Below are 53,891 nucleotides of genomic sequence, written 5' to 3' on the forward strand. Positions count from 1 at the left end.
CCCATCGCGAGCGCCGGGAGTGACCCGTCAGTTCTCGGCGAACGCCTCGCGGCGGAACCACCGGAGGAACGTGGGGTCGTCGACCGTGGTGATGTCCCGCTCCGCCACGGCGGCGTCGACGGCCTCGGGATCGAGCACGTCGGCGCCGATGACGCCGAGCCGTTCGTGGCGCAGGGGAAACGAGCGCGGCTGCCGGGTGATCGCGGCGACGAGGTGTCCGGCGGCGAGCGCCTGGCCGGTGAGGAGCCGGCCGGTGGGGCCGTTGGCACCGAAGACTGCGATACGCATGACCAGGGTCCTTCCGTACGTGAAGTCGTGGTGCCCGCCCACAGCCGGAGGCGTGTGCCTCCCAGGGGTGAGCACCTCTCCTTCAGGACGAGATGGCCGGGTCGCCTGTGACAGCCGGCTGCCGCGTCACACCACGGGCGGACCGTCCGCCACCGCGGCGGAGTAGTCGAAGAGCAGGTCGTCCGGCACGTCCATCGCGGTGCTGATCCCTTGCAGATGAGTGGTACGCAGCATCGGCAGGCTGGCCTCGCCGCCGGGACCGCCGGTGCGCCCGGTGCCGCCGTCGACGGGCAGCAGCGGGACGGGGCCGAGGTGGCTGTCGTTGACCTTCAAGGTGCCCCCGTTGCGCACCTCCATCGCGAAGGCGGCGATGACGGCGGGATCGGCGGCCCACAGGGAGTTGCGCAGCCCGTAGCGGTTGGCGTTGAGGAAGGCGATCACGTCGGCGATATGGGAGGGTCGGCGATCACCGCGGTCAGCAAGGGGCAGAAGGTCTCCTCGCGTGCCGCGCGCAGCGTTCGTGCCTGCTCCAGTCCGTCCACCTTCAGCAGGGCGGGCCGGATGAACGGCCCTCGCGCGCGCGGCACTCCGTGGACGTCGACGAACTCCCCGCCGGTCACCAGCGTCGCGCCCGCACCGACCGCCTCCGCGACGACCTCGGTGAACTCCGCGCGCCGGACCACCGGGCCGAGGATGACGTCAGGACGCTCCGGGCGTCCCACGGGCAGCCGTTCGATCTCCCTCTGCAGTCCTTTGAGCGCCTCGTCGGCGATCTCGGGGTGCAGCACGGCGCGGTTGGGGGTCAGGCAGATCTGCCCGGAGGCGTAGAAGGCCTCCAGCATGGCCGTGATCGCCAGGTCCACGCGAGCGTCCCGCCACACCACCACGGTGTCGTTCGCCGACAGTTCCAGAACCGGCTTCTTACCGTGCCGCAAGCACTCCGCGGCCAGCTCCAGCCCCCGATCGGACGGGCCGAAGTAGTAGATGTCGTCGAGGTCCGGGCTGGCCAGCCACTCCGGCACCACCTCCCGCACGGGAGCGCACAACGCGCTGAACACCCGGTCATGGCCGGCCAGCAAGGGCGCGATCAGCTCATGGCAGACGAACGCCGCGCTGAGCGGCGCGCTGGGCGGCAGATCGACCACGACCGCGTTGCCCGCCGCCAAGGTCATCACCGCGGAGAACACCAGGGTCGCGGCGGCGGCGTTGCGGGCCGGGATCAGGCCGACCACGCCGTCCGGCTTGCGTACCAGCTCGACCCTGCGCCCGTTGACCCGGTGGTCGCAGCTCATCAACCCGGCCGCGACGGTGACCGTTGCGGGGTGCACCGCCGCCAGCATGGTGGCGATCTCCATCCGCGCGACGCGTACCGGATGGCCCTCCGCGACCAGAAGGTCCAGCAGCTCATCCTGCCGGGCGCGCAGCACCTGGTGAAAGGCGGTCACGAGGCCCACGCGCCCGGCCGGCGGGAGCCTGCCCCAGGCCGGCTGATGCGCGCGGGCGGCAGCCAGAGCCTGCCGCCGCTGGCCGGGGCCGCTCAAGGCGACCCTGCCGACCAGGGACGGGTGGGTGAGCGCGTCGGGGCCGGCCTCGCCGGTGTCCAGCGTCGCTTTCAGCGCCGCCATGTCGTACGGCGCCTCGAGCATGTCGCCGACCCGTACCCAATGCACCCATCCGACGCCGTCCGCCGGGCGGCCCCCGACCAGCGACCGGTAGCTGCGCAGCACGCCCTAAACCCTCCCGAACAGCCAGTGGCCGAGCGCGTCGGCGCTCTCGTCGGGGTTGCTGTAGTAGTCGCGCATGGCGGCCAGCAGTTCGGTCACGCTCAGGGAGCCGCCGCAGTCGGTGTCCAGCTTGCTGAAGGCCAGGTCGGCGTTCTCCACGGAGGTGCGCATGACCTGGTGAAACGCGGCGAACTCCGGACGGCTCACCGTGCCGTCTCCATCGGTGTCCAGGAGCCCGCACAACGCCTCGGCCATGGGCAGGAACGCCCGGTCGAAGCCGGTGGGATCCTCGACGAACGCTCGCGTCATGCCCGTCCGGTACTCCTGAGGAGTGAGCCGTCCGTCTCCGTCGACATCGGCGGCCGAGCACAGCGCCTCCCAGAACCGGACCATCCCGGCGGCCATGGCGGTCGCCTTCGGCGAGGTCGGCGACTCGCCGAACTGGGCGACCAGGCGCGAGCCGAGTCCGAGCAGGTCGTCCCGGTCGACCGTGCCGTTGCCGTCGACGTCGAGATGCCCGAAACAGGTGTCGATCTTACGGGTCATCAGCTCCAGGGTCTGCATGTCCTGCCTTCCGTCGGCGATGCTCACGCCGGTTACCTGAGGACAACCAGCCGTACACTCTCAGTATTCTTATCGTCACTGAGAGTGGAACCCATGGTGACGCTGGTGTCTCCGCCCAGTCAGGAGCCCCTTGAGTGATCAGAAAACCTTGGCGATGTCTCTGGCTCGCGCATCGGCGGCGCAGCGCGCGTCGTCCCAGTCGCCGGTGAGGGTGGGGTGGAACCGTACCTCCTGGATGTCGGTCAGGCCGGTCCAGCGCAGCCAGTCGCCGAAGAACGTCGACTGATGGTCGGCGCCGAACTCCGGGCCGAGCCGCGGCCCCCAGACCGCGCTCGTGTAGATCACGGCGACCCTCTTGCCGCGTCCCGCGAGCTGATGGCCGTAGCCGGTCACGGGGTCGATCGTGAAGATCCAGCCCGGCTGGCTGACCACGTCGATGAACTGCTTGAGCACGTACGGCACCGACGCGTTCCACATCGGCACGCTGAACAGCAGCCGGTCCGCGGAGTCGAACCTTTCGAACGCCTGCCGCGCCCTCGCCCAGGCTTCGGCTTCGGCGCCCCGCGGCTCGTTGCCGCCGAACACCGTCATCTTCGCCCTGGCGCCGACGGCGAAGTCCGGCAGCGAGCCGTCCCACAGATCCCAGCGCTCGACCTCATCGCCGGCGTGGGAGTCCTGGTACGCCTCCGTGAACACCCGTGCGATCCGCAGCGACTCCGACGCCTCGCCACGCGGCGAGGCGGAGATGTGCAGCAGCTTGCTCATGGGATTACCTCCAGAAGTGAATACGGACTGCAGTCCGCTTGTTGGCCGAGAATATACGGACTGGAGTCCGCTTACGTCAACCACCGGGCTCTGAACTGGACTACAGTCGGACCCATGAACGACGCCGTCGCATCGCATCGGAGGGATCTGCCCCTGTTGTCCGGCGGGGTGCCGCAGGAGCGGGCGGACGCGGCTCGCAACCGGATGAAGGTGCTCGCCGCAGCGGAGCGGCTGTTCGACACCCTTGGGGTGGCCGCCGTGAGCATGGACGACGTCGCCGCGGCCGCCGGTGTCGGCAAGGGCACGCTCTACCGGCGCTTCGGCGACAAGTCCGGCCTCGCGGCGGCGCTCCTCGACGAACGCGAGTCCGAACTGCAGACCGCGATGCTGAGCGGGCCGCCCCCGCTGGGCCCGGGTGCGCCACCCGCCGACCGGCTCGCCGCCTTCGCCGCCGCCTACCTCGCCTACGTCGACGCCCACCTCGACCTCGTGACGCTGTCCCAGACCGCGAGCGCCGGGGCGCGGCTCCGTACGGGCTCGCACCGGTTGTGGCAGCAGCACTGTGCGATCCTGCTCACCGCCGCCGGCGTCCCGGATCCTCAGATCCGTGCCGACACGCTGCTCGCGGCCCTGACCGCCGAGCAGGTCCGCCACTGGCGCCGGGACGAGAACCGGTCCCTGCCCGATCTCACCGCCGCGGTCGTAGCGATCAGCCGCCGCCTCGCGACGACCTGACGTCCGCCACCTTCCGTCACTGGCCGCAGGCCGTGGGGCAGAGCTTGGCCTCGGGGTCGCGGGGTTCGTCCAGGAGAGGCTGGGACTGGGACTTCAGGTGCTGGTCCAGGAAGGCCGCCACGTACGTGCGGGTCAGCTCGGCGGCACGGGCCCCGGGCAGCGCGCCGTACGCCGGCTTGAGGCCGAGGGCGCTCGCCAGCAGCGGGGAGTCGGTGAAGGACTGGTGGTCGGCGCCGGTCAGGACGATCCAGCGTTTCCAGCCGGTCAGCAGCTTCCAGTCGCGCTCCCACGAGGTGTCCGGGCCTCCGGGGACATGCTGGGCCGAGCCCAGGAACATGAACGGGCGGGATAGCCCGCTTCGAGGGATGCGGGCGTAGGTGGTGCCGTCCATGTCGATGCCGGCCCGTACCCGGGGGTCCTCGACCATGGCCGCCAGGGCGCTCGCCCCGCCCAGCGACTGGCCCACCATGGCGATCTTGGAGCGGTCGATCTTTGCCCACTTCGCGGGCAGGTGGTCGAGGACGAAGGAGACGTCGGCCGCCCTGACGGCGACGGCACCCGTACCGAAGCCCGGGTCGTTGTCGCTGTCGCAGGCGAGGCATTCGGCGATGCGCCCGTCGGCCAGGGTCGTGGCGTGGCTCTCGTAGGGGTGGTCGATGCCGGCCACCACGTACCCCCTGCCGGCCAGGTCCTCGGCGAGGGAGGTGAGCGTGCTGACGGGGTTGGTGAAGCCGGGCGAGAGCACCACCAGCGGGAACTTGCGTCCGGTGGGTCGAGCGTCCTTGACGGCGTGCGTTCGTGTGCTGCTCAGGGTGTTGGCCGGGACGCCCGCGATCCGCTTTCCGGCCAGCAGGAGCTCCGCTTCCTTCTGCGTCATGTAAGGCGCCGGCGGGCCGCTCTTGCGCGCGGCCGGGTACCACAGCGTGACCTTGAGTTCCCTGGCGTTCGCGTCGAGATTCCAGGGGTCGGGGCGGGAGGTGTCCTTGAGGTGGAGTGCGGTGGTGCCGACCGGGTGGGGGCCCGTCGGGGCGGGCAGGGTGGCGGGGCCTGTCGGGGCGGGCGAGGGTGCGGCGGAGCGGGGCGGGGCGGGCGGGGAGCAGGCGGTGAGGACGGCCAGTCCCGCGGCGACGGCCAGGAGAGGTCTCATGGGAAGGTCCGTTCACTTGCGCAGCAGGGTCAGGGCCTTGTCGAGGGCGGGGTCCCGGCCCGCAGCGGCGTCCTGCGGGGTCAGGGGGACGTGGTGGTCGGGGGGCACGCCGATGCGGTCGATCACCTCGCGGTTCGGCCCCAGGTGGTGCCTGGTGGGGAAGCTCAGCAGGGTGTTGTTGCTCAGCAGGTACGACTGCGCGGGCCCCGAGATGACGCCGGCCGTCCTGGTGCCGATCAGCAGGCCGGCCCGCAGGTCCTTGATCGCGGAGCTGAAGTGCTCGCACGCCGAGGCGCAGGCGCGGTCGGTGAGCACGGCCAGCGGGAGGCCGACCAGCTCGACGGTGTCGTCGGTCCGGGAGGTCTCGCACCTACCGGCCACCGTGCACTGGTAGGCGGTGGCCTTGCCATGGACGAACGCACTCACCAGCCTGGTCGCCTCCAGGGGGCTGCCGCCGCCGTTGCCGCGCAGGTCCAGCACGACGCCTGACAGCGTCCGGCCTTCGCGCAGCCGGGTGATCGCCCGCAGGACCCGGTCCGCGGAGTCGGGCGCGAAGCCGCGCATCCGGACATAGGCGATGTCGTCCAGCAGCTTCGACTGCACCACCTGAAGCGTGCCCAGGTCCCGCTGGAACAGGCCGGGCTTGAGCGTCACGCTCCAGCGACGGTTCTTGCGCAGCAGCCGCAGCTGTACGGGCCGTGCCTCCGGATACCGCGGATACAGCTCCTCGATCGCCGGACTGGCCTTTCCGCCGACGAAGGGCGCGGAGCTGTTGATCTCCTCGATGACGTCGCCGGGCCGGAGCCCGGCGGCCCGCGCCGCGCCGCCCTGCACGGCGGTGACGAACAGCGGCGGAAGGGCGACGTCCGAGTTGCGGGCGTTCGCTTCGAGGCCCAGGCCGTAGCCGTCGCCGTCGTAATAGCCGGGCGGCCGTGCGTCGCCGTGCGCCCAGCGGGCGTGGTTGTCGCCGAGCGCGGCCACGACGGCCTCCAAGGTGACGATCGCCAGCTTCTCCCGCAGGTCCGGCACCTGGTCGGTGACCTTGCGGAAGGTGGTCTCGAACGCGGTCCAGTCGGTGGCGCGGTCGCCGGTCAGCGGCGGCATGACGGCTTCGGGTACGTCCTTGCCGTTGCGGTTCAGCTCCTGGGTCAGGGCGGCGAATGCGGCGGTGAGCAGCGTGCGGGCGTCCAGGGTGGGGCCGCTGTAGTAGGTGCCGAGTATGCAGAAGTAGGCCTGCTCGACGACGTCGATCGTGGTGGGGGTCTGCGCGGCGGGCGGCCCCTTCGGGGCGGAGCAGACCGCACCGGACGCCTTGCTTGCCTGGCTGCGCGGCGGCGCGGGGGCCGAGCAGCCCGCCGCCAGCAGGACGGCCACGACGGCCGTCGCCATCCTCCCGGTCATGACGCACGCCTGCGGATCCACCAGAAGGACGTCCAGGTCAGGACGAGGGTGAGCAGGGCGTAGATGCCGGTTTCCATCCACTGGAACGGCCAGAAGCGCTCCAGGGGATGGTAGGTCGCCTGCTGCCGGTAGCCGAGCCGGTTGACCTCGGCCATGCACGTGTCCAGGGCCGGTGCTCCGGAGGGCGCGCAGGGTCCGGACGTGGTCGAGACCTTGACGGCCCCCATGCCGGACTGGGCGCCGGTGATCGTATGTCCGGACGGATCGACGAGCACGCTGGACATGACCCAGGCGCCGGCATGTCCTGGCACGGCCGCGTTCAGGCTTATATCGACTTGTCCGCCTTTATCGCGATTTATCCCGACTCCGTCCACATTGGCCTGGCTGAGCTCGAACGTGCCCGTGACCGGGGGCATCAGGTGGGGCCGTACCAGCAGGGGCATGGCGAGCTGGAGCGCGGCGAAGATCGCCAGGGTGAGCGCCATGGCGGGCAGGGTGCGGCGTACCAGCATGCCCACGGTCACGCCCAGGACGAAGGCGAACGCCGCGTACCCCATCGGCGCGATCCCCCGCGCCCCGAACACCAGCGGCGCCATCAGCGCCAGCTCGTCCGTGGCCGACTTGTCCAGAGGGCCGGACCACCAGGTCACCGCGAGCCCGCACAGGCCGGCGGCGGCCATCGCCACCAGCCCCGTGAAGCCGAGCTTGACGGCCAGCCAGCGGCTGCGGGTGATGCTCTGGTTCCACACCAGCAGGTGCGTGCCGGTCTCCAGCTCGCGGCTGATCATCGGGGCGCCCCAGAACAGCCCGACGACGGCGGGCAGGAGCAGCGCGATGAGGCTGACCGCCATGAAGGGCATGTCGTAGGTGTCGAAGAAGCGGTCGTAGAAGCGGCCGCAGGTGTCGTCCTGGGTGCAGGCGGCGATGCCGGCGGCGTACTCGGAGGCCAGGCCCGGGCCGGTCACGGCCAGGGCGGCGGCGAGGACGACGAGCAGGGCGGCCATCATCGCGGCCGGGCCGCGCAACTGACGCCAGGTCAGCCAGATCATCGCTGCACCTCCAGGGCGACGTGCGGGTGCTCTGCGGTGCTTTTGTCCATGTACGCCAGGACGAGGTCTTCCATGCTGAGCCGGCTGACCGTCCATGCGGGGTCGTGGACCGGAGTGGCGGTGCGGATCACGTACGTGCTCTGCCGCTCGGTGTGGCGCGCCGAGACGACGTGCTGTCCTGCGGGTAACCGGCCGGGGTCGCGGCGCGGGCCGGTGAGCCGGTGGTGGGTGGCCAGCAGCGTGTCCACCTCCCCGGCGACCTGCACGCGCGAGTCCACCAGCACGATCAGGTAGTCGCAGGTGCGTTCCAGGTCGGAGACCAGGTGCGAGGAGAGCACGACGCTGACCTCGTGCTCGGCGACGGCCTCCATGAGGTGCTGCAGGAACTCCCGGCGGGCCAGCGGGTCGAGCGAGGCGACCGGTTCGTCCAGGATCAGCAGCTCGGGCCGCTTGGCCAGGCCCAGGGTGAGGGCGAGCTGGGCACGCTGGCCGCCCGACAGCCTGCCCGCGCGATGCGCGAGGTCGAGCCCGAGCCGCGCGATGCGCTCACGCGCCATGGCCGCGTCCCAGCGCGGATTGAGCCGCGCGCCCAGCCGCAGATGATCGGCGACGGTCAGCCCCGCGTACACGGGAGTGTCCTGAGCGACGAACCCGACCCTGGCCAGTTGCGCGGGCGTGCCCGCGGGCCGCCCGCCGAGCACCGTGATCCCGCCCGCCGTCGGCTCGAGCTGGCCACAGGCCAGCTTCAGCAGCGTGGACTTACCGGCCCCGTTGGGGCCGACCAGGCCGGCGACGTGGCCGGCGGGGATGTCGAGCGTGCACTCGCGCAACGCCCAGCGCCTGCCGTATCTCCTGCCCAGACCCTGGGCTTGCATGACGGAAGTCACGCCATGTCCTCCGATCAGCCGTCCCCGACTTTCTCCATTTATCTATGTTCCTAGTACTCTAGGCTTGTAGATGTGAGCGGAACATAAGAATCACCCGGCCCCGGCCGAACGAGCCGGCCGAGGAGGACGGCGTCAGGGGACATCCAGGTCATAGCCGAACGGCATCTTGAGCGGCGTCTCGTTCCCGTTGGGCTCGCCCCTGCCATGTCCGTACGCCGCCGGTGCTGAAAGCGTGACATAGCCGGAAACGGATGACCGTTGGGTGAGGGGTTGTCGGAGCCTCACCACGGTGGCAGGACCGGCCGCGCTGATGAGGTCCGGCTGAGATGCTCACACGTGAAGATCACGCATGGGCAGGAAGACCGTGACGGCACCACGCACAATGGGAGCGTGTCGATCATCGTCTGCGCCCAGTGCGGCCACGCCCTCACTGCTGAGCTCGAGAAGCAGAAGACTCCGCCCGCCGACCGCGACCTTCCGGGCAAACCCTACGTCGCTCTAGGCACCTATACGACGGGTCACAATCACAACTTCGTCCTGCACCCCGAGGATCTGAAGGGAGCAGAGCGGCACCCCGAATCCCGGCGGTGGGACGGATGTTGTGGCCCGTCTGGATTGGACGGCCCCAACCTCATCTGCCCGGGCTGCCAGGCCGAGATCGGCACCCAGGAGTCGGACTGCTGGAAGCACTTCGTCGCGACTCTTCCGGACGCGACCGAGATGCGCGAGCAGCCATCAACCCGTTGATCGAGCGCCGCTCACGCAAGGGTGTCATTCCCCGTCGAGCGGTGGCCGTTGACCTTCGAAGCGCTTCGGTCGGGTCCGACGGTTCTCACCAGCGCCTTTGCAGCACGACGTAATGGCTTTGCGTCGATCGCCGGTGGCGTGCGGTAATTCAGGCAGCCGATCCGAGAAAGGAAAAGGATGCTGAAACGCCTCACCATGACGATGGCCGTTGTGGTCGCCGCTGCGACCATAGCCGGAGTCTCTCCCGCGACGGCGGACAGCGAAGCCGCGGTGCTTGCGTGCTCCGGCAGTTCGTGCAATGGCAAGGATCCGAACGCGGAAGGTTGTGCGACCACCGCCACGCCACGTGAGATTTACCCAGCGGAGGGGAGATACACCCTCCAGTTGCGAGCCGGCGCCGGTTGCCGGGCTTTCTGGGGCCGTATCACGCGGGACGACTGCAGCCTCGTTCAGGGAATGGCGCATCTGCGGGTGCAGCGCCGGTTCTATGAGCTCGCCAACGGCTGGCGCGTGACGCACACGTACTACCGCATTCAGCGCTCAGTGCGGTGTGATGGGGGCGTCGGATGGACGCACATGGTGGGCGACGGGGCCAACGACAACTTCCGTGCGTGTTTCTCCAACTACATCACCACGTCACCGTCATCGATCCCTGATAACCAATGGACCTGTACCGCCTGGTGGTGACCGCGGCTGCACTTCGGCGGCCTTCGGCGAAGAATCCGTCGAGGGCCGCATCCAGGCGCCATTCTGGCCTACAACTATGTGCTCTACGTTTATAGGACCTGCATGAAGGACCACGGCTGGGGATAGGCCGTCAAGGAGACACCTCAGGAGCAGCGTTCAAGCAGGCTGGCGCCCAGTGCGGTGCGGCTGTGGACCACGGTGGGGCCGTGCCGGACGGTGGTGAGCAATCCGGCCTCGCGCAGTACGGTGGCGTGCCGGCTGGCCGAGGCGAGCGAGATGTCCAGCCGGTGGGAGAGCTGCGTGGTGGTCACTCCGGTGCCTACGGCTCGCAGGACGGCCGCGCGCGTGCCGCCGATCAACGTCTCGAGTGCCCTGCGACCGGGGTCTTCCTTGGCGTACAACTCCCAGGTCGGGTTGATCGGGTAGACGAGCACAGGTGGCAAACGGGGATCCGCCAGCGAGATCGGGACTCTTCTGCAGAAGAAGGAGGGCACCAGGAGCAGGCCCTGGCCACCCAGATGCAGGTCCTGGTCGATGTCGTAGTCGACCTCGAGGATGGGTGACCGCCAGCGCATGGTGGGCGACATGCTGGCCAGCAGCCCTTCGACGCCGTTGTCGAGGAAGCGGGCGACGTGCTTGGCGCGGTCGGCGGCGACCGCAGGCTGGATGAGGTCGTCGTGCGACGCGATGGCCGCCTGGTGGTAGGCGCGCAGGGCGTCGGTGAGCCGGGTGAGGGCCGACACCTCGCCGTCGGCCAAGGGACGTACCCAGCTGGGGAGGGAGACGTGTCGCGCCAGCCGCTGAAGCTCGCTCCGTAATCGGTGGCGGGGAGTGGAACGGATCTCCTCCAGCCCCGCCTCCAGGCTGTGGCGGGCCGCGGCGGGGGTCAGGAAGTCGGGAAAGTAGGGCCCCATGGGCGCCAGCGTGGCAAGAAGCCGGGCGCCCGCCCGCATGTTCGCCCGCTGAAGCGGTTCTTTACGCAGACGGCGCATCCACGGCTGAAAAGCCGGAGCTTTGTCCACGTCGTTCAGGCGAAACCGGCTGAGCAGTATTTCCCACGTCGGATCAGCGGTGCCGGCGACCGTGGTTCGGGCCAGATCATCCATCGTGAAGTGGACCCGCAACGTCCCCATTGACTCTCCGTAGTCAGAAGTGACCGAATCGGGCAGCTCTCCGTATGTTACTGCAGGTCGATCTTTTTTCCACGTCTTATCGGCTCCTGACCAGCGCCTTTTCACTCGCGTGCAATGTTCTTGTTCCGCCGATATGCATAGGTGAAGCTATGGCCAGCTACAGAGCGAAGCGCCAGCGAAAGGGGGAATCGCGTGTCGGTACGGCCGCGCCACAACTTCCGAGAGCTGACCTGCGTCATGGTGACCACGGCTCTGCTGGGGGCCTGTGCGCCGGCTCTGTCGGACGTGGAACGGCCTCCGGTCGCCGATACGGGCCGGCCGCTCACGGATCACGAACAAGACGTGCTGTACGAAGCGGAGCAACTGCTCACCCAGTCCTGCATGCGCGCACAGGGCTTCCGCATCTGGGTCGTGCCCCGGCGGCCGATTCCGGAGGACCGCGAATTTCCCTACGTCGTGGACGACGCGGCCTGGGCACGCGAGCACGGTTACGGGGGCGAGATGCAGCAGCGGCGCGACGAGGTGCGCGCGTCCGATCCCAACCGGCGGTACTTCGAGAGCCTGTCCCCAGCGGACCAGATGCGCGGGACGGACGCCCTGCACGGCAGACGCGAGGGACAGAAACTGCAGGTCACGCTCCCCAACGGCATGACACTCACCCGCTACACCGAGGGCTGCACGGCCCGCGCGCAGAAACAGTTGTACGGAGATCTGGAAGGCTGGTTCCGCGCCGGCACCATCACCGACGCGCTCAGCGACACAGTCCGCGGCAAGGTTCTCGCTGAGGAGGAATTCCAGGCATCGGTGAAGGACTGGGCCGCGTGCATGAGGAAGCGGGGCTTCCGGTACGCGACTCCCGGGGAAAGCCGCAGAGCATGGGGCAAGCCGTCCGGCGCCGCCACGCGGAAGAAGGAGATCCGCACCGCGGTGGCCGAGGCCGAATGCGCGAAGAGCAGCGGCCTGTCCGGCACGATCCACCGGCTGGAGAAGCGGCAGCGCGACCTTCTCGCCGCCGAGTACACGTCCGAATACAAAACCAGGCGGCGGTTGGAGCGGGCCGCTCTCCCGCGTGCCCGCTCGATCGTCGAGCGTGGCTGACCCCTCCTCGAACCTCTCCGCACCAACCACCGACAGGAGACAGCGGAAACGTGCACAGAATCAGATCCGTCATCGCGTTCCTGGGCCTGACCGCCCTGGTCCTGCTGAACGTGTCCGGCACCGCCCACGCCGAACCGGTCCCGCTCGAGGACTCCTCCGCCGCATCCGCGGCACGCGCTCCGGACGGCTATCTGTACGCGTGGAAACACATCGACCGGGGCGGCGAGTTGTGCAGCTGGACGGATGACGCTCCGGATTGGAGTTCGTGCTTCTGGGGAGAAATGCGCAACGAGGCGAGCTCCTTGGAGAACCGCGGCTGGCCCGGCCCTTATGAGGACGTCATCCTGTACTGGGATGACGGCGACGACGCCGGCGGCTGGGACGGCACCCGAGCCTGCCTGCCCAACGGCCTGTACCTCAACAACCTGACGGGCATCTATTACCCCTGGGACGGCCGAGCGGGCCAAGGGGAAACCCTGAACGACAACATCTCCGCGCACCGCTGGGGCAGCGGCTGCTGACCGGACGCACACCGGGCCGAGGACGAGCCGTCGCCCTCGGCCCGCATCCACATCTGCACCGCTGTCCTGATCCCCGCTCGGTGAAAAGAGAGGATCTCGGAGAATGTCCGTCACCATCCAGCCGCGTAGCACCTGGGCTCCATACGCGTCGGAGGAACATAGGGGCTTGGCCGCCAGGGACCCGCTCCCTTCCTCCGGCAACTGGGAGCCGTGGACGGGAGGCGTCTTCCTCCATCATCGGGGCCGGTTCACGTTCAGCCCCGACAACGAAGAGGATTGCAAGGCGGACGTCGCAGCCACTTTTGAGAGCACCTTGGAAGAGGGCTATACCGACATTTACTACAATTTCATGGTCTGCCCTCATGGCACTATCTATGAAGCCAGGGGTTACGAGCGGGGCGAAGCCAACGGCGGCACCTGGGTCGAAGTCGACGGCCGGATGCGCGGCAGCAACACGGCCTTCTACTCGATCTGCGGGCTGCTCAGGGAATGGGATCAGCCGACGGAGGACATGCTCCGGTCGATCAGGAATCTCATCGCGCACCTCCGCAACGAGGTGCCCGAGGACCGGCGGGCGGGCAGGCACATCCTGCCGCACTCCGCGGCGTACGACACCGAGTGCCCCGGCAACCTCTCCCCGTACGCGATGAACGGGTCCTCCGTCGATCCCGCCGTCCCCTGGGACGGGCCACTGGCCGTCGACCCGAACGTGCTGGCGGCGCAGAAGTGGGTGAACGCCACCTACGACGGCCGTGCCGAGGGCTACATCCGGTGCCGGGAGAGCGGTCGCACGGGTTGGGCCACCGTCCTGTCGCTCACCCAAGCGCTCCAGTACGAACTGGGCATCTCCCCCACGGTCCAGAACTTCGGGCCAGGTACGTTCGCGGCCGTGCAGCACCGCGGCCATCGCCCGGACACGGAGACGAATCTCAACATCATCTGCATCTACAACTTCGCCCTGTGGTGCAAGGGATATTGGGCGTCCGGCACCCCTTACGTGTGGAACTCCACATCCGTGGACTCCCTCCAGCAACTCATCGACGACATGGGCCTGTCCGGCGCCCGCATCAACGGGGAACTGTGGGCGCGCATCTCCAAGGCGTTGCTGACGATGGACCAGTTCCGGCTGGTGCCCGGCGGGGACTCGACCATTCAGTCCATCCAGCGGCGGTTGAACCACCGCTACGTGTACGAGCGGGCCATCCCGGCGATCAACCTCGTCCCGTGCGACGGCATCTATTCGCGCGAAGTGCAAAAGGGCCTCATGATGGCCATCCAGTACGAGCTGGGGATCGCGCCGGCGGACATCAACGGGAACTTCGGCCCGGGCACCCAGGCAGGTCTCCGATCGCGGGGCGCGGGAACCCTCACCGGCGACTTACGCTACCTCTTCCGCGCCGCCTGCTATTTCAACTCCCCCACCTACAGCGGCTCTCAGGAGATCGACTACTTACCCGGGGACATCGCCACCGACGCGCAGACCGGCACCCACACCTCCTGGTTACGCACCTTCCAGCAGTTCTCCCAGCTTCCGGTGACCGGCGCCAACGACTACGCGACATGGGCGCAGCTCCTCGTGTCGACCGGCGACTCCCAGCGGCCGGCCACGGGATGCGACTGCATCACCGAGATCACCCCGGCCCGGGCACGCGCGCTGAAGGAGAGCGGTTATCAGATCGTCGGCCGTTACCTCGACGAACACCTGCCGCCGGACGACCCGTATTACCTCGGCAAGGCGCTGAAACCCGGCGAGCTGCAGAACATCTTCGCGGCCGGCCTGCGCGTCTTCCCGATTTTCCAGTACAACGGCACGCAACTGGCGAACTTCACCTACGACAAAGGCTGGGAGCAGGGCCGAACAGCCCACGACAAGGCCACCGAATTCGGCATGGGGCACGGCACCTGCATTTACTTCGCCGTCGACTACGACGCCCTTGACGTGGAGATCGACAGCAACATCATCCCGTATTTCCGTGGCGTCCGGGACATTCTCTCCGCGCGAGGCGACAAGTACACCTTCGGGGTGTACGGCTCCCGTAACGTCGCCGCCCGGGTGTCACGCGAGGTCGGCGCCAAGTGGTCGTTCGTCTCCGGAATGTCGTGGGGGTTCTCCGGAAATCTCGGCTACCCCCTTCCGGCCAACTGGTCGCTCAACCAGATCCACGAGTTCGAGTTCCAACCGGGATGGGGCCTGGACCGCAACGTGTGGCGGCAGGGCGGAGATCCCGGCGTCTCCTCCGTCAGCGACAGCCCGGAATGAGGGGTCCCGCAGTGATCACACGACGCCGCTTCATCGCCGTCGCCGCCGGCACCGGAGCCCTCACTCTCGCCCCCGGCCTGATGCCTGCCGCCGCGGCCTCGGCCGATCCGTGGGAATGGAAGGGTGACGCATCCGCCAACGGCTGGCCCATCGACCCCGGCAAGATCTCCACTCGCGCGGTCGAGGGGTCACGCGCCACCGTCGCCCTGCGGACCGGCGACGCGGCCGTGGTGCTGCTTCACGTCGCGCGGCGCTGGCACTACGAGATCGCCGCGGTGGACACCGCCGAAGGGGGCGGTCTCACCGCCTACACCAGCGACCGCACCGTCGGCGCGGACTTCGAGTCCAACCGCCTGTCCGGGACCGCCATTGCCGTGCACCCGGCCGCATACCCGCTCAGGGGAGCCGAGTCGCTGTGGCCGTACCAGGAGCTGGTGGTACGCGACATCCTCGTCGACTGCGAGGGCACCGTCGTGTGGGGCGGCGACCTCGACCCCGTGAAGATCTCGCACTTCCACATCGCGGTGCCCCCAGGTAGTAAGGCGCTCGCACGAGTAGCCCGACGACTGCGTACCGATCACCACAGAGCGACCCATCCGCTCGCCGGCGCACCCGCCGATCCGGCCAGCCTAGAACGCCGGTCCAAGGCCCGCACACTCAAGCAGGCACAAACCAACTGAGGTGCTCGCATCTTAAGACCCCGCGCAAAGACCAGGGTTGACCGAGCGGCTCAGCTGGAAGGGATGTCAGGCCGTGTCGTGAGCAGGGCGGCTGTCCAGAGGAAGACCTTCGGGTCGCCGAGGCCGGAGTCGGTGAGCCATTGGGCGGCGCGGCGGGCGTCCTGCTCGTCCTCGATCAGGCCGTCGTGGTTCGGCCGGATGCCGGTGGCTTGGGCCACGTCTGCGACGAGGCCGCCCATGCAGGTCCAGGTGTGCCAGCCGCCGTAGTCGTAGCCGACCAGTTCGAAGCCCAGGGGCCGGTCTCCGGGGCCGGGGAACGGTTCGTGCCGGCTCAGCCGGTCCGGGACGGTGCCGCCTGATGGGCCCCAGTCGCCCTTCGCCATGTCGGCCTGTAATGCGGGGACGTCGGCAGCGGCGAAGCCGGCCCCGAGCACGTGCAAACCCGGGGTGCCGGCCTGGATCATGGCGGTCTCGGCTTCCTGCGGGCCGGCGAACCAGCTGTCCCAGCCGCTGGGGTGCACACACAGCAGGTCCACGACGCATTCGCTCATCGACCACAGATGAGGGCCGAGCAGTCCGACCTCCTGCCAGTCTCGCCGATCAGAGCGAGTGGCGACCCGGTAGCCGGCGAGGACGTAGTTCAGGCTCATGGTTTTCTTCCTGTCTCGTCAGCTCTTGGGGCCCTGGCCAGTCGATCTCCTTTCCTAGGCTCCTCGATCCTTCCGCGCAAGCGAATAACCGCTACCAGCTCGCGAGGACTTCGCGGCCCTGCGGGATCGCGAGGTCGAGGAGGCCGGGGAAGCGGGCGTCGAGGTCGTCGCGGCGGAGGCTGTTCAGGCGTCTGGTGCCCTCGTCGCGCTGGCGGATCACGCCGGACTCGCGCTCTGGGTGGACTTGCTGACCGGCAAGGCGAAGGTCCTCCCGCTCGTCCCCGCCTACGTCGCCACCCTGTCGGGCACCTACAACCTGGCCCTGAGCGGCGCGGCCGTGGCGCTGATGCAGCTGTGCTCCGCGCTCGCCCAGTTGATCGGGTACGGCGGGCCGGCCCGGCGCCTGGAGCAGGCCGGACTTCCGCTCCTGGCCGCCGGGCTCGTCCTGCTGGCACTGGCCGGCAGCGTCGCGTCCCTACCCCTCGGCCTGCCGGTGATCGGTGTCGGCCTCCCGGCCACCGCGCTCTCCGACCTCGATGGAGACGCCCCCGTGCGCCTCCATCCGGTCACCCGGGCCGGAACCCCCGTCCCCCACCAGGACCTGCCCTGGAACGACCTGGTCCGGATCCGGGTGACCGGGCACCTGCCCGGTCACGCCGCCCGGCTCAGGCGGATCAGCAGGTGATCCTCCTGCTGATGTTGGTGAAGTTGCCGGCCTTCGCCGTCTCGACGTAGACCCGCCAGTCGTGGGTGCCGCTGCCGCACTTCGCCGGAAGGCCGACCTTCTTGTCAGAATCCTTGGTCCAGGTGTCGGAGTTGATGGTGTTCCAGCCGTACCAGTCCTTGCGCTGCACCTTCAGCGTCATCCGGCCGCAGTCGCCGATCCACGTGACCACGCCTTCGACGCGAGCGCCGCTCTTGTACGGAATGCCCGGACTGACGTGACACGCCAAGGCGGTGGCGGCGTGAGCGGGCTGGACGCCCGCGAGCAGTCCTGCGGAGATGGCCAGGGCGCTGATTCCGATCGACAGCCGCATGTATTCCCTCTCGTTCCTTGACTGGATGTAAGGAACGCTACGGACCCACGGTATGTCGGAAGTATGTCGCGGAGTTCAGCGCTGCAAGCCGTCCCATGACCACCGGGGGACGCTCAAGCCGTCGGGCACGTCGTCGGGCGAGTCGGGATAGCGGTTCATCGCCGTGGTGGTGGCCCAGGTGAAGTAGTCGTGGAGCACCTGCCGCAGCCGCTCGTCCGCCCCCAGGCCGACGTCGTCGATCGCCTGGTCGAAGCAGGCGATCGCGCGGCGGTCCATCTCCTCGTGCGGGCCGTTGCCGCTGTGGATGCGCAGGGCCCGCGTCTCGCCGCCGTGGGAGGCGGAGTAGGTGGCGGGGCCGCCGAGGGCCTCGGCCCAGTAGGCGGCCAGCCGCTCGTGGTGCCGGGGGTCGACCCCGTGCTTGAAGGCGTGGGCGACGACGTCGTCGGCCATCACCCTGGCATGCCACGCCTCGGCCAGGCGGAGCACGCCTTCGTCGCCGCCCGCCGCCTCGTACACGCTCGTCATGCGCCGAGTATTGCAGCCCGCTACGACACTTCCGCGATGCCGTCGAGCAGCGCCATGTCGTCGGCGGTGAGCCGGAGGGCGCCGGCGGCGATGTTCTCCTCCAGGTGGGCGAGGTCGCCGGTGCCGGGGATGGCGAGGACGTGGTCGCCGCGGTGCAACGTCCAGGCGAGGCGGACCTGCGCGGGGGTTGCGTCGTGGGCCTGCGCGACCTTGGCGACCTCCGCCTGGCCCGCCTCGTGGTGGTCGCCGTGCGGAAGGGCGCCGGGGATGGCGGCGGCGACGGAGAAGAACGGCACGAACGCGATGCCGTGCCGTCCGCACGTCTCCAGCAGCGCGTCGTCCTCACGCTCGGTCAGGCCGTACCGGTTCTGCACGGACACCACCGGCGCGATCTTCATCGCCTCGACGAGCTGCTCCTCGGTGACGTTGGAGACGCCGAGGTCGCGGATCAGTCCGGCCTCACGCAGCGCGGCCAGGGCGCCGAAGTGCTCGGTCAGGGAGCCGGGCACGCGTTCGAGCCCGGCTCCCCACCGCAGGTTGACCAGGTCGAGGTGGTCGCGTCCGAGCTGGCGCAGGTTCTCCTCGACCTGGGCGCGCAGCTCCTCGGGCCTGGCGTACTCCTCGAAGCCGCCGTCCCGCGACCGGCCCGGCCCGGCCTTCGTGGCGATGACCAGGTCCTCGGCGTACGGCTGGAGCGCCGTGCTGATCAGCTCGTTGACCGAGCGGGTGGGCAGGAAGTAGAAGGCGGCGGTGTCGATGTGGTTCACGCCCAGCTCGACGGCGTGGCGCAGCACGGCGACGGACTCGGCCCGGTCCTTGGGTCTGGGGGCGGCCGGCGTGCCCGCCACGCGCATCGTGCCGTACCCGATCCGGTTGACGGTACGGTCGCCGAGCCGCCAGGTGCCCGCGGCGGCGGCGTCAGGGGTGCTGTTCAGGTGAGTCGTCATGGGACTCAGCGTGCAGGCCGGGCTCGCCATGAGTCGCGGTCTGGCAACAAGCTGCCGACCTGCCCGGCTCGGCAGGTCGTGCGGCAGACTCGAAGGGTGAGCAACGGACTGACCCGCGTGAGCGAAGCGGTCGCGGTCGTGTACGGCGAGGAGGAGCTGTTCCGCAGGACCGCTCACCTGTTCGCCACCGTCACCGACCTGGCCTGCGCCGCCAACGACCTCGCCACCTGGGCCTACGACCATTCGCCCGAGATGCCGCCCATGTCCGACGGCTACCCCGGCGACATCCGCGTCCGCAAGCTCTACCGGCCCGGCCTGCTGCTCGACTCGGTGTCCGCGCGCGAGCTGGCCCGGCGCCGCGACAGCCTCGGCGCGGAGATCCGCATCAGCAAAGAGGAGCTGAACGAGACGATCATCCTCGACCGCCGGGTGGTGATCCTGGCGGGCGACCTCAGGGCCGGTCGGCGCGGCTACAGCGTGATCTCGCAGCCGGAGATCGTGCAGGGCGTGATGTCGCTGTTCGAGACGGCATGGCGGTCGGCGACCGATCTCGCCGTCTACGACGCGCAGGTCGCCGAGATCCGGCAGCTCGCGCCCGCCGTGCTCGACCTGCTCGGCCAGGGGGTCAAGGACGAGGCCGCGGCCCGCAGGCTGGGTCTTGGCGTGCGGACGTACCGGCGGCGGGTGGCCGAGCTGATGGACGCGCTCGGCGCGGAGTCCCGTTTCCAGGCGGGCGTCCGGGCTCGTGAGCTGGGGCTGGTGTAGTCAGCCCGCCATCGCGTACGCGGGCACGGGCTTGACCAGCGTGGCCGTGTCGCCGTCGGACGTCTCCAGCCGGTAGCCCTGGGCCTGGTAGATGCGGAGGTTGCGGGCGCTGCGGGCGCCGGTGGACAGGACGACGCGGCGGCAGCCGGCTTCGGCGGCGGACTCGGCGTCGTGCAGGAGGCGGCGTCCCACGCCCTGGCCGCGCAGGTCGGGCACGACGGCGAGGCGGCCGATGTGCCAGTCGTCGTCCACGCGGCGGGTGCGCACCATGCCGAGCAGCCGGCCGTCCCGCCACAGGCCGGTGACGTTCCAGGTCGCCAGCCAGGCGCGCACGTCGTCCAGCGACTCCCCCAGCGCCGGGATGTCCAGGGTGTCGTTGGCCAGCGCCTCCTCCACCCAGCAGCAGCGCTGCAGCACCAGGACGTCGGGGGCGTCGTCGGGGGTCAGCGGCCTGAGGTACGCGCCCGGCAGCAGGTCCGGTCGTGCGCCGGGGCGCGTGCGCTCGCGCATCGGCCGCAGCGCGTGGGCGAGCCGGACGAGCTCGTCCAGGACGCCGGCGGCGGCCTGGTCTCGTCCGGGATCCGGGCGGAGGGTCCCGCCGGAGATGGCGTCGCCGATGCGCAGGGCGACGGTGGCGCCCAGCGGCACCAGCCGCAGCGTGGTGACGACCTGCTTGGCGTGCTGGACCGACCGGGTGCCGGCCGAGGTGTTGCCGTAGCTGACGAAGCCCATGGGCTTCCACGCCCACTCGCGGCCCAGGTAGTCGAGGGCGTTCTTGAAGGCGGCGGGCATGCCGTAGTTGTACTCGGGGGTGACCGCGATGAAGCCGTCGGCGGCGTCCACCATGGCGCTCCACCGCTTGGTGTCCTCGTTGCGGTAGCGGCCGGAGGCGGGTTCTTCCTCCTCGTCGAGGAACGGCAGGTCGAGGTCGCTCAAGGCGACGGGTACGAGCTCGGCGCCCAGCTCGGCGGCCCGCGCCGCGAGCGTGCCGGTCAGCCACCCGCTCACGACGGGGCCGAGGGCGCCGGGACGGGTGCTGCACGTGAGGACGAGGATCCGCAGGGATTTCGTTGACATGGAAATGACCGTAGCTGGTATCTTGTTTACATGTCAACGAGAACGGTGCGCTGGCTCGACGCCGACGAGGAGCGCGCCTGGCGCGCCCTGCGCCGCATGATGATCGCGATCCAGACGCGCACCGCCCACGACCTGGCCGAGATCGGCCTGTCCGAGCCCGACTACGAGGTGCTCAGCACGCTGTCGGAGCGGCCTGGCCACACCGCCACGCTGCGCGAGCAGGCCGCCAAGATGGGCTGGTCGCGCAGCCGCCTGTCCCGGCACGCCACCCGCATGGAGGAGCGCGGCCTGGTGCGGCGCGAGCCCGACCCCGATGACGGCAGGGGCTGCTTCCTCGTCCTCACCGAGCACGGCCTGGCCACGCTCGAAGAGGCCGCCCCCACCCACCTGGAGTCGGTGCGCCGCCACGTGATCGACCGCCTCTCCCCCGCGGACCTGTCCGCCCTGGAGGCCATCGCCGGCAAGCTGGAGGAGCCGCCTACCCCTTGATCGCGCCCGGCGCGGCGCCGCCCGGCTCCTGCACCTCGTGGCCGGGCTGATCAGGAGCCGGTCAGGTGTCCCGCGCCCGTCTGGCCGGCTCGCCGATCAGGTCGCTTCGTCGAGCTGCTCGGCGATCCGCTCCAGGCCGTCTTTGATGAGCCGGCCGTAGTCGTCGTCGCCGAGCACGTGGATCTCGTCCCGCGCCCGCTGCAGGTGCTCGCGGGCGCGGTCGAGCTCGCCCAGCTTGCGGTAGCACTCGCTCAGGTTGAGGTGCAGCGACGGATAAAGGCCGGCCACCGACAGCGGCACCCCCGCCTCGGCCACCCGCTCATCGGTGACGCGATCGGCCGCGGCCAGCGCCCGCAGGTCCCACATCAGCTCCTCGTGCACGTCGTCCTGCACGTCGGCCATGGAGTGAGCGAGAACGCAGACGTGCAGCGGATCACCCTGCTCGCCCCCGATGTCCTCCCAGATCCGCGCGAACAGGTCACGGGCGGCGTCGCGCTGCCCGCGCTGGTGGTGCAGTTCCACCCCCTCGCCGATGCGGGCCATGGTGGGATCGGGGTACATCGGCGGCTCCTTCGCCTCGGGGTCGAAGGAGCACTTTACTCGCGATCACACCTGGCCGACGCCTTGCTCGCGGCGTAGACCGTCGTACCGGGATCGCCCTTGTCCGCCGCGCCCGACCCGATGAGCACGACCGAGGCGCCGTCGGACAGCAGCGGCAGCAGCTTCTGCACGGTGAAGAACGTCCCGCGCACGTTCACCCCGAAGACCGCGTCGAACGACTCCTCGGTCACGTCGCCGATGGTCTCGTTCCACGTCCAGACGCCGGCGTTGGCGACGAGCACGTCCACCTTGCCCGCCTCGGCCGTCACGACCTCGGCCGGGCGGGCCACGTCGGAGACCCGGCCGACGTCGCCGAGCACCCAGGTCACGCCGTGGCCCATCGAGGCCACCGCCGCGTCGAGCCGGTCCTGGCGCCTTCCGGTGATGAACACGCGCGCGCCCTCCTCGACGAACAACCGCGCCGTCGCCAGCCCCAGCCCCGACGTCGCACCGGGGACCACCGCGACTTTCGCGTCCAGCTTCGCCGTATCGCTCCCCACACCCATCAAGCTGAGTCTGCCCTCAACTTTGTCCGCTGCTCACTGTAGCGAACTTGAGGCAACCCTCAAATTGGGCCGGCGGCCGAGGTGCTGGAGGCGTCGGATGGCATCCCGAGCCGCCGTGCCCCGCTGAGCTCAGCGCGAGCGGTACCGCTGGGACGGTGGCCGATGTGGTGGTGTGCGGCCGCATCGCCTGGCCGGCACCGTGCCGCAGGAGCTCGTACGCTACGTCGGGGCGCCGAGACCACGTTTGACCGGCACGGGGACGGCGCCGGGCAGTTCACGCGCGGCCATGTTCGTAGGCCCAGGCGGCGATGCCCACGCGGTTGCGTACCCCGAGCTTGCGCTGGACGTTGGCCACGTGGGTCTTGGCGGTGCCGGCCGAGATGAACAGCTCGGCGGCGATCTCGGGGTTGGACCGGCCGCCGGCGACGAGCTTGACGACCTCAAGCTCGCGGTCGCTCAGCGGTTGCTCGCCCGGTACGCCGGTCCGGGTGGGCGACGGGGTGAGATGGCGCAGCAGGCGTACGGTCACCGACGGGCTGATCAGCGCGTCGCCTGCGGCTGCCGCTCTGACGCCCTCCACGAGGAGGGCCGGCCCCGCGTGCTTGAGCAGGAAGCCGCAAGCTCCCGCGCGGAGCGCGGCATGCACGTACTCGTCGAGGTCGTAGCTGGTCACGACGATCACCCGCATCGGCGCCGCGGTCTCAGGGCCGGCCAGGCAGCGGGTGAGTTCGAGCCCGTCCATGCGCGGCATGCGGATGTCGGCGACGACCACGTCCGGTCGCAGTTCGCGGGCGAGGGCGAGCGCGGCCAGGCCGTCCGGCGCCTCGCCCACCACCTCCAGGTCCGGCTGGGCCGCGAGGATCGTGCGGAAGCCGCGCCGGACGGCCGGCTGATCGTCGGCGATCAGAACCCGGAGGGTCATGGGAACACCGCCTTCACCACCCAGCCGCCGCCGGCGGCGCGGCCGGAGGTGAACTCGCCGCCCAGGGCCTGCACCCGCTCGGCCAGCCCCGCCAGGCCGACGCCGGCGCGTTCGGCGGACGGCAGGCGCAACAGGGCCTGGTCGCGTGCCTGGTCGTGCGCCTTGTCCTCTGCATGGTCGGCGACGGTCAGGACGACCGCTCCCGTCTCGTCGCTCACCTGGATGGCCACGCTCGATCCGGCCGGCGCGTGCTTCCTGACGTTGGTGAGCGCTTCGACGACGATGCGGTAGATCGTGGTTCCGACCTCGCGCGGTACCGGGCCGGACGGTCCGACACGCATCTCGGTGTCGGGGAAGCCCGCGTCGGCGAAACGCCGCACCAGGTCGGGCAGGTCGTCAAGTCCCGGCAGGGGCTCGGCTGAGGCGCTGTCGCCCTCCAGCTCGCGCAACATGCGTACGGTCCGGTCCATGGAGGCGAGCGCTCGCGCGCCGTCCTCCTCGATCGCCCGCAGGGCCGCCGCGGCCTCGGCCGGATCGCGGTCGAGCAGGATCTGCGCCGCCTGTGCCTGGATGACGATGGCGCTGACGTCGTGAGCGACGAAGTCGTGCAGGTCGCGGGCCAGTTGCAGGCGCTGGGTGCGGCGGGCCTGCGTGACCGCGTCGACCCGGCGCCGGTCGAGGATGCGCAGATAGGCGCCGAGACCGACCGCGCCCGCCGTGCCGATGGACCAGAAGAGGGTGAGGGCGACCGCGTCGAGACCCGAGGGCGGCGGCTGGGTGATCTGTAACCCCAGCAGCGCTTCGGAGATCGCGGCCACTCCCACCGCCGGGGCTGCCTGCCGTACGGCGGACCAGCGCACGGTCAGCGTGATGAGGGTGAGCACGGCGATCGTGTGGACCCAGGTCGATGGGCCGCCGGGGATGCCCGGATCGGCCAGCCAGACGAGCGTGCACATCGCGCCGGCCGCACCAGTGGTCGCCGTGATCGCCGGGAGGAGGGGGCGCGCCTTCGGCCACCAGGCGAGCGGCATGGCCGCGACCGTGAGCAGCGCGGGCACGGCGACGAGCGGGCTCGGGAGCGGCCGCAGGACGAGTGTGAGCGCGAGCGCGCCGGCCACGGCCGGACCGCCGGCGAGGAATCTCATGACGGCACCTTAGGGCAGCGGTCCGCGGCGGCGAATCAGCCGATCGGCAGATGTCTTCCCCTCGCCGGACGGCACAGTCTGGGTCCCGGTCATCCACGACGCTCCTGGAGGTAGAAACGATGACTATCAACTTGCTGCACAAGGCTCCGGCCGCCGGTGACACCGAACGCCCCGTCCCGCGCTGGGCGCTGCGTGCCGCCTACGCGCTTCCCTGGCTGCTGCTCCCCTCGTGCCTGTGGAGGCTGCCGTTCGCCTTTCACTTCGAGATGGGTCAGCTCAGCGACGCGCCGGTGTCGCCGTTGTGGCTCACCATCCCGTACGTGTTCGGGCTCAGTGTGCTCACGGAACTGGCGGCACTACTCAGCATCGGTCTGGTGCGCCGGTGGGGCGAGGTGGTGCCGGGCTGGATCCCGGTCATCGGCGGTCGGCGTGTGCCGCCGATGGCGGCGGTCGTCCCCGCCGTGGCCGGTGGGCTGCTCCTGACCGCGGTCTCGGTGTGGATGGTGCTCTCCTGGGTCGGGGTCTCCGGGCGCGTGGCTTATGAGAACGGCTGGTGGCAGGCGCTGGCCATGGTGTGCATCACCCCGCTCGCGCTGTGGGGGCCGCTCGTACTCGCCCTGGCCTACGCCTACCACCGGCGCCGCCGCCAGGCCTGAAGCTCCCTGGCCAGCGTTGAACGCTTGCATGACGAACAATACATTTGTATAGACTCTTGGGCGTGCGACCAATCACTGAAGAAGATCTGACGACGCGTGCGCGCATCCGCGACGCGGCGATGGCGTTGTTCGCCGAGCAGGGGGTCAAGGCCACCACGATCCGCGGGATCGCCGAGGCCGCCAGGGTCTCGCCGGGCCTGGTGCAGCACCACTTCGGCAGCAAGGAGGCGCTCAGGCACGCGTGCGACGAGTACGTCCTCGGCTACCTGCGCGACCAGGTCACCGCGGGCGTCACCGACCGAGGTCTGGACAAGCCGGAATTCATCGAGAACGTGCACCGGACCGCGCCGCCCCTGATGAAGTACCTCGGCCGCGCCCTCGTGGACGGCTCCCCGGCAGCCGCCGCGATGTTCGACGAGCTCGTCCGTGTGACGGAGGAGCATCTCGCCGGCGACGAGCGCCCCGAGGCCGATCACCGCGCCCGCGCGACCGTGCTGACAGCGATGAAGCTGGGCATCACGGTGCTGCACGAGCACGTCTCCCGCGCGCTCGGCACGGATCTGTACGGCTCCCCGGGCGCGCTGCGCGTCGGCAAGGCCCAGCTCGACCTGATCAGACCGGAATTCCTCGGCCGCGAGCTGTTCGACCGCGCGCGGACGGGCCTGGAGAAGCTCGAGGGACAGCAATGAACGCCGCAGTGCACGCCGACGGCCTGGTCAAGACCTTCGGCCGGGCCAGGGCCCTGGACGGGCTCGATCTCACGGTCAAGACGGGTGAGGTGCACGGCTTCCTCGGCCCCAACGGCGCGGGGAAGACCACGACGATCCGTATCCTGCTGGGGCAGATGCGCGCCGACGGCGGCCGGATCGCGTTACTCGGCGGCGACCCCTGGCGCGATGCCACCGAGTTGCACCGGCGGCTCGCCTACGTGCCCGGCGACGTCACCCTGTGGCCCTCGCTCACCGGCGGGGAGGTCATCGACCTGCTGGGCAGGGTGCGCGGCGGCCTCGACCCGAAACGCCGCGCCGAGCTGCTGGAGCGCTTCGAGCTCGACCCGCGCAAGAAGTGCCGCACCTACTCCAAGGGCAACCGGCAGAAGGTGGCGCTGGTGGCCGCGTTCGCCTCTGACGCCGAACTGCTGATCCTCGACGAGCCGACATCGGGCCTGGACCCGCTCATGGAGGCGGTCTTCAACGAGTGTGTCCTGCGGGAGAAGCACGATGGCCGTACCGTGCTGTTGTCCAGCCACATCTTGTCGGAGGTGGAGACGCTGTGCGATCGCGTCAGCATCATCCGCGCCGGCCGCGCGGTCGAGTCCGGCAGCCTGGCCGACCTGCGCCACCTCACCCGGACCTCCGTCACCGCCGAGCTGATCGGGCCGGCGCCTGGCCTGGCCGCCCTGCCCGGCGTACACGGCCTCACCGTGAACGGCGCACGGCTGCGCTGCCAGGTGGACGGCGACGCGCTCACCGCGGTGCTCGCTGAGCTGGCCCGGGCGGGCGTACGCACCCTGACCACACAGCCGCCGACTCTGGAGGAACTGTTCCTGCGCCACTACGAGGGAGCCGCAAGATGACCGGCACCCTGACCGGCACCCTGACCGGCACAGGGACACTGATCCGGCTCATCCTGCGCAGGGACCGCGTGCTGCTGCCCGTGTGGATCGCGATCACCGCGCTGCTTCCCGCGAGCATCGCCTCTGCCACCGCCGAGCTGTACGCCGACCAGGCCGCCCGCGACGCTTTCGCGGCGGCCTCGGCGAGCAACCCCGCGCAGCTGGCCATGCGCGGCCCCATCTACGACGCGAGCGTCGGCGGCCTGACCGCATGGACGCTCGGCTCCTCTCTGGGACTGATCGGCGGGCTGATCAGCATCCTGCTGGTGATCCGGCACACTCGCGTCGAGGAGGAGACCGGCCGGCGCGAGCTGCTGGCCTCGGGGGTCATCGGCCGTCACGCCCCGCTGGCCGCCGCGCTCGCGGTCGTGTCGGCCGCCAATCTGCTGCACGGTCTGCTGGCGGTTCCCGCCCTGGTCGCGGGCGGGCTGCCCGCGGGTTCCTCGCTGCTGTTCGGGCTGTCAACCGCCGCGGGTGGGTGGGCGTTCGCGGCGGTGGCCGCCGTCACCGGGCAGATCACCGCGTCCTCCGGTACGGCGCGCGGCATCGCGATCGCCGTCGGCGGTCTGCTGTTCGCGCTGCGCTCGCTGGCCGACCTCGGTGGTGTGGGCTGGCTGGCGTGGCTGACGCCGTTCGGCTGGGTCCGGCTGACCAGACCCTATGCCGGGGACCAGTGGTGGGTGCTGGGATTGATCGCGGTGTTCGCCGCTGCCCTGGCGGCGGCCGCGTTCGCGCTGTCCGCGCGGCGGGACGTGGCGGGCGGCCTGATCTCCGCCCGCCCTGGACCCGCCGAGGGAACGCTGCCGGGCACGTTCGGCCTGTCCGCCCGCCTGCACCGCGGCACCCTGGCGGGCTTCGCGATCGGTTTCGGAACGCTGGGCGCCCTGCTGGGTGTGGCGGCGCGCGGGCTGAACGCCCAGCTGGACACGCCGCAGTTCCGGGAGCTGGCCGCGACCCTCGGTGGAGCCGAGGCCCGGCTCTCGGACGTGTTCTTCACCTTCGTGATGTACGTGCTCAGCCAGCTTGTCGCGGGGGCGGCCCTGGTGTCGGCGCTGCGCGCCCGTGCCGAGGAGTCGGCGGGCCGGGCCGAGCTGCTGTTGTCCACCCCCGTCGGCCGGCTGCGCTGGGCGCTGAGCCACCTGGTGTTCGCCGTCATGAGCCCGGTGCTGCTGCTGGCCGTGCTGGGCGCGGCGGCGGGGCTCACCTTCGACGGCGACGTGGCCCGCGTCACCGGGGCCACGCTGACCTACCTGCCGGCGGTCTGGATCGTGGTCGGGTTCGCGATGCTGCTGTCCGGCCTGCTGCCACGGCTGGCGGCTGCCGTGAGCTGGACCGTGCTGGGCCTCTTTCTGGTTGTGGACCTGCTGGCGGAGTTCAGGCTGGCCACCGGGATCGTCCTCGACCTTTCGCCGTTCGTGCACGTGCCGGCGATGCTTCTGGGCAGCGTCTCGTCACCGGTAGCGCCACTGCTGGGGCTGACTGTGGTGGCCATCACCCTGAACGCTGCGGGGCTGGTGTTCCTGCGCCGCCGCGACCTGATGCCCTCGGCCTGAAGATCTGATGCCCGAGCCTCGGCCTCGCCGGCATCAGGCGAGGCCGAGGCCCGGGGGCAGCAGAGCGCGGATCGTGGCCTGGACGGCCTCGAGGTCGACCGCTTCGGGCGCCACCCGCCACTGTGCGTGCACGCCGATGACGGTCCCCACGAGCAGGACCGTGAGCGCCTCCGGAGTCGTGCCCGGGGGTGCCGCCTGTGCGGGGATCCGGGCCTGTACCCCCTGCCGCAGCGCCGCGTGCAGGCGTGCGTGGTGTTCGCGGATCGGGGAGCCGGTCTCCACGGCTTCGGCGAGCAGGGTGATGAACAGGCGGGTGGCCGGTAGCCGGATGAAGTCCATGACCTGGTTCAGCGCGTCGCCCGCCACGTCGGACGGGGGGAGGCCGGTCAGGACGGCGTGGAGCTGGTCGTCGAGCACGGCTTCCAGCAGGCCCAGCTTGTTGCCGAAGTGCCAGGAGATGGAGCCGCGGCTGATGCCGGCCTGGTCGGCGATGTCGATGAAGCTCGTCCGCCGGTATCCCTTCTCGGCGAAGAGCTCGGCGGCGGCCGCCACCAGGAGGCGGCGGCTCTCCCGGGTCCTTTCGTCACGTCGCTTGGCCATGGGCTCCATATAACCAGGTATGCCGGTCAGCAGAGTATGTGTCATCCGATATAGCCTATGTTGGTCAACATAGGAATGAGGAGGTTCGCTCTTGTGCTGGGTGACCTATGCGACCAGCACCGGTGACCGCACCGGCGTGCTCGCTGAGGACCTGATTCATCCGGTCCCGCCGGGTGTCAACCTGATCGAGCTGATCAGCCGGGGTGCCGACGAACTGCGCGCGGCCGGGGAAGCCGCCTTAGCCTCAGGCGAGCGACCGGTCCCGCTGGCCGGCGCCATGCTGCGCGCGCCGATCCCGCGCCCCCCGTCCGTCCGCGACTGCCTGTGCTTCCTGGAGCACATGCGCAACTGCCAGCACGCCTCCGGCGCGCCCCGCACGCTCATGGACACCTGGTACGAGATCCCCGCCTTCTACTTCGCCTCCCCGGCGACGATCGTCGGCCCGTACGACGACGTGCCGATCTCCCCCGGCAGCGCCTGGTTCGACTTCGAGCTGGAGATCGCCGCGGTCATCGGCCCCGGGGGCCGCGACCTCACCCCCGAGCAGGCCGAGCAGCACATCATCGGCTACACCATCTACAACGACTGGTCGGCCCGCGACCTGCAACTACGCGAGTCGCCGATGGCGATCGGCCAGGCCAAGGGCAAGGACGGCGCCACCACCCTCGGGCCGTTCCTGGTCACCCCCGACGAGCTGGCGCCCTGGCGTCGCGAGGGCCGGCTCGCCCTGCGCGTCGAGGCCAAGGTCAACGGCCGCACCATCGGTTCGGGTCGTACCGACACCATGGACTGGAGCTTCGGCGAGGTCGTCTCCTACGCCTCCCGGGGCGTCGACCTGCTGCCCGGTGACGTGTTCGGCTCGGGCACCGTGCCCGGCTGCTGCCTCGTCGAGCACCTGTCGCTCACCGACCCGGCCTCCTTCCCAGGCTGGCTGCGGGACGGTGACGTCGTCGAGCTGACCGTCGAGGGGCTGGGCGCGACCCGGCAGACGGTACGCGGGTCGGCGGCGCCGTACCGGCTGGCGCCCCGGCACCACCCGGACCGGCGGCCGCCTCGCCCGCGCGTCAACCGCGCCCCGTCACCGACCGGCACCCGCTCACCCATGCCGTCATCACGCACGCCGACGGCGACCACACCCACGGCAACCAGCTACTGGCCGAGAGCGTCGAGATCATCGCCGCGGCGGCGACCTGCGACGAGATGCGGCACGGGATGCCGCCGGAGATGCTGACCGCCACTCAGGTCGTGAACCTCGGCCCGGCGACGCCCTACTTCCGCGAGCGCTTCGGCGCCTTCGACTTCAGCGGCATCCGCCTGCGGCTGCCCGACCGTTCCTACGAAGGGGAGCTGATCCTGGACGTCGGCGGCCGCGAGGTGCGCGTGCTGGACCTCGGCCCGGCCCACACCGCCGCCGACTCGGTCGTGCATGTGCCGGACGCGGACGTGCTGTTCGCAGGCGACCTGCTGTTCGTCGGCTGCACCCCGATCGTGTGGAGCGGCCCGATCAGCGGCTGGATCGCCGCCTGCGACCGTATGATCGCCACCGGCGCGGCCACGATCGTCTCCGGCCACGGCCCGGTCACCGGCCCCGACGGCGTGCGCGCGGTACGCGGCTACCTCGCCCACGTGGTCGAGCAGGCTGACGCCGCCCACGCTGAGGGCCTGTCCTTCACAGAGGCGATCGAGAAGGTCGACCTGGGCGACTACGCCACCTGGCTGGACGCCGAGCGGATCGTGGTCAACCTGCACCGCCGCTACCGCGAGCTCGACCCCGCCGCCACCCCCGACCTCGACCAGCTCACGCTGCTGGCGATGATGGCCGAAAGGCATCTGTCATGAGACTCCCCAAATCCGCGCACACGTCCCTCCCGTGGCGCATTCACGAGCTCACGCGGGACTTCTCGGTCGAGGACGTGTGGTCGTTCCGCATGCCGGGAGCCGGGCCCGGCGACTTTCCGGCGGTGCTCGCGGCCACGCAGGCGGGCGGCGGGCCCGCGGCGCTGAGTAGGCCGGCGCGGTTCCTGTTCGCCCTCCGATGGCGGCTCGGCGCGCTCTTCGGCTGGGACAGGGTGTCGTCGGGCTTCGGCAGGCGGGTCACCTCGATCCGCGACCGCCTGCCGGACGACCTCCGCGCCGCACCGCGTGGCCTGGAGAGCCCTTCCCTGCCCCTCCGGCCGGTGTACGGGCTGGAGCGGGAGTCCGCGCGCGAGCTGGCGAACGGGACCGTGCACGCCGTGATGCACCTCGGGTGGGTGCCGGGCGCGAACGGCGACCACGAGTTGCGGATGGCCGTCCTTGTCAAACCCAACGGCCGGTTCGGGCGTCTCTACATGGCCGCCATCGCTCCGTTCCGGTACCTCGTCGTCTACCCCGCCCTGACCCGGCAATGGGAGCGGGCCTGGCGCGCCCACCTGGGGAGGACGTCGTGATGAGCACCGAAAGGCGGCTGCTCCGCTGGGCGGCCGGAATCATGCTCGTGCTGGGGATCGGGCACCTGTCCCTGCTGACTCTCATCAGTCGGGAGGATGTCGCCGGCTGGGTGGACCGGGGGCTGTGGGCGGCCGTCCCGCTCCTGTCCGGCGCGGAGGGGAACCAGGACGATCAGGTCGCCTTCTGGGCCGGTCCTGGCAGTTTCGCCGTGCCGCTGATCCTCCTGGGCTGCCTGGTCTGGCAGCTCGCCGGACGGGGAGTGGCCGTGCCGGCCGGGATCGGGTGGGGGCTTGCGGTGTGGTGCCTGGTGAGCGGGGTGCTGCTCGTTCCGTCACCGTACTTCGTCGGGACCATCGCCGGGGTACTGATCATCGTGGCGGGGCGGAGGTCATCCAGGGGTCCCGCCTAGGAGCGTTCATCGGCCTGTCCCGGCGATCATCTGGCACCGAGATCAGGAGAACGGGCCGGCGCGCTTGCCACGCTGTGGCGCGAGTCCTCATCCAGGGGGCCGGCGGGCGCCCTCGTCTCGCCCCGCGCGAGCCCTTTGCGGTGCGCCGCCTTCCTCCGGAGGACCAGCTCGCGGGGGCTCACCGTCTCGGCGCGACGACCCGGCTCGTTGCGATGGACCACCGTGACGACCAGCGCCGCCGCCAGCGCGGTCAGGACGGCCGTCGCCGCGAGCGCGGTCCAGGTCGCCGCGTCGGGGTGGATCAGCGACTGACCGCGCAGCGCCTGCCAGGCCGTGATGGTGAACAGCGCGCCATAGCCCAGGATGGCGACGCCGGTGAGCTGGGCGCGTACGCGTTCGTGGCGTAGCCGATCGATCCGTGCCGCGAGGGCGGTGAGAACCAGCACCGTCAGCACGAACACCTGGATGGAGTGCAGGCCGATGAAGTGGGGGACGCGAAGGTCGCCCCCTGTGGTGCTCCAATTCGTGATCGGCATGCCGCCACCGTCCGGCACTCCGACCCCGTGTCCGCCCACCAGCGGAACCGGGCTGCCGTAGGCGTCCTGGACCGTACGGGGCCCGGCCGACGAGGTCCACCCGGTGATGAAGGACGCCAGCGCCATGCCGAGGACGGCCAGTCCGAGCCCGGCACGCAGGGCCCAGGTGAGTGCCGCGTCACCGACGCGCTGGAACAGCAGCATGACGGCGACGATCAGGCTCGCCCCGAACAGCCCGAACACACCTGTGGAGAAGATCTGCTGCCCTATCAGGTTGAACGTGTCGGTACCGGCGTTGAAGTGGCTGAAGGTCCCGCGGGCGGCCTGCACCGCGATGAAACCGACGTCGATCAGCCCGGCGACGGCGAAGACCGTTCCGACGAACCACATCGTGCGCCGTGCCCGGCGCAGTTTCGGTATCAGCCAGGCGAGCGTCGCGCCGTACATGACGAACGACGCCCCGAATTTCAGCGGCTTGGCCCAGACCGACTCCTGCAGGACCTGGCGACCGTCGGCGAAGAGACCGACGCTCGCGACGACGACTAACGCGGACATGGCCGCCACCATGATCATGAGCGGCCGGTGCCACGACCGTACTTCGGCGTACGAGAGGGACAGCCGGCGTGCCGACCGGCTTGCGTACGGCGTATCTGATGTCATGTGTACATCGTATGAGCCCACCATGTGGGGAAGGCGAAGGTAACGCTCATCAGGGCGAAGAAGTGTACTAGTATGCCGATTGGTGAACTAGTACACTTAAGGCAAGCGCGCGACAATCGTCGAAGGATCGGAAGGCACTCATGACATCGGCCACGCCACGCCCGGACCCGCCCTACCGGCGCATCTTCGAGGAGTTCCGTACCCGAATCCTGGCCGGTGACCTGCGGCCAGGCGATCGCGTGCCGTCCATCCGGCAGATCGCCCAGCGATGGGGTGTCGCAGTCGCGACCGCGACCAAGGTTGTGGCGGCCCTGCGTGACGAGGGGCTGGTCGAGCCGAAGATCGGCGCCGGTACGGTGGTCAGCGCACGCGCGAGCCGAAGAGAGCGGTCGTCCGTTCCGGCTGTGCCGTCGGCGGCGCGGCAGGCCGGCGTTCCCAAGGGCTCGCTGAACCGCAAGCACGTCCTGCGCACCGCCATCGCGATCGCCGACGCCGAAGGGCTCGGCGCGGTGTCCATGCGGCGGCTGGCGGCCGAACTCGGCGTGGGCCCGATGTCGCTGTACCGGCACGTGACGGGCAAGGACGACCTGGTGACGCAGATGGCCGACGAGGTCTTCGGCGAAGCCGAACCGCCCTTCCCGGGGCCGGAAGGGTGGCGGGCCAAGCTCGAGCTGATCGCCCGCCTGCAATGGGAGCTGTCCCGGCGACACCTATGGCTGCCCAGAGCCGTCTCGTTCACCCGCCCCTTGCTGGTGCCCAACATGATGGCCCACACCGAGTGGACCCTGCGCGCGCTCGACGAGCTCGACCTGCCCATGGAGACCCGGATCCGCGAGGCGCTCACGCTGCCCGCGCTGGTCCACACCGTGGCGCTGTCCATGGCAGAGGAGACCGAAGCCGAGCAGGAGACCGGCGTGACGCTCGACGGGTGGCGGCTGCTCCAGCGCAAGCGGGCCGAGGAACTCCTCAACACTGGACGATTCCCGCTCCTGGCCGCGCTCTCCGAGGAGACGGTGTCGGACCTGGACGGGATGTTCGACTACATCCTGGCACGACATCTCGACGGATTCGCCGTCATGCTGAGCAGGGGTGCAGCGACGTAGCGGGGCCTTGGCAGGCATCGGGCACCGCGCCTCGCACACCGACGAACAGCGGCGACATTGCGTCTAGGGTGCTCAGCGGGCGGGCTCCTCGTACGGGATGCGCGCCAGGTGCAGCACCTCGCCGAGCGTGCCCCACTGGTCGCCGCCCAGCTTGGTCAGGGGACGGAGGCGTTCGGCGTTCGGGCGGCCGTCCACGAGGTACTCCTGGTGCACGGCGGCGAGGAAGACGCGGCCGAAGACGAGGGTGGAGTTGCCCATGCGCAGTGTGGTGTGGGAGCGGCACTCCAGGACGACCGGCGAGGCGGCCACCCGGGGCGGGCGGACGAGGCGGCTGGGCTCGCGTTCGATGCCTGCCATGTCGAACTCGCCGACCGTGCGCGGGACGTCGGTAGCGGTGTCGCGGATCTGGCGCATCAGCGGCTCGGAGCTGAAGTTGACGACGAACTCCGGCGTGTCCTCGACATTGCGCAGCGAGTCCTTGCGGCCGATCGAGGTGAACTGCACGATCGGCGGGTCGGTGCTGGCGATGCTGAAGAAGGAGTGCGGGGCGAGGTTCTCGACGGCTCCATCGGGAGTGATGGTCGAGATCCAGGCGATCGGCCGTGGCACGACCACGGAGGTCAGGAACCGGTAGAAGGCGTCCCCGCCCAGCTCTTCGGGGTCGAAGTCGACGCGCATGGCGTCCAGTATTCATCGCATCCTCCCGCCCGGCGCGGTCGCCACGCGGGAGGAGCCGATGACGTCAGGCGCCGGCCGAGGTGGTGCCGCCGCTGGTCGTGTAGACCTCCAGCAGGCGTTCGACGCCGTGCAGGAACGTGTCGCTGATCAGCTCGGGGTCGAACAGGCAGCCGGCCGCCATGGCGCCGTCGCGCATCATGACGAAGTGGCGTCCTGCGGGCTCGGCGCCGTCCTCGCGGATCTGGGCCAGCAGGCCCGTGACGGTGTCGAGGAACCACTGGCGGTGGGCGATCACAGCCTTGCGCACCGGCGACTCGGGGTCGGGGTATTCGGCGGCGGCGTTGAGGAACGCGCAGCCGCGGAAGCCCTCCGACTGGATGCCCTGGGCGATGGAGCGGCTGATGGCGAGGATCGCCTCGGCGGGCGGCAGGCCGGCGGCGGCCTCTTCCGCGGGTGCCCGGATGGCGCGATCGACCCCGCCCAGGTAGGCGAGGACGAGCTCCTCCTTGCCGGGGAAGTGCCGGTAGAGAGTGGCCCTGGTGACCTGGGCCTCTCCGACGATGCGATCGATACCGACGGAGTGGATGCCCTCCGCGTAGAAGAGCCGGGTGGCCGTGTCGAGGAGCCGGGCCCGCGCTTCGGACGGCCGGCCTTCGGTTTCGGTACGCATGTGACCATCCTAGTGGGTAGACCGTTCGGTCTTGACAGCTTGCCGAACGAGGAGGAGTCTAAGCAAGACCGAACGTTCTGTTCTGGCGAAGTCGACCCCGCGTGCGCGTCCTCCTCGTCACCTTCTCGCTGTGTAAAGGACCACCATGAGCTCCATCGCCGCCTCCCCCAGCTTCTCCGGGACCGCGTCCGCACTGCGGCGGCTGTACTTCGTCCGGTTCGCCTTCGCCATCGTCTGGGCCCTCGTGATGTTCACGACGGCCGCGAACCTGGGCCCGCTCGCGGTCACCCTGCTGGTGCTCTATCCGCTCTTCGACGTCGGCGCCGCCATCGTGGACGCCCGCTCCTCGCGCGCGACCGGCTCCCCTGCCCTCCTGTACGTGAACGTCGCCGTCAGCTCGATCACCGCCATCGGCGTGGCCATCGCGTGCGCCTCCGGCATCCCCGCGGTGCTGCGCGTCTGGGGCGCCTGGGCCATCGTGGCCGGGGCGGTGCAGCTCATCGTGGCCGTGCCCCGGCGCAAGATGGGCGGCCAGTGGCCGATGATCCTCAGCGGCGGCATCTCGGTGCTCGCCGGCGCCTCGTTCATCCTCGGTGCCGCCGCCCCCAACCCGACGCTGACCAACGCCGCCGGTTACGCCATCCCGGGCGGCATCTTCTTCCTCATCTCCGCCTTCCGCCTCGGACGTACCGCCAAGCGCAGGCACTGAACGGCGGGCCCCCGCCGTCCGGCCCGGCCGCCGCGGTCATCGCAGTTCAGCGGGACGGGTTCGGGCAGGTTCGCCGGCCGGCCGGCGCCGGGCACCGGCCGCGGGTCCGCCGGGTCGCCGACGGCCACCTCGACGACCTGCGCCAGCGATTGGCCTGGAGCCGGGCCCATCGCCACCTCTTCGGATAGAGACGGCCACGACGCCGAGCACGACGTGCAGGGCGCTCGCCACCGCGGCGACCACATGGAGGCCGGTGACGAAGGCCGTCTTCGCCTCCGTGGCCAGGGCCGGCGCCAGGTCGCGCAGGTGGAGCGTCTCGTCGAGGGTGGGGGCCAGGTCCGGGCCCTGGAGGCGGAAGACCAGGGCGGCGAGCGAGCCGAGCAGGGCGATGCCGAGGGCGTTGCCCAGCTCGTTGCCGGTCTCCGCGATCGCGCCCGCCGCGCCCGCGCGTTCGGCGGGGACGGCGTCGACGGCGGTGTCGGCGACGACGCTGAAGCTGATGCCGTAGCCGACGCCGGTGACGACCGTGGCGGTCACGTACCAGCCGATGCCGCCGGTGATCGCCGTGGGGAGCAGGAACAGCAGGCCGCCCGCGATGGACAGGTGGCAGACGATCAGGGCGGTGCGCTTGCCGATGCGATCGACCACGAACGGCGTGACGACGCACGTGATGGTCAGGACGACGGCGCCGGGGATCGCGAGCAGGGCCGCGTGCAGGACGCTCAGCCCGAGGACGGACTGCAGGTAGACGCCCGCCAGGTACGCGGTCGCCGACCACGCCGCCAGCGGCAGCAGCCCGGTGACGATCGCCAGCGAGAAGAGCCGGTCGCGGAAGAGCGAGAAGTCCATCAGGGGCTGCCGGAGGCTCAGCTGCCTGCGGGCGAACCAGGCCAGGAGCGCCACCCCGCCGATGCCTGCGATCACTGTGCTGCTCGACAGGCCCTCCGTGGCGGTCGCCTTTACAACGTAGATCACGAGCAGGAGGCCGAGGGCGGAGGTCACGACGCTCAGCGCGTCGATCCTGCCTGCGCGCTTCGTCCGCACCTCGCGGAGCAGGCCGGGTGCGAGGAGCAGGAACAGTGCGACGACCGGCACGTTGACCAGGAAGACCGAGCCCCACCAGAACCGTTCCAGGACGAGGCCGCCCACCACCGGGCCGACGGCGAACCCGGCGGCGAACGCCGCGGCGAAGACGCCGATCGCCCGCGCCCGGCGTCGCGGGTCGGCGAACAGCTCGCTCAGCACCGCCAGCGCCGACGGGAGGAGGGTCGCGCCCGCCACTCCCATCAGCGCGCGGGCGGCGATGAGGAGCCCGGCGTTCGGTGCGAAGGCCGCCAGGGCGGAGCCGATGCCGAAGACGATGGCGCCGATCATGAGCAGCTTCAGCCGGCCGTACCGGTCGCCGAGGTTGCCGAACGCGATCAGCAGGGAGCCGACGGCGAAGCCGTAGATGTCGAGGATCCACAGGGCCTGGTCGGCGGTGGGCATGAGGGCCTGGCTGATCCTGGGCATCGCCAGGAAGAGGATGGATCCGTCCATGGAGACGAGCAGGACGGGTCCGAGGACCACCATGAGGCCGAGCCAGGCTCGCAGCCCCGGTGCATTGTGCTGTTGCGACATGTCGACGACTGTCGGGCTTGGGGTGGATCGTCAGCCATCCCCCTGCCATGGGTGCACCTGACAGGGGCACCCACGCGGGCGGACGGCCGCCTACGATCGGTCGCATGGAGAGTCTGGGAGCGTTCCTCAAGCGCCGGCGTGATCTGGTCACGCCGGAGATGGCCGGGCTGCGTACGTACGGGACCACGCGCCGCGTCCCCGGCCTGCGGCGAGAGGAGCTGGCCCAGCTCGCGGGGGTGAGCGTCGGCTACTACATCCGGCTGGAGCAGGGGCAGGCGGAGAGCGCCTCCGAGCAGGTGCTCGACGCCCTGGCGCGGGTGCTGCAGCTCGACCCGATCGAGGCCGTCCATCTCCACAACCTCGCCCGGCAACCCGGCAACCCGGGTCTGTCCGAGCCTCCTGCCGAGGAGCCGCATCCCCGGGTCGTCGCGCTCCTGGAGTCTCTGAGCGAGGCGATGCCGGCGATCGTGCTCGGCCGGCGGGGCGACGTGCTCGCCTGGAACCGTACCGGTCACGCGCTCATGGCCGAGCACGTCCCGTTCGCGGCGCCTCAGGACGCGGCGCGGCGTCCGTCCGTTCCGCGGATGTTCTTCCTCGACCCGTTCACCCGCGACCTGCATCGCAACTGGACCGAACTGGCCCGCGTCCACGTCGCCTACCTGCGGCTCACGGCGGGGCGGTTCCCCACCGACGCGCTGCTGGCGAAGCTGATCGGTGAGCTGACGATGCGCAGTGCCGAGTTCGCGACGCTGTGGGCCGAGGGTGAGGTGGCCGACTGCACGGTCGGCACCATGCACCTGCGGCACCCCACCGTCGGGGCGGCGAGCGTCAGCTATCAGGTGTGGCTGCAGCCCGACAGCCCCGATCACCGGCTCGAGGTCTACACGCCGAACGACCCCGGGTCCGCCGACGCCCTGCGGCTTCTCGCGCATCGGAGCGCCGCATCGGGCTCAGGCGATTTCCCGCAACGAGCGGCGGAGCACGGTTTCGCGCACTAGCGTGCACGGCATGCTGGTCATCTCACTGCAGGCCATTCTGGAGGAGGCGCTGGCGGTCGGGCGCTTCAATACGGGAAATGTCCGGCATCTGCCCGATCTGCTGCGGCCGGAGAACATGCGGCAGTTGCGGGAGCATTCGGCGGTCTTCTGTTTTCTGGCCTTTCATCCCACCGGGGACGCCGCCGTCGCCGACTACGTACGTTCCGGCACGATGGCCGATGACAGCGGGCCCAACGTGCTCGTCCTGTTCACGCTCGACCGGCCCGCGCCGATCGCGGTCCCGCTCGGGTCGGACGCGTTCGGGCAGTGGGCGGAGCTGGACAGAGGGGCCAATCCGGCGAATCACATGATTCGCACACTTTTCGCCGGTTCTCGGGTGCCGCCGCTGCCCGGTCTCGCCGTCTTCCTCGATCTGTCCGAGGACACCGAAGGGTTCTATCTGCCGCTGGGGCATCTGGCGTCGGAGCATGAGGTACGCACGTTCCTGCGCGAGGCGTTCGCCGACATCGACCACCTCGCCACCACCGGCAAGCCCGGCAAACTCCTCGACGACCTCGGCGTGGTGTGGACGCGGCGCGGGCTGGCGTACGAGCGGACCGGCCGCAGACCCGTACGCGAATGGCTGATCGAGGGCTTTCGCACGGCGAGGGAGCACTACGGCGACATCGTCAGCACGGTCGGGCTGATGGGATGATCGACCTCCGCTGGCAGGCCCGGGAGACGTCGCCCGGCGCCGAGACGCTCATGGGCGTCCTCGGCGAGCTGATGCAGGAGGCGTTGTTCGCCGGCACCTGCGATGCCGTGCTCGGCCTGTCGCGCTTCTCGGGCGGCGACCTCCAGGGCCGCGTCTCCCGGCACATCGTGACCGTCCGGCTGGCCGAGGCGCTGGAGCGGGCGATCGGGCTGGAGTTCGCCCCGTCCATGCGCATCCCGTTCCTGTGGCTGGCGCGGCGGGGCGGTGGAGAGCCGGGCGGTTACCTGCCCGCCTCCTTCGGTTTCCCGCCCTCCGACTGGGCCCTCGACCTGCTGGCCCGGTGGGAGGCGCACGACTCGGTCAGGAGGTCATGGGCGGCGGACGCCCGCGACGGCAACAGCCGCGTCCTGGAGTCGGCCCGCCTGCTGCGGGCCGCCCTCTTCCATGCGGTTCAGACGGGCGATCCGTCAGCGGCCGTCCGTTACGTCGTGGACGTGGTGGAGTGCGGGTTGTGCCGGGACGTCACGGGGGCGGCGCGGGCCATCACGCTGCTGCTGCGGGTGCGGTCCGGCGGCGGCACGGCCGAGGAGATGGTCCGGACCTTCTTCGACGGGCGGCTGCCGGGCACCTTCCACGAGTGGATGACCACCCCGTACGCGCAGGCCGACCCCGAGCCGCGGCCCCTTTCCTCTGAGGGGTCCGCGCTGGTCGGGATGCTGGTGGAGCGGGCGTTCCACCTCTTGGAGGAGGCTCGGCGGACCGATGGGTTCGACTCCTGGTTCATGGCACTGACCAAGGCCGAGAGCGTCATCCAGGCCACCCTGTACGTCCTGCAGTGGAGCATGCCGCGCATGCCGCTGGGGCTGCGGGCCGTGCACGGGCAGCTGTCGGAGCTGGACGCGCACTACAGCGGAATGGTGGCGAGCCTGCGGGTGGCGCGTCCGCCCGTCATGGGGGCGGTCGTCAGGCACAGCCGAGGGTTGGCCGAGGTCTTCCGGGCCAAGGGCGACGTGAGCGGAGACCGGTTCGCCCGGGAGGCGCTGCTCATCCCGCGTTTCCTGCTCGACGAGCCCTTGACGGACGGCTGGCGCGAGCCCGGCCACCGTACGGCGTCCATGCTGTCCCGGCCGGATGGGCTGCGGGAGCGGCTCTCGCCCGAGCAGGCCGTCGTGCTCGCGCCGGACGACCCCTCCTCCTGGCAGGCGCTGGGCTCGCTGTTGCGGGAGCGGGACGTGCCCTGGGCCGGTCAGGTGTGTGAGCACCTGGCGGGGGTCGCGACCGAGCGGGCGCACCCGCCGGCCTGAGACGACCGCGCCCGCGGTTCGAATCGGCGGCCGCACACCGCCAGCGCTCCTTGGCGAGCGCACGGCGTACTCGTGCGGAGGTCAGCGCTCCTGGAGGCGGCGGAGTTTGCGGCGTTCCCAGCTGTTGGCGTGGCGGATGACCACCCCGCCGGCTCCGCCGCTGCCGGCCAGGCGGATCAGCGGGGTCCTGGGCAGCCGGTCGGGCGTGGTCTTGTCTCTGAAGCCGCCCAGACCCGGATTCATGCGCGAGGTCTCCGCGATCCAGCCGTCGGGGATGACGATCGTGACGCCGGCCATCTCGCCGTGCACCTCGATCTGGACCTCGGGCAGCCGGCACTCGGTCTGGGTGAAGTCGAGCTTGGCGGCGCCCATGCCGCCGTACACGATGATGCGGCCCGGCACGTCCCAGCGCCCGGTGCGCGTGACGCCGTGCATGCCGCCCTTGAGGACCAGCGGCTCCCGATCGACCGGGACCTCCGGCGGCAGGTCGGCGGTGAGGCGCTCGAGATCGCCGTACGTCCTGGCGTTCAGGGCCGCGCTCAGCCGCACGTCCAGCTCTTCGAGGTCGATCCGGCCCTCGGCCGCCGCATTGTTCAGCCGTTCCACCACCGCTTCGCGCTCGTCATGCGAGACGCGCCAGTCGGCACGGCGGACGGGTTCCGGGGGGCCAGAAGTCATAGCCCGATACTACGGCGATTCGGCACAAGTCCGGGCGGCCCGTCCCAGCTATTCTGTGTTGCTAAGTACTGCTGGCCGACCCCCGTTTCAGCTCCCGCAGGGAGCTCATGCGCCACCACCCGCTCGTCGACTACGGCGACATCGAGGTGCCCGAGGCGCCGCCCGGCGAGTTCCTGCTGATGGACGAGCCGCGGCACGGCCGCTACCGCAAGCCCCTGGTCGGCAAGTTCACCGTGCGCAGGATGCGGCAGCTCACCGAACGCGTCGAGCAGATCACCGCCGAGCACCTCGACGCCATGGAGCAGGCCGGTCCTGGGGCCGACCTGGTGACCGCGTTCGCCAAGCCCATCCCCGCCATGGTGATCTGCGAGCTGCTGGGCGTCCCGTACGAGGATCGGGACCGTTTCCAGGAGAACATCGACGCGTTCCTCGGCGGTGAGGCCGGCGACGAGGAGCTGATGGCGGCTTATGTCGCGACCCAGCAGTACCTCGCCGAACCGGTGGCCGCCAAGCGCGCCCACCCCACCGACGACGTGCTCAGCGACCTGCTCGACGGCGACCTGACCGACGAGGAGCTGCAGGGCATGGCCCTGATCCTGCTGTCGGCCGGCTTCGACACCACCGCCGACATGCTGGCCCTCGGCACGTTCGCCCTGCTGCGCAACCCCGGCCAGCTCGCCGCCCTGCACGCCGACCCCGCCGCGGCCGTTGAGGAGCTGCTGCGGTACCTGTCGGTGGCCAAGCACCCTGGACCTGCGCCGCCAGGACGGCGGCCACCTCGCCTTCAGCCACGGCATCCACCAGTGCCTGGGGCAGCAGCTCGCCAGCGTGGAGCTGCGGGTCGCCTTCCCCGCACTGTTCAACCGCTTCCCGACGCTGCGCCTGGCCGTACCCTCCGGGGAGGTGGCCCTGCGCCGACCTGGTTTGATATCGACTCTCTTATCGGTCGGCGATGAAGATCGCTATTGGACATGCGGAAACGAGGTCTGCTTCGCTGTCCGGACCGTCCTCGAGAAAGCAGGTATCCGTTCATGCCGTCCCGTCGTACCGTCCTGGCCGCCGCCGCCCTGCTACCGCTGGCGGGAGGCGCACGCCCGGCATCGGCCGCGCCCAAGACCGCGCAGGACTACTACGACCGCGCGGCCAAGCTCGCCGGCGCCGACCCCGTACTGAAGGCCCTGGTCAAGGCGCTCTCCCCCGACCTCCAGATGCCGGCCGTGCGGCCCGTCAAGCCGTTCAAGATCTTCGACGACGTCGCGGTGGTCGGCACCACGTTCGTCCAGGCCACGGCGCTGCTCACGTCGAAGGGCGTCGTCCTCATCGACGCGATGGGCTCACCGGACGACGCCAAGAAGATCATCGTCCCCGGTCTGCGGGATGTGGGTGTGAACCCCGCCCACATCAAGTACGTGGTGGCCGCCCACGGCCACGACGACCACTTCGGCGGCGCGCAGTACCTCGCGGACACGTACGGCGCCCGCGTCATGATGCACAAGGCCGACTGGGACCTCATCGCCGCCGAGCGCCCCGACCACGCCCCCAAGCGCGACCTGGAGATCGCCGACGGCCAGAAGCTGACCCTCGGCGACACCACCATCGTCTTCCACCACACGCCGGGCCACACGCCCGGCACCGTCTCGCCCGTCTTCCCGGTCCGCTGGAAGGGCCGCCGCCACACCGCCATCCTGTGGGGCGGCACCAACCCGCCCGCCACGACGGCGGCCAAGCGCACGAACCTGACGTCCGTACGTGAGGCCGCCGTCGCGATGCGCAAGGCCGGCGTGGACGTCGAGCTGAACAACCACGGCGGCGCAGACTACGGCCTGACCCGCATCGAGCAACTCCGTGCGGGAGCCACGAAGAACCCGTTCATCATCGGCCCCGCCAGGACGCAGCGCTTCATGAAGGTCATGGAGACGATGCTGCGCGGCCGCATCCTCCAGGACCAGCAGAAGGCCGCGTCCGGCCGCTCAACGCCGGCCTGCTGCTGACGCCGCTCATTCAGCGGGAACCACCGCGTCGCCAAGCCGCTCAAGGAGGAAAAGGGTCGTGCTGCTCTCCCAATGTGCACGGCCCGGCTTGGTGGAATAGCGCAAACTTAACTCGATGCCGAAGATGTTGTCATCGGTATAGTCTGAATCCGAGCCGTCCCCCTCTGGTCAGAGTCAGCGTGGGAGCGCCGTGCTGCGGATTCACTTCAGCTATGACGATCTTGCCCGGACGCGACTGGCAACAGGTCCCAACGCCATGTGGGAGATTGTGCTGAGCGTCCAGTTGCTGCAGAACCGGGAAGGGCCTTTGCTCTTCGACGGCTGGCGCCGCCGGGCCCGGGACACGGCGCGGCCATGGATACGACCGCTGATGACCCTCGCACCGCACGCCCCCTATTTTCCGGACTTCCTCACTCCCCTCGGACCGGCGGACACGCTGGAAGATGAGATCGAGTCCGTCCTGGCCACGCCACGCACTCGCATCCGGGCAGAACTGGAACTGCTCGGTGCCCAACATCCCTTGCCGGCGTGGACCCGCGGACTCGCCGACGGGGACATACGCGCCTTCGAAGGTCTAGGGCACGTGCTGCGGTCCTATCACGATTCCGTGCTGCAGCCGGAGTGGCCGTCGGTGCGGGCGCACATTGAGGCGGACAGAGCCAAGCGAATGCGCGCCTTCGCCGAGGGTGGCGTCGAGGGGCTGCTGCGCAGCTTCAGCCCATTGCTGCGGTGGGATCGCCCGTTCCTGGAAGCCCACTATCCGGTCTCCCAGGAGCTGGTGCTAGGAGGCCGAGGCCTGCTGTTGCTGCCGTCGTATTTCTGCTGTCGCAGTCCTGTGACCTTGGTCGATCCCGAGCTGCGCCCCGTACTCGTCTACCCGGTGACCCGTGATGTCCACGACCGTGTTCTCGGCCCGGGAGACAAATCCCTCGCCACACTGATCGGCAAGACCCGTGCAGCCATCCTGGGGGCGATCAGAGACGGCTGCACCACTACCGAGCTCGGCCGGAGGGCGGGCACGTCCATCGCCTCGGCCAGCCAGCACGCGGCGGTCTTACGCGAGGCCGGGCTGATCAGTACGCAACGCCACGGAAGCTCGGTCCTGCACAGCCTCACTCCGCTCGGCTGGGATCTGCTCATCAAGGCACAGCATCGGATCCACTGAACCACGCTCTGCTCAGCCAAGCGCATCGCGATCCGTGTCGTGCCGCGGACCGAGGCCGACGGCTGGTCCGTGCCCACCACATCTACCGAGGGCACGTCTTCCTCCATACGAACGGCCCCGACACCGCATGGCATCGGGGCCGACGGCATTCCGCTTTCCCCTACTCGTTGTCCAGGCTGGCCTCACCGCCGCACCGCGTACCGCGGAAGGTCGCCTTGAGGTGATACCACGAGTACACGCGGAACAGTGTGGTGGAGAAGTTGGAGACGCCCGTCGCCCGGTAGATGATCTCCTGGTTGCGGGCGTCCCAGATGTAGAAGTCCGCCGTGCATCCCGAGTACGGATCGATCTGGACATCGATCCAGCCGTTCGCGTGCGCCTGCACGGCATCGGTGGTGCAGCTGGTGATGACCGGGTTGAGCCATCCGTTCACCGAACAGTAGGACGATTGAGCGTGGGCGACGCCCGGGGCGGCGAGCACCGCCCCCGCCAGGGCCGTTGCGGCCGCTACCGCCGATAACCGCCTTACGGCTGCCTTACGGGTGCCCATTACTTTCCTCATGCTTGCCTCCTGTTACACGGGCTGAGTAATCGAAATCACAGGTATACTTCCGGTCCACACGTCCCGAGACTGTTGCAGACGTGAAAACTCCGGAACCGGGAATTGACGGTGATCGGATAGCCGGTCTTACACTGATACGTCGTGGCGGTGAGATAGTTGCCGATCTCCTTCCCCGGGATCTCCGACTCCGTGTAATAAACTCTGGCCCAGGCTATTCCCCCTCCCGCGCAGATAGTGGCCCTGGCCGGGTAGACGGTCCCTCGAGCACCGCCCACCTCCTGAACAGCAGCCCAGACGGGGGTCGCCACAGTGACCGACAACAATGTCGCCACCCCCACGGCGACAAGCGCCTGGACGAACCGGCTCCGGCGCCATGAAGCCATGACGTTCCTGTGGTGTTCGGACTTTCGCATGACGTCCTCCCTGCCTCTTCCCGGGAACGCGGCACAGTGCGTTTCTCGGTCAGCGGCTCTTGATTGACATCATTGGACTGCCAGGAAAGCCGTGCAATGCCTTTCACAGCAGCCCGAAAGGCCCACGTCATCGGCCTGCTGACCGCAGGGTCGTCAGCACCTGCGAGGAGCCGCCCGTTCCATGCGTGCCGGACAACTCGCCGGTTGCGGCGGTACGCATCCACGCCTCCGGGCCGGATCCGTCCTCGGGTACGCCCCTCAGGACTGCGGCCATGGCTGCCAGGAACGGCGAAGCGAACGTCGTCCTCATCAACTCCGGGACTGCTCGTGACAAGGGGCGAGTTTGATCCAGGCGCCGGCTTCCAGGAAGCGGTACCCCTGATCGGACGCCACGGTCACGTCCGTCACGGCGTCGAAGACCTCGTCCAGGTCCAGCGAATCCAGGAGTTCCAGGATCGCCGCGTGCTGGTGGGCGATCTTGTCTTCGGTCTCCCTGAGCAGGGCCACGGTTTCCTGGCAAGCCAGTTCGTCCTGGTTCTCGCGAAGGAATGCTCGGGACTGATCCCAGTTCTCGCTGTTCAGCCAGGCACGAGTCAGGGTCACGCGCCTGTTGTGTGCGCTCACGATATCGAGGACCTGGTCGAGCCCACCTTCCTCGATGGCGTCCAGCAGGCTGGAGAGCTCTTGCAGCCTTCGTCTCCCAGCCGGCCGCTGTCAGCCAGCGGTTGAGGCGTTCCATCTCCTCGTCGCTCAGGTCGCACACGACCCAGTACGGCCACTTCTCCGGTTTCTTGTCCTCTGCGGCTACCCGGGCTTCGCATTGTTGCAGTGCTCGCCGTGCTCGTCCGCGCCACTGCGGGTCCTCATCCGCTTCGGCGCACCGTACGGCACGAGTGAGCGTCTTCGCCGCAGCCGAGCGACGCCCGCCGGCGAACTGCCGGGCCACGAGATGCGCCAGGCACTCCGCTGCACGTACGCGGCGAGCAGCCCGGGCGCGGAGTCCCTCGACCAGCGCAGCCATCCGCTCACGGTCTCACGCCTCCTCTTCGACGGCTCCGATGACGTCGGCGCAGCTCACCGGGTCCTGGCCGGGCGAGGGCGGCAGGGGTGGGAGGCCGAACTCCCAGACGCCCGCGCCCGTCGCCACGCCGGGCACGGTCTGGCCGGCGATGCGGGCCTCGACGACGGTTTCCTCCGCGACGGCCTCGCCGTGCCAGCGGGCGCGTAGCGGCACCGGCGTCCCCGCCGGGACCGTCTCGTCCAGGTCGAGGCCCAGCCATGGTCCTTCCGGTGTGTCCCCGCGTGTCGCGGAGGTCGAGGCGCCGGAGAGGAGCGCGAGCGCCTGGAGGATCGCCGGGCTGGACGCCATCGGCAGGTGCCGGTCCCGGACGGGCCGCCATCGGGACCGCTGCGCGTCCAGCTCGATGGGGACGGCCGAGAACCAGGGCACCGTCCCGTCGCCGCCGCGCTCGGGCTCCGGGAGCCATTCGGCGTTGACCTTCTCCACCTTGATGCGGCCGTCCTTGAGCGTGCCGCGGCCGAGTGTGGCGTGGCCGGGCGCGAACAGCGGCTGCAGATCGGGCGCGTGCTCGCCGAGCTCTTCCCAGGCGGTACGGATGTCCTCGTGCATGGCGTACGCGCGGCGCGCGTGCTCGGCCTGGGCCGGGTCGGGCCAGGGCAGGTCGGCCGGGTAGAGCGCCGCCGGGTCGGCGCCCGGCTCCAGCCCGGGGGTCAGTTTCCCGGCCGGGACGGTCCGGTAGCGGGGCAGCAGATCGTACGCCGACGGCCAGCGCCGCATGATCGTGGTGAGCCGCGGGTCGCGTACGGCTCCCGCCCCGACGCCGTTCCACAGCCAGTCCAGGGCTTTCGGCGCTCCCCGGTGCGGTGTTCCGGCCGTGATCAGGGACGCGCAGTAGGGTGCGCCGCCGAGTGGTCCCAGCCAGTACCGGGCGACGAGCCCGCCCATCGAGTGGCCGATGACGATCACCCGCTGCGGGTTGTCCGATGGCGGGCCGAGACGGTCCCGCATCGCCCGGGCCAGCTGCTCGGCGGCAGCCGCGACCCCCGCGCGGAAGTCGCACGGAAATAGCCGGATATTTCCGTACGCATCCCCAGCTCGGCCCGGCACGATCGTGTCGATCTTGGCATTCGGGAAGGCGATAAGGAGTGGATACGAATGCGCTTGAGCGTCCAAAGCCGAACGTTCCGCTCCCGGCTGGAGAAACCATCGAAATACTTCGAATCCCAGACAAAGGCCAGCAAAACGACGGGCGGCACCTGCGCCACCGTCGCATAGAAGTCGCGCATTCTGCACCCTTTCCGGCAGATATGCGAGCATCCTATTTCACACGTGGCCCTGTCCCCCGAAGAGCGAAACGCGCCTTGTACGCCGCGTCCGCCAGAACCATGACGGGGATGGCCGCGAAGGCCAGCAGCCACCCGGCCGGTGGCGGGAAGGCGCCGCCGAGCAGGCCCGCCACGGCGGGCACGCCGAGGAAGACCAGCAGCAGGACGGCCTCGAAGGCGATGGCCCCGAGCAGCAGCGGATTGGAGCGCCAGCGCATCCGGCCGATCCAGCGGGACTCGCTGCGGCAGGCGAAGGCGTTGGCGAACTGACCGAGCACCACCGCGGCGAACGCGGTGCCGGAGGCGGCGGCCAGCAGGGCGGGGCCGGGTGCGGCGCCGGGCTGCCAGCCGCCCAGCAGCAGCACACCGGCGAACGCCGCCATCTCGGCCAGCGCCTGCGCGGGGCCGAGCACGCCGAAGACGCGGACGAGGAGGCGGCGGTCGATGAGGTCACCGGTGCGGGCGGGGCCGTGCATGGTGCGCGGGTTGGCGGGCTCGGCGCCCAGGGCCAGGGCGGGCAGCAGGTCGGTGCCGATGTCGAGGGCGAGGACCTGCAGGACGGTGAGGGCGAGCGGGATGGTGCCGCCGGACAGTGCCCAGACGGCGAACGGGGTGAGTTCGGCGACGTTGTCGGTCAGGTGATAGGTGAGGAAGCGGCGCACGTTCGCGTGGGTGGCGCGGCCCAGCTCGACGGCGGCGACAATGCTGGCGAAGTGGTCGTCGAGCAGTACCAGGTCGGCGGCCTCGCGGGCGACGTCGGTGCCGGAGGCGCCCATGGCGATGCCGATGTCGGCCTCGCGCAGTGCCGGTCCGTCGTTGACGCCGTCGCCTGTCATGGCCACGACGTGCCCTCGCGACCGCAGGGCGCGGGCGATGCGCAGCTTGTCCTCCGGGGTCACGCGGGCCACCACGACGCCGTCACGATCGAGCAGTTCGCCCAGCGCGGCGTCGTCATCGGGCAGGTCCGCGCCGGTCAGCACCAGCTCGCCGCCGACGGGCGGGCCGGCCTCGGTCACGCGGGCGTCGTCAGCGGGCAGATCCGTGCCCCTGAGGGCCGGCTCGTCATCGCGCAGCAGGCCGACCTCGGCGGCGATCGCGCGTGCGGTGCGCGGGTGGTCGCCGGTCACCATGGCGAGCTTGATGCCGGCGATGCGGCACTTCCAGATCGCCTCGGCCACGTCTTCGCGCGGCGGATCGTACAGGCCGATCAGGCCCAGGAACTCCAGGTCCCGCTCCTCGGCCGTGTCGCCGCGGGCGACGGCAAGAACGCGCAGACCTCGGTCGCTCATCCTGGCCAGCGACTCCTGCACGCCGGGGACTTCCCGGCAGAGCGGCAGCACGGTGTCCGGCGCGCCCTTCAGATGCAGGCGTCCACCGGCGACGACGGAGGCGCGGCGCCGCAGCGGATCGAACGGGAAGCGTGCGGTGACCTCGTCGTCCGCCTCGGCGCCCAGGCGCAGCGCCTCGACGTGCAGCGCGACCTCCATGGGGTCGCCGACGGGCTTGCCGCCGCTCATCCGCCCGGTCGAACTCAGCACGGCGCTGCGCAGGACGTCGGCGGGCGAGGCGGCAGGGCTCCACAGGTCGGCCACCGTCATCTCGTTGCGGGTGAGCGTGCCGGTCTTGTCGGTGCAGATGAACGTGGCCGAGCCCAGCGTCTCGACCGCCTCGAGGTGGCGTACCAGGGCATTGCGGGCCGCCATCCGCTGCGCGGCCCGTGCCAGCGACAGGGTGACGGTCGGCAGGAGCCCTTCGGGGACCAGCGCCACGGTGACGCCGAGCGCGAACAGGAAGCTCTCCGCCGGTCCCATGCCGAGCAGTTGCGCCAGCCCGAAGAACGCGGCGCCCACGGCCAGCGCGATCCCGGCGACGATCCTGACCACCTTGCCCAGCTGCACCGACAGCGGGCTGGGCGGCCGGGACGCCGTCTGGGTGAGCCGGGCGATGCCGGCCAGGCGGGTGTGCCCGCCGGTGGCCACCACGACGGCCTCCGCCTGCCCCTCCACCACGAAAGTGCCCGCGTACGCGGCGTCGCCCGCGGCCGGGCGTACCAGCCGGCTCTCCCCCGTGAGCATCGACTCGTTGACGCCCAGCGCGTGCACCTCCGCGAGTTCCAGGTCCGCAGAGACGCGGTCGCCCGCCTCCAGCAGGACCACGTCGCCGGTCACCAGCTCGGCCGCGCCGATCACCGCTCGCGCCCCGTCGCGGCGCACGACCGCGTTGGCCGGGATGAGTTCGCGCAGCCGCTGTGCGGCCCTGTCGGCGCGGTACTCCTGAGCGAAGGCGAACGCGCCGTTGAGCAGCACGACGATGACGATCGCCACGGCGAGCTGCGGCATCCCGGCCAGCAGCGCGAGTAAGGAGGCGCCCCAGAGCAGCAGGGCGAAAAAGTGCACCATCTGGCGCGCCAGCAGCGCCACCGCGCCGGCGCGGGGAGCTGACGGCAGGATGTTCGGGCCGTCGCGAGCCAGCCGCCGCGCTGCCTCCGCGGTGGTGAATCCGTGCCTGAGCGTGGACGCCGTGGTCATGCCTCTCACTGTGGGCGCGCGGTGGCGCGCCGGGCAGGGACCTTCGGCATCAGGAGGCGGGCCGTCCGGCTCTGCCTGCCGCGCGGGGCGCCCCGCGAGCCTCGAAGGCGTCAAGCATGACTTCGAGGATCGGGAGAGGCCATCATGTCCGAGGGTTACGACGTCCTGCTGCGCGACGGCGGCATCGCCCACGTACGCCCGCTGCGTCCCGGCGACCGGGCGGCCCTGCACGACCTGGTGGAGCGCTCCTCGGAACGCTCGGCCTATCTCAGGTTCTTCACCGGCGGCCGGAGCACCGCCCACACCTACATGGATCGCATCACCTCCGACGCCTACCCCGGGCGGGCGCTGGTGGCCGCGCTGCTTGGCCGGCTGGTCGCGGTCGCGGAGTACATCCCGATCGACGACGGCAGCGCCGACCTGGCGATCCTCATCGACGACGCCGTCCAGGGCCACGGGCTGGGCACGCTGCTGCTCGAACACGTCGCCCTGGACGCCGCCGAGCACGGCGTGCGCACGCTGGTTGCCGACGTGCTGGCCGAGAACCGGCCGATGATCAAGGTGTTGCACGATCTCGGCCTGGACGTGGCCCGGCGGTTCGAGGGCGGCATGACGCACATCGACATCGCCGCCCGGCCCACGGAGCGGCTCAGGGCCGGCATCGAGGCGCGTGATCACGAGGCGGCGCGGGCGTCGCTGGCCCGGCTGCTCTCCCCCCGCTCAGTGGCCGTGATCGGCGCGAGCCGCGACGAGCGTGCGGTGGGCCACAAGGTGCTGCGCAACCTCATCGACGGCGGTTTCGACGGGCCGATCCACCCCGTCAACCCCAACGCCGCCGAGGTGGCCGGCCTGACCTGCCATGCCCGCGTGCCCGACGGCGTCGATCTGGCCGTGGTGGCCGTGCCCGCCCGGCACGTGCTGGAGGTGGCCGAGGACTGCGCGCGGGCGGGGGTCGCCGGGCTGGTGGTGCTGACGTCCGGGTTCGCCGAGACCGGGCAGCGCGGCGTGGAGGGCGAGCTGCTGCGGATCTGCCGGTCGGCGGGCATGCGGCTGGTCGGCCCGAACTGCCTTGGCGTGGTCAACACCGCCGCCCGGCTCAACGCCAGCTTCCTGCCGCACCGCCCGGTCCAGGGGCGGGTGGCGCTGCTGTCGCAGTCGGGCGCGGTCGGGGCGGCGCTGCTGGACCGGCTGGAGGTGTCGTCGTTCGTCTCCGTCGGCAACAAGGCCGACGTGAGTGGCAACGACCTGCTCGAATACTGGGAGGACGACCCCGGCACCGACGTGATCGCCCTGTATCTGGAGTCGTTCGGCAATCCGCGCAAGTTCGCCCGCATCGCCCGCCGGGTCGGCAGGAAGAAGCCGGTGCTACTGGTCAAAAGCGGCCGCGGCGGCGCCGGCGGCCGGGCCGTGCGCTCGCACACGGCCGCCGCGGCCACCCCCGACGTCGCGGTGGACGCGCTGACCCGCGCCGCCGGCGTCATCCGGCTCGACGACGTGCACGAGCTGATCGACACCGCCAAGCTGCTCGCGGCCCAGCCGCTCCCCCGGGGGAGCCGGGTCGCCATCGTCGGCAACTCCGGCGGGCCGCAGGCGATGGCCGCCGACGCCTGCGAGCGGGCCGGCCTGGCCGTACCGGAGCTGCCGCCCGGCCTGTTCCATGCTCGGGCCGCCGCGGCGCTGGGCAACCCCGTCGACCTGACCGCCGACGCCACCGCCGGCGAGATCGGCGACGCCGTCGCGGCGCTGGCCTCCTCCACCGAGGTGGACGCGGTCCTGATCGTTTACACGCCGCCGTTCGGCTCCGGCCTGGAGGAGACTCGCCGGGCCATCGCCGAGGCGACCAAGACGGCGACGAAGACCGTGCTGGCCTGCGTCGTCGGCCACGACGACCTGATCGACGGGCGGGTCCCGTCGTACGGGTTCCCCGAGCAGGCCGTCGCCGCGCTCGCCCGCGCCGTGCACTACGCCGAGTGGCGTCGCCGTCCCGCCGAGTCCCCGCCGGTGCCTGTGCGGGTGGCGGATCGCGCCGCGCGGGAGATCGTCGAGGCGGAGCTGGCCGCCTCCCCCGGCGGCTGCTGGCTCTCGCCCGCCGCAACCACGCGGCTGCTGGCCTGCTACGGGGTGCGGCTGGTCGAGTCGCTGGACGTGAACGGCCCCGACGCCGCCGCCGAGACCGCCCGGCGGGCCGGGCTGCCGGTGGTGCTCAAGGCCGTCGGCCCCGTGCACAAGAGCGACGTGGGCGGCGTCCGGCTGGATCTGCGCACCGAGGAGGACGTGCGCCAGGCCTACAAGGAGATGGCCGCCCGCCTCGGTGGCGAGATGACCGGCGCGATCGTCCAGCCCATGCTGCCGGCCGGCGTCGAGATGATCGTCGGCGGCGTCAGCTACCCGGCGTTCGGCCCGCTGGTCATGGTGGGCATGGGCGGGGTGCTCGCCGACCTGCTGGCCGACCGCGCCTTCCGCGTCCCACCAGTGACCGACGCGGCCGCGATGCTCGAGGAGCTGCGCTGCGCGCCCCTGCTGCACGGTTACCGTGGTTCGCCGCCGATGGACGTCCAGGAGCTGGCCGACCAGGTCACCCGCGTCGGGCGGCTGCTCGACGACCTGCCTCAGGTGGCCGAGCTGGACCTCAACCCGGTCATCGTCACCGGCGACGGCGCGGTCACGGTGGACGCCCGGATCAGGGTGGCGCCCTGCGAGCCGCCGCCCTCGGCGCTGCTGCGAAGGCTGCGCTGACCAACGGCCGGTTCCGTTCGGGACCTTCGCCTCTGAGCGGCGCCGCTTTCGCGGCGTGTGATGGAGGTAACCAACAAGGAGGGCATCATGCGCATGACCGTCGCGGACGTGATGACGGAGAAGGTCGTCGCCGTATCCGCCGCAACCCCGTTCAAGCAGATCGCGGAGACGCTCATCGCGGCCGGCGTCAGCGCCGTGCCGGTCACCGACGACGACCGGCACGTGCTCGGCATGGTTTCGGAGGCCGACCTGCTGCGTAAGGAGGAATTCCGGGAGCAGTACTACCGCGAGGGTTACCGGCCCCCGCTGCGCGCCCGGCTGCGCCACCCCAAAGGCAGGCAGAAGGCCGAGGGCGACACCGCGAGAGACCTCATGACCAGCCCGGCCGTCACCATCACCGCGGCCTCGTCCGCGGTCGAGGCCGCGCGCCTGATGAACGAGCGGGACGTCAAGCGGCTCGCGGTCGTCGACTACGACGGCCGGCTGGCCGGCATCGTCAGCCGCCGCGATCTGGTCAAGCTCTTCCTGCGCGACGACGCGGGGATCGCCGCCGAGATCCGCGACGAGGTACTCGACAGGAACCTGTGGGTGGACACCGACGGCGTCCAGGTGGAGATCCGGCAGGGCGTCGTGACGCTGTCCGGCTGGATGGACCGCCGCACCGAGGCCGCCATCGCCGCCCGCATGGCCGGCCGCGTCAACGGCGTGGTCGAGGTCGTCAACAAGCTCACCTGGAAGCAGGACGACTCCACGTGGGAGGCCAAGTAGTCATGCTCGTGCGCGAGGTCATGAGCAGCCCGGCCATCACCGTCCGCCGCACCGACCCGGTGCGGCGGGCCATCCGGGTGCTGTACGGCCACGACATCACCGCCGCGCCCGTCGTGGACG

Annotated in this window: 58 protein-coding genes and 3 pseudogenes (2 of these 61 only partly in view); 30 read left to right on the forward strand and 31 right to left on the reverse strand. The window is 70.5% G+C overall.

Translation table 11 applies throughout. The annotated features are described in order from the left end of the window. Positions 1-23: the end of a TetR/AcrR family transcriptional regulator gene (locus AB0K18_RS09825; protein WP_364912451.1), read on the forward strand. 604 nt of this gene lie to the left of the window's left edge; only the last 23 of its 627 coding nucleotides appear in the window; its start codon lies off the left edge, out of view; it ends in the stop codon at positions 21-23. Positions 24-27: 4 nt separating this feature from the next. On the opposite strand, the gene AB0K18_RS09830 is transcribed toward AB0K18_RS09825, so the two are convergent. The 5 genes from AB0K18_RS09830 to AB0K18_RS09850 all read right to left on the reverse strand — a co-directional run bounded on the left by AB0K18_RS09830 (position 28) and on the right by AB0K18_RS09850 (position 3,341). Further along, positions 28-288: an NAD(P)H-binding protein gene (locus AB0K18_RS09830; RefSeq protein WP_364912454.1), complete on the reverse strand. Its 261-nt coding sequence runs from the start codon at positions 286-288 to the stop codon at positions 28-30. 126 nt (positions 289-414) lie between these two features. Then, positions 415-729 carry a hypothetical protein gene (locus tag AB0K18_RS09835; protein ID WP_364912457.1) on the reverse strand — a complete coding sequence of 105 codons (315 nt, stop codon included), beginning with the start codon at positions 727-729 and terminating at the stop codon, positions 415-417. After that, positions 726-2,015: an aldehyde dehydrogenase family protein gene (locus tag AB0K18_RS09840; RefSeq protein ID WP_364912460.1), complete on the reverse strand. Its 1,290-nt coding sequence runs from the start codon at positions 2,013-2,015 to the stop codon at positions 726-728. The genes AB0K18_RS09835 and AB0K18_RS09840 overlap by 4 nt, the downstream gene beginning before the upstream one ends. Positions 2,016-2,018: 3 nt before the next feature. Continuing rightward, on the reverse strand, positions 2,019-2,603 hold the full coding sequence (locus AB0K18_RS09845) for an EF-hand domain-containing protein (protein ID WP_364912462.1): 585 nt from the start codon (positions 2,601-2,603) through the stop codon (positions 2,019-2,021). A 111-nt stretch (positions 2,604-2,714) separates the two neighbouring features. Beyond that, complete coding sequence (locus tag AB0K18_RS09850) at positions 2,715-3,341, reverse strand: NAD(P)H-dependent oxidoreductase (protein WP_364912465.1); 627 nt, start codon at positions 3,339-3,341, stop codon at positions 2,715-2,717. Positions 3,342-3,455: 114 nt separating this feature from the next. On the opposite strand from AB0K18_RS09850, the gene AB0K18_RS09855 reads away from it, so the two are divergent. Then, positions 3,456-4,076 (forward strand): helix-turn-helix domain-containing protein, encoded by a 621-nt coding sequence (locus tag AB0K18_RS09855; protein WP_364912468.1) that lies wholly within the window; start codon positions 3,456-3,458, stop codon positions 4,074-4,076. Between the two features lie 16 nt (positions 4,077-4,092). Here AB0K18_RS09855 and AB0K18_RS09860 read toward each other — a convergent pair whose 3' ends face one another. Genes AB0K18_RS09860 through AB0K18_RS09875 form a run of 4 tightly spaced genes read right to left on the reverse strand, consistent with a single transcriptional unit; the run spans position 4,093 to position 8,560 of the window. Beyond that, positions 4,093-5,223: an alpha/beta hydrolase gene (locus AB0K18_RS09860; RefSeq protein WP_364912470.1), complete on the reverse strand. Its 1,131-nt coding sequence runs from the start codon at positions 5,221-5,223 to the stop codon at positions 4,093-4,095. Between the two features lie 12 nt (positions 5,224-5,235). Beyond that, a complete protein-coding gene (locus AB0K18_RS09865) occupies positions 5,236-6,624 on the reverse strand; it encodes a S41 family peptidase (RefSeq protein ID WP_364912472.1) in 1,389 nt (462 codons plus the stop codon). Continuing rightward, the gene (locus tag AB0K18_RS09870; RefSeq protein WP_364912475.1) at positions 6,621-7,673 is read right to left on the reverse strand and encodes an ABC transporter permease; all 1,053 of its coding nucleotides are present in this window, start codon (positions 7,671-7,673) and stop codon (positions 6,621-6,623) included. Before AB0K18_RS09870 ends, AB0K18_RS09865 begins: the two co-directional genes overlap by 4 nt. Next, positions 7,670-8,560: an ABC transporter ATP-binding protein gene (locus AB0K18_RS09875; RefSeq protein ID WP_364912478.1), complete on the reverse strand. Its 891-nt coding sequence runs from the start codon at positions 8,558-8,560 to the stop codon at positions 7,670-7,672. Before AB0K18_RS09875 ends, AB0K18_RS09870 begins: the two co-directional genes overlap by 4 nt. 390 nt (positions 8,561-8,950) lie before the next feature. Between AB0K18_RS09875 and AB0K18_RS09880 the strand changes: the two genes are divergently transcribed. Together AB0K18_RS09880 and AB0K18_RS09885 are read left to right on the forward strand one after the other, a co-directional pair. Continuing rightward, entirely contained in the window at positions 8,951-9,307 is a 357-nt protein-coding gene (locus AB0K18_RS09880) for a hypothetical protein (RefSeq protein ID WP_364912481.1), read from the forward strand. Between the two features lie 177 nt (positions 9,308-9,484). After that, positions 9,485-9,994, forward strand: coding sequence for a DUF2690 domain-containing protein (locus tag AB0K18_RS09885; protein WP_364912484.1), 510 nt, complete (start codon positions 9,485-9,487; stop codon positions 9,992-9,994). Between the two features lie 143 nt (positions 9,995-10,137). On the opposite strand, the gene AB0K18_RS09890 is transcribed toward AB0K18_RS09885, so the two are convergent. Continuing rightward, positions 10,138-10,908 (reverse strand): helix-turn-helix domain-containing protein, encoded by a 771-nt coding sequence (locus tag AB0K18_RS09890; RefSeq protein ID WP_364912486.1) that lies wholly within the window; start codon positions 10,906-10,908, stop codon positions 10,138-10,140. Between the two features lie 411 nt (positions 10,909-11,319). On the opposite strand from AB0K18_RS09890, the gene AB0K18_RS09895 reads away from it, so the two are divergent. The 4 genes from AB0K18_RS09895 to AB0K18_RS09910 all read left to right on the forward strand — a co-directional run bounded on the left by AB0K18_RS09895 (position 11,320) and on the right by AB0K18_RS09910 (position 15,686). Further along, on the forward strand, positions 11,320-12,225 hold the full coding sequence (locus tag AB0K18_RS09895) for a hypothetical protein (RefSeq protein ID WP_364912488.1): 906 nt from the start codon (positions 11,320-11,322) through the stop codon (positions 12,223-12,225). Positions 12,226-12,275: 50 nt separating this feature from the next. Next, positions 12,276-12,746, forward strand: a complete 471-nt coding sequence (locus tag AB0K18_RS09900; protein ID WP_364912491.1) for a hypothetical protein — start codon at positions 12,276-12,278, stop codon at positions 12,744-12,746. Positions 12,747-12,912: 166 nt separating this feature from the next. After that, positions 12,913-15,006 carry a glycoside hydrolase domain-containing protein gene (locus tag AB0K18_RS09905; protein WP_364912493.1) on the forward strand — a complete coding sequence of 698 codons (2,094 nt, stop codon included), beginning with the start codon at positions 12,913-12,915 and terminating at the stop codon, positions 15,004-15,006. Between the two features lie 11 nt (positions 15,007-15,017). Continuing rightward, complete coding sequence (locus AB0K18_RS09910; RefSeq protein ID WP_364912496.1) at positions 15,018-15,686, forward strand: hypothetical protein; 669 nt, start codon at positions 15,018-15,020, stop codon at positions 15,684-15,686. A gap of 50 nt (positions 15,687-15,736) precedes the next feature. Here AB0K18_RS09910 and AB0K18_RS09915 read toward each other — a convergent pair whose 3' ends face one another. Both AB0K18_RS09915 and AB0K18_RS09920 read right to left on the reverse strand, forming a co-directional pair. After that, the gene (locus tag AB0K18_RS09915; protein ID WP_364912499.1) at positions 15,737-16,336 is read right to left on the reverse strand and encodes a hypothetical protein; all 600 of its coding nucleotides are present in this window, start codon (positions 16,334-16,336) and stop codon (positions 15,737-15,739) included. Positions 16,337-16,427: 91 nt separating this feature from the next. Continuing rightward, positions 16,428-16,556, reverse strand: a complete 129-nt coding sequence (locus tag AB0K18_RS09920) for a hypothetical protein (protein WP_364912502.1) — start codon at positions 16,554-16,556, stop codon at positions 16,428-16,430. 18 nt (positions 16,557-16,574) lie between these two features. Between AB0K18_RS09920 and AB0K18_RS09925 the strand changes: the two genes are divergently transcribed. Then, positions 16,575-17,021, forward strand: a complete 447-nt coding sequence (locus AB0K18_RS09925) for a hypothetical protein (RefSeq protein WP_364912504.1) — start codon at positions 16,575-16,577, stop codon at positions 17,019-17,021. On the opposite strand, the gene AB0K18_RS09930 is transcribed toward AB0K18_RS09925, so the two are convergent. From AB0K18_RS09930 to AB0K18_RS09940, 3 genes are all read right to left on the reverse strand, one after another. Next, positions 17,011-17,373, reverse strand: coding sequence for a hypothetical protein (locus tag AB0K18_RS09930; RefSeq protein WP_364912507.1), 363 nt, complete (start codon positions 17,371-17,373; stop codon positions 17,011-17,013). The two genes, AB0K18_RS09925 and AB0K18_RS09930, sit on opposite strands and share 11 nt — an antisense overlap. A 75-nt stretch (positions 17,374-17,448) precedes the next feature. Further along, complete coding sequence (locus AB0K18_RS09935) at positions 17,449-17,898, reverse strand: group II truncated hemoglobin (protein ID WP_364912509.1); 450 nt, start codon at positions 17,896-17,898, stop codon at positions 17,449-17,451. Positions 17,899-17,918: 20 nt separating this feature from the next. Then, entirely contained in the window at positions 17,919-18,845 is a 927-nt protein-coding gene (locus tag AB0K18_RS09940) for an oxidoreductase (RefSeq protein ID WP_364912512.1), read from the reverse strand. A 96-nt stretch (positions 18,846-18,941) separates the two neighbouring features. Here AB0K18_RS09940 and AB0K18_RS09945 point away from each other — a divergent pair, with 96 nt between their 5' ends. Further along, complete coding sequence (locus tag AB0K18_RS09945) at positions 18,942-19,610, forward strand: DNA-binding response regulator (RefSeq protein ID WP_364912513.1); 669 nt, start codon at positions 18,942-18,944, stop codon at positions 19,608-19,610. Here AB0K18_RS09945 and AB0K18_RS09950 read toward each other — a convergent pair whose 3' ends face one another. Further along, a complete protein-coding gene (locus tag AB0K18_RS09950; protein WP_364912516.1) occupies positions 19,611-20,687 on the reverse strand; it encodes a GNAT family N-acetyltransferase in 1,077 nt (358 codons plus the stop codon). It lies immediately after the preceding gene. Between the two features lie 30 nt (positions 20,688-20,717). Here AB0K18_RS09950 and AB0K18_RS09955 point away from each other — a divergent pair, with 30 nt between their 5' ends. Beyond that, positions 20,718-21,176: a MarR family transcriptional regulator gene (locus tag AB0K18_RS09955; protein WP_364912519.1), complete on the forward strand. Its 459-nt coding sequence runs from the start codon at positions 20,718-20,720 to the stop codon at positions 21,174-21,176. Positions 21,177-21,272: 96 nt separating this feature from the next. Here the strand turns inward: AB0K18_RS09955 and AB0K18_RS09960 are convergent, their stop codons facing one another. The 4 genes from AB0K18_RS09960 to AB0K18_RS09975 form a co-directional block, all read right to left on the reverse strand. Next, complete coding sequence (locus tag AB0K18_RS09960) at positions 21,273-21,737, reverse strand: hypothetical protein (RefSeq protein WP_364912522.1); 465 nt, start codon at positions 21,735-21,737, stop codon at positions 21,273-21,275. A 35-nt stretch (positions 21,738-21,772) separates the two neighbouring features. Next, complete coding sequence (locus AB0K18_RS09965; RefSeq protein ID WP_364912524.1) at positions 21,773-22,276, reverse strand: SDR family NAD(P)-dependent oxidoreductase; 504 nt, start codon at positions 22,274-22,276, stop codon at positions 21,773-21,775. 280 nt (positions 22,277-22,556) lie between these two features. Beyond that, positions 22,557-23,204, reverse strand: coding sequence for a response regulator transcription factor (locus tag AB0K18_RS09970; RefSeq protein WP_364912527.1), 648 nt, complete (start codon positions 23,202-23,204; stop codon positions 22,557-22,559). Further along, positions 23,201-24,349 carry a histidine kinase gene (locus AB0K18_RS09975; protein WP_364912530.1) on the reverse strand — a complete coding sequence of 383 codons (1,149 nt, stop codon included), beginning with the start codon at positions 24,347-24,349 and terminating at the stop codon, positions 23,201-23,203. Before AB0K18_RS09975 ends, AB0K18_RS09970 begins: the two co-directional genes overlap by 4 nt. Positions 24,350-24,468: 119 nt before the next feature. Between AB0K18_RS09975 and AB0K18_RS09980 the strand changes: the two genes are divergently transcribed. From AB0K18_RS09980 to AB0K18_RS09995, 4 genes are all read left to right on the forward strand, one after another. Next, on the forward strand, positions 24,469-25,005 hold the full coding sequence (locus tag AB0K18_RS09980; protein ID WP_364912533.1) for a hypothetical protein: 537 nt from the start codon (positions 24,469-24,471) through the stop codon (positions 25,003-25,005). A gap of 62 nt (positions 25,006-25,067) precedes the next feature. Then, positions 25,068-25,694, forward strand: coding sequence for a TetR/AcrR family transcriptional regulator (locus tag AB0K18_RS09985; RefSeq protein WP_364912536.1), 627 nt, complete (start codon positions 25,068-25,070; stop codon positions 25,692-25,694). Further along, complete coding sequence (locus tag AB0K18_RS09990) at positions 25,691-26,581, forward strand: ABC transporter ATP-binding protein (protein ID WP_364912539.1); 891 nt, start codon at positions 25,691-25,693, stop codon at positions 26,579-26,581. Before AB0K18_RS09985 ends, AB0K18_RS09990 begins: the two co-directional genes overlap by 4 nt. Then, positions 26,578-28,173, forward strand: a complete 1,596-nt coding sequence (locus AB0K18_RS09995; protein WP_364912542.1) for an ABC transporter permease — start codon at positions 26,578-26,580, stop codon at positions 28,171-28,173. Before AB0K18_RS09990 ends, AB0K18_RS09995 begins: the two co-directional genes overlap by 4 nt. 33 nt (positions 28,174-28,206) lie before the next feature. Here AB0K18_RS09995 and AB0K18_RS10000 read toward each other — a convergent pair whose 3' ends face one another. Then, positions 28,207-28,773 carry a TetR family transcriptional regulator gene (locus AB0K18_RS10000; RefSeq protein ID WP_364912545.1) on the reverse strand — a complete coding sequence of 189 codons (567 nt, stop codon included), beginning with the start codon at positions 28,771-28,773 and terminating at the stop codon, positions 28,207-28,209. 340 nt (positions 28,774-29,113) lie between these two features. Here AB0K18_RS10000 and AB0K18_RS10005 point away from each other — a divergent pair. The 4 genes and pseudogenes from AB0K18_RS10005 to AB0K18_RS10020 all read left to right on the forward strand — a co-directional run. Beyond that, positions 29,114-29,710: pseudogene (locus tag AB0K18_RS10005) on the forward strand (fumarylacetoacetate hydrolase family protein); the annotation flags it as partial. Between the two features lie 167 nt (positions 29,711-29,877). After that, positions 29,878-30,612, forward strand: a pseudogene (locus tag AB0K18_RS10010) (MBL fold metallo-hydrolase); the annotation flags it as partial. Next, the gene (locus tag AB0K18_RS10015; protein WP_364912547.1) at positions 30,609-31,202 is read left to right on the forward strand and encodes a DUF2867 domain-containing protein; all 594 of its coding nucleotides are present in this window, start codon (positions 30,609-30,611) and stop codon (positions 31,200-31,202) included. The pseudogene AB0K18_RS10010 and the gene AB0K18_RS10015, both read left to right, overlap by 4 nt. Beyond that, entirely contained in the window at positions 31,202-31,612 is a 411-nt protein-coding gene (locus AB0K18_RS10020) for a DUF6463 family protein (protein WP_364912550.1), read from the forward strand. Before AB0K18_RS10015 ends, AB0K18_RS10020 begins: the two co-directional genes overlap by 1 nt. 26 nt (positions 31,613-31,638) lie before the next feature. Here the strand turns inward: AB0K18_RS10020 and AB0K18_RS10025 are convergent, their stop codons facing one another. Continuing rightward, positions 31,639-32,808 (reverse strand): hypothetical protein, encoded by a 1,170-nt coding sequence (locus AB0K18_RS10025; RefSeq protein WP_364912553.1) that lies wholly within the window; start codon positions 32,806-32,808, stop codon positions 31,639-31,641. A gap of 140 nt (positions 32,809-32,948) precedes the next feature. Here AB0K18_RS10025 and AB0K18_RS10030 point away from each other — a divergent pair, with 140 nt between their 5' ends. Beyond that, on the forward strand, positions 32,949-33,911 hold the full coding sequence (locus AB0K18_RS10030; protein ID WP_364912556.1) for a GntR family transcriptional regulator: 963 nt from the start codon (positions 32,949-32,951) through the stop codon (positions 33,909-33,911). A gap of 72 nt (positions 33,912-33,983) precedes the next feature. Here AB0K18_RS10030 and AB0K18_RS10035 read toward each other — a convergent pair whose 3' ends face one another. Further along, the gene (locus AB0K18_RS10035) at positions 33,984-34,589 is read right to left on the reverse strand and encodes a flavin reductase family protein (RefSeq protein WP_364912560.1); all 606 of its coding nucleotides are present in this window, start codon (positions 34,587-34,589) and stop codon (positions 33,984-33,986) included. A 64-nt stretch (positions 34,590-34,653) separates the two neighbouring features. Beyond that, positions 34,654-35,259: a TetR/AcrR family transcriptional regulator gene (locus tag AB0K18_RS10040; protein ID WP_364912562.1), complete on the reverse strand. Its 606-nt coding sequence runs from the start codon at positions 35,257-35,259 to the stop codon at positions 34,654-34,656. Between the two features lie 145 nt (positions 35,260-35,404). Here AB0K18_RS10040 and AB0K18_RS10045 point away from each other — a divergent pair, with 145 nt between their 5' ends. Then, positions 35,405-35,968: a hypothetical protein gene (locus AB0K18_RS10045; protein ID WP_364912565.1), complete on the forward strand. Its 564-nt coding sequence runs from the start codon at positions 35,405-35,407 to the stop codon at positions 35,966-35,968. A 36-nt stretch (positions 35,969-36,004) separates the two neighbouring features. Here AB0K18_RS10045 and AB0K18_RS10050 read toward each other — a convergent pair whose 3' ends face one another. Beyond that, positions 36,005-37,588, reverse strand: a complete 1,584-nt coding sequence (locus tag AB0K18_RS10050) for an MFS transporter (RefSeq protein WP_364912567.1) — start codon at positions 37,586-37,588, stop codon at positions 36,005-36,007. A 104-nt stretch (positions 37,589-37,692) separates the two neighbouring features. On the opposite strand from AB0K18_RS10050, the gene AB0K18_RS10055 reads away from it, so the two are divergent. From AB0K18_RS10055 to AB0K18_RS10065, 3 genes are read left to right on the forward strand one after another with little or no spacing between them, the layout of a single operon-like run. Further along, positions 37,693-38,586 (forward strand): helix-turn-helix transcriptional regulator, encoded by an 894-nt coding sequence (locus AB0K18_RS10055; RefSeq protein WP_364912570.1) that lies wholly within the window; start codon positions 37,693-37,695, stop codon positions 38,584-38,586. A gap of 10 nt (positions 38,587-38,596) precedes the next feature. Then, a complete protein-coding gene (locus AB0K18_RS10060) occupies positions 38,597-39,280 on the forward strand; it encodes a hypothetical protein (protein ID WP_364912573.1) in 684 nt (227 codons plus the stop codon). Further along, a complete protein-coding gene (locus AB0K18_RS10065) occupies positions 39,277-40,584 on the forward strand; it encodes a hypothetical protein (RefSeq protein WP_364912576.1) in 1,308 nt (435 codons plus the stop codon). The genes AB0K18_RS10060 and AB0K18_RS10065 overlap by 4 nt, the downstream gene beginning before the upstream one ends. Positions 40,585-40,665: 81 nt before the next feature. Here AB0K18_RS10065 and AB0K18_RS10070 read toward each other — a convergent pair whose 3' ends face one another. Continuing rightward, positions 40,666-41,262, reverse strand: coding sequence for a DUF1707 domain-containing protein (locus AB0K18_RS10070; protein ID WP_364912579.1), 597 nt, complete (start codon positions 41,260-41,262; stop codon positions 40,666-40,668). Positions 41,263-41,333: 71 nt separating this feature from the next. Between AB0K18_RS10070 and AB0K18_RS10075 the strand changes: the two are divergent. The 3 genes and pseudogenes from AB0K18_RS10075 to AB0K18_RS10085 all read left to right on the forward strand — a co-directional run. Continuing rightward, positions 41,334-42,177, forward strand: a pseudogene (locus tag AB0K18_RS10075) (cytochrome P450); the annotation flags it as partial. Between the two features lie 116 nt (positions 42,178-42,293). Further along, positions 42,294-43,253: an MBL fold metallo-hydrolase gene (locus AB0K18_RS10080; protein ID WP_364912582.1), complete on the forward strand. Its 960-nt coding sequence runs from the start codon at positions 42,294-42,296 to the stop codon at positions 43,251-43,253. A gap of 190 nt (positions 43,254-43,443) precedes the next feature. Continuing rightward, on the forward strand, positions 43,444-44,418 hold the full coding sequence (locus AB0K18_RS10085; protein ID WP_364912585.1) for a winged helix-turn-helix domain-containing protein: 975 nt from the start codon (positions 43,444-43,446) through the stop codon (positions 44,416-44,418). A 160-nt stretch (positions 44,419-44,578) separates the two neighbouring features. Here AB0K18_RS10085 and AB0K18_RS10090 read toward each other — a convergent pair whose 3' ends face one another. From AB0K18_RS10090 to AB0K18_RS10110, 5 genes are all read right to left on the reverse strand, one after another. Continuing rightward, positions 44,579-44,851 (reverse strand): hypothetical protein, encoded by a 273-nt coding sequence (locus AB0K18_RS10090; protein ID WP_364912588.1) that lies wholly within the window; start codon positions 44,849-44,851, stop codon positions 44,579-44,581. A 164-nt stretch (positions 44,852-45,015) separates the two neighbouring features. Then, the gene (locus AB0K18_RS10095; protein WP_364912591.1) at positions 45,016-45,393 is read right to left on the reverse strand and encodes a hypothetical protein; all 378 of its coding nucleotides are present in this window, start codon (positions 45,391-45,393) and stop codon (positions 45,016-45,018) included. Between the two features lie 309 nt (positions 45,394-45,702). Continuing rightward, on the reverse strand, positions 45,703-45,996 hold the full coding sequence (locus AB0K18_RS10100) for a hypothetical protein (RefSeq protein ID WP_364912593.1): 294 nt from the start codon (positions 45,994-45,996) through the stop codon (positions 45,703-45,705). 430 nt (positions 45,997-46,426) lie between these two features. Next, positions 46,427-47,731 (reverse strand): hypothetical protein, encoded by a 1,305-nt coding sequence (locus AB0K18_RS10105; RefSeq protein ID WP_364912596.1) that lies wholly within the window; start codon positions 47,729-47,731, stop codon positions 46,427-46,429. 1 nt (position 47,732) lies between these two features. Further along, entirely contained in the window at positions 47,733-50,267 is a 2,535-nt protein-coding gene (locus AB0K18_RS10110; protein WP_364912599.1) for a cation-transporting P-type ATPase, read from the reverse strand. Positions 50,268-50,411: 144 nt separating this feature from the next. Between AB0K18_RS10110 and AB0K18_RS10115 the strand changes: the two genes are divergently transcribed. The 3 genes from AB0K18_RS10115 to AB0K18_RS10125 all read left to right on the forward strand — a co-directional run. After that, a complete protein-coding gene (locus AB0K18_RS10115; RefSeq protein ID WP_364912602.1) occupies positions 50,412-53,003 on the forward strand; it encodes a GNAT family N-acetyltransferase in 2,592 nt (863 codons plus the stop codon). A gap of 87 nt (positions 53,004-53,090) precedes the next feature. Then, a complete protein-coding gene (locus AB0K18_RS10120) occupies positions 53,091-53,771 on the forward strand; it encodes a CBS domain-containing protein (RefSeq protein WP_364912605.1) in 681 nt (226 codons plus the stop codon). A gap of 2 nt (positions 53,772-53,773) precedes the next feature. Continuing rightward, a protein-coding gene (locus tag AB0K18_RS10125; protein ID WP_364912608.1) for a CBS domain-containing protein crosses the window boundary here: on the forward strand, positions 53,774-53,891 show its 5' end (the start). The gene runs 488 nt beyond the window's last position; only the first 118 of its 606 coding nucleotides appear in the window; its start codon is at positions 53,774-53,776; the stop codon falls past the right edge of the window.

The sequence above is a fragment of the Nonomuraea sp. NPDC049421 genome (assembly GCF_040677005.1).
Classification (GTDB): domain Bacteria; phylum Actinomycetota; class Actinomycetes; order Streptosporangiales; family Streptosporangiaceae; genus Nonomuraea; species Nonomuraea salmonea.

What these genes read in the sequence shown, in the direction of transcription:
- AB0K18_RS09830 (WP_364912454.1), bottom strand. Translation starts at nt 288, where the DNA reads ATGCGTATCGCAGTCTTCGGTGCCAACGGCCCCACCGGCCGGCTCCTC.
- AB0K18_RS09850 (WP_364912465.1), bottom strand. Translation starts at nt 3,341, where the DNA reads ATGAGCAAGCTGCTGCACATCTCCGCCTCGCCGCGTGGCGAGGCGTCG.
- AB0K18_RS09855 (WP_364912468.1), top strand. Translation starts at nt 3,456, where the DNA reads ATGAACGACGCCGTCGCATCGCATCGGAGGGATCTGCCCCTGTTGTCC.
- AB0K18_RS09860 (WP_364912470.1), bottom strand. Translation starts at nt 5,223, where the DNA reads ATGAGACCTCTCCTGGCCGTCGCCGCGGGACTGGCCGTCCTCACCGCC.
- AB0K18_RS09865 (WP_364912472.1), bottom strand. Translation starts at nt 6,624, where the DNA reads ATGACCGGGAGGATGGCGACGGCCGTCGTGGCCGTCCTGCTGGCGGCG.
- AB0K18_RS09870 (WP_364912475.1), bottom strand. Translation starts at nt 7,673, where the DNA reads ATGATCTGGCTGACCTGGCGTCAGTTGCGCGGCCCGGCCGCGATGATG.
- AB0K18_RS09885 (WP_364912484.1), top strand. Translation starts at nt 9,485, where the DNA reads ATGCTGAAACGCCTCACCATGACGATGGCCGTTGTGGTCGCCGCTGCG.
- AB0K18_RS09890 (WP_364912486.1), bottom strand. Translation starts at nt 10,908, where the DNA reads ATGGGGCCCTACTTTCCCGACTTCCTGACCCCCGCCGCGGCCCGCCAC.
- AB0K18_RS09915 (WP_364912499.1), bottom strand. Translation starts at nt 16,336, where the DNA reads ATGAGCCTGAACTACGTCCTCGCCGGCTACCGGGTCGCCACTCGCTCT.
- AB0K18_RS09930 (WP_364912507.1), bottom strand. Translation starts at nt 17,373, where the DNA reads ATGCGGCTGTCGATCGGAATCAGCGCCCTGGCCATCTCCGCAGGACTG.
- AB0K18_RS09935 (WP_364912509.1), bottom strand. Translation starts at nt 17,898, where the DNA reads ATGACGAGCGTGTACGAGGCGGCGGGCGGCGACGAAGGCGTGCTCCGC.
- AB0K18_RS09940 (WP_364912512.1), bottom strand. Translation starts at nt 18,845, where the DNA reads ATGACGACTCACCTGAACAGCACCCCTGACGCCGCCGCCGCGGGCACC.
- AB0K18_RS09950 (WP_364912516.1), bottom strand. Translation starts at nt 20,687, where the DNA reads ATGTCAACGAAATCCCTGCGGATCCTCGTCCTCACGTGCAGCACCCGT.
- AB0K18_RS09955 (WP_364912519.1), top strand. Translation starts at nt 20,718, where the DNA reads ATGTCAACGAGAACGGTGCGCTGGCTCGACGCCGACGAGGAGCGCGCC.
- AB0K18_RS09960 (WP_364912522.1), bottom strand. Translation starts at nt 21,737, where the DNA reads ATGTACCCCGATCCCACCATGGCCCGCATCGGCGAGGGGGTGGAACTG.
- AB0K18_RS09970 (WP_364912527.1), bottom strand. Translation starts at nt 23,204, where the DNA reads ATGACCCTCCGGGTTCTGATCGCCGACGATCAGCCGGCCGTCCGGCGC.
- AB0K18_RS09975 (WP_364912530.1), bottom strand. Translation starts at nt 24,349, where the DNA reads ATGAGATTCCTCGCCGGCGGTCCGGCCGTGGCCGGCGCGCTCGCGCTC.
- AB0K18_RS09980 (WP_364912533.1), top strand. Translation starts at nt 24,469, where the DNA reads ATGACTATCAACTTGCTGCACAAGGCTCCGGCCGCCGGTGACACCGAA.
- AB0K18_RS09990 (WP_364912539.1), top strand. Translation starts at nt 25,691, where the DNA reads ATGAACGCCGCAGTGCACGCCGACGGCCTGGTCAAGACCTTCGGCCGG.
- AB0K18_RS09995 (WP_364912542.1), top strand. Translation starts at nt 26,578, where the DNA reads ATGACCGGCACCCTGACCGGCACCCTGACCGGCACAGGGACACTGATC.
- AB0K18_RS10000 (WP_364912545.1), bottom strand. Translation starts at nt 28,773, where the DNA reads ATGGCCAAGCGACGTGACGAAAGGACCCGGGAGAGCCGCCGCCTCCTG.
- AB0K18_RS10015 (WP_364912547.1), top strand. Translation starts at nt 30,609, where the DNA reads ATGAGACTCCCCAAATCCGCGCACACGTCCCTCCCGTGGCGCATTCAC.
- AB0K18_RS10020 (WP_364912550.1), top strand. Translation starts at nt 31,202, where the DNA reads ATGAGCACCGAAAGGCGGCTGCTCCGCTGGGCGGCCGGAATCATGCTC.
- AB0K18_RS10025 (WP_364912553.1), bottom strand. Translation starts at nt 32,808, where the DNA reads ATGACATCAGATACGCCGTACGCAAGCCGGTCGGCACGCCGGCTGTCC.
- AB0K18_RS10030 (WP_364912556.1), top strand. Translation starts at nt 32,949, where the DNA reads ATGACATCGGCCACGCCACGCCCGGACCCGCCCTACCGGCGCATCTTC.
- AB0K18_RS10035 (WP_364912560.1), bottom strand. Translation starts at nt 34,589, where the DNA reads ATGCGCGTCGACTTCGACCCCGAAGAGCTGGGCGGGGACGCCTTCTAC.
- AB0K18_RS10040 (WP_364912562.1), bottom strand. Translation starts at nt 35,259, where the DNA reads ATGCGTACCGAAACCGAAGGCCGGCCGTCCGAAGCGCGGGCCCGGCTC.
- AB0K18_RS10045 (WP_364912565.1), top strand. Translation starts at nt 35,405, where the DNA reads ATGAGCTCCATCGCCGCCTCCCCCAGCTTCTCCGGGACCGCGTCCGCA.
- AB0K18_RS10050 (WP_364912567.1), bottom strand. Translation starts at nt 37,588, where the DNA reads ATGTCGCAACAGCACAATGCACCGGGGCTGCGAGCCTGGCTCGGCCTC.
- AB0K18_RS10055 (WP_364912570.1), top strand. Translation starts at nt 37,693, where the DNA reads ATGGAGAGTCTGGGAGCGTTCCTCAAGCGCCGGCGTGATCTGGTCACG.
- AB0K18_RS10060 (WP_364912573.1), top strand. Translation starts at nt 38,597, where the DNA reads ATGCTGGTCATCTCACTGCAGGCCATTCTGGAGGAGGCGCTGGCGGTC.
- AB0K18_RS10065 (WP_364912576.1), top strand. Translation starts at nt 39,277, where the DNA reads ATGATCGACCTCCGCTGGCAGGCCCGGGAGACGTCGCCCGGCGCCGAG.
- AB0K18_RS10070 (WP_364912579.1), bottom strand. Translation starts at nt 41,262, where the DNA reads ATGACTTCTGGCCCCCCGGAACCCGTCCGCCGTGCCGACTGGCGCGTC.
- AB0K18_RS10080 (WP_364912582.1), top strand. Translation starts at nt 42,294, where the DNA reads ATGCCGTCCCGTCGTACCGTCCTGGCCGCCGCCGCCCTGCTACCGCTG.
- AB0K18_RS10095 (WP_364912591.1), bottom strand. Translation starts at nt 45,393, where the DNA reads ATGCGAAAGTCCGAACACCACAGGAACGTCATGGCTTCATGGCGCCGG.
- AB0K18_RS10105 (WP_364912596.1), bottom strand. Translation starts at nt 47,731, where the DNA reads ATGCTCGCATATCTGCCGGAAAGGGTGCAGAATGCGCGACTTCTATGC.
- AB0K18_RS10110 (WP_364912599.1), bottom strand. Translation starts at nt 50,267, where the DNA reads ATGACCACGGCGTCCACGCTCAGGCACGGATTCACCACCGCGGAGGCA.
- AB0K18_RS10115 (WP_364912602.1), top strand. Translation starts at nt 50,412, where the DNA reads ATGTCCGAGGGTTACGACGTCCTGCTGCGCGACGGCGGCATCGCCCAC.
- AB0K18_RS10120 (WP_364912605.1), top strand. Translation starts at nt 53,091, where the DNA reads ATGCGCATGACCGTCGCGGACGTGATGACGGAGAAGGTCGTCGCCGTA.